Raw genomic sequence first — 57671 nt, forward strand, 5'->3', positions numbered from 1 at the left:
GGGTGAAGCCGTACTTCAAGTACGTGCTGCCGATCCTCATCTTCGGGATCTTGGTTCGGGGACTGCTCTAAAAAAGGATGGCAGACAGTGCGCCTTTCGCAGGGTCTCTCATCTGCCATCCTTCCCTTACTGTCTGTACAAAGGAAATCGGTACTTGTCCGATTTCCTTTTTTCATGCTTCCGCTATTGCGTCTGTGGCATAAATCCTTTAATATATATACTGATATTGTATGTGCGAAAGCAGAGCCGGACATCGGCCCTGCTTCTCAAGGCTTTTGTAAGGAGATGTAAGAATGAGACTTCGTGGGATTTTATTTGCTATCGCCCTCGTATTCGGCGTATGGAATATTTTCAATCAGGGGCTGAACGTCCAGAGCGGGGCGATCCTGCTCATGATCCTGGTGTGCCTTGCGATGAATATCTACAACTACCACCAGAAGCAGAAGGAGAGAGAAGCGGCAGAGAATGCGCTGCGTGAAAAGGAGGAGATCCGCCGCATGCGTGCCGAAGCCCGTCATCGCCAGAGCCGCAAGGGGAGAAAGAAGAAATAATCGGGATACCGTTGGCGTCATGGCGGCGGTATACTCTTGAGGGTTCAGGGTTCAGGGTTCAGGGTTCAGGGTTAGCCCATGGGGCGTGCTGCCCCATGATTACGTTTGAAAGTCTCGTTTGAATGAGAAATTAGAAATGAGAAATGCGAAATGGTGGTGCGGCGCATAAAAATCAGAAGCGCCACGAAGTATAAATAGTGGCGATGCCCACTTGAGACATTAGACGCCAGATGTCAGATCTCTGATGTCTGATATCTCCGTTTTCTTAAATACTTCTTTCGGGCATCGCCTCATAAATATTCGCAGCGAAGCTGCCACCACAACCCTGAACCTACCAACCTGAACCCTGAACCTTACCCCCCTCGTTTTCGCAAAACGAATGACTAGAATAATAACAATGATTTCCTAAGCGCCTATGGCGCTTTTTCCATGCGAGGTGCGTATGCCGATTGCACTGATGTATCGCTGGGCGATCTTCGTCCTCCTGATCGTGGGACTGATCCTTCTCATGAAGCACAAGGTGCTGACGCCCTTTGTATTCTGGTCGAGGATCCAGTACTACACCTTTTCCACCTTCACCCTCTTCGTCTTCTGGCTGGGCGCGACGCTCTTTCAGGTGGACATCCCCTTCCTGTACTCGGCGGACTGCCGCTTCGGCGTGGCAGCAAGCCTTGCGACCCTCTCGCTCATGTATCATCTGATCGTCCGTCCGGGCGCGATCCGGACGCACCGACTGAATGATATCAGCTACGAGCACTTCTCATTTTACAATTACATTTTCCACTACTTCATCCCGATCCTCATGACTGTCGACTATATTTTCTTTGTCGACAAGAGGGACATGCACTGGTACACCATGTTCACCTGGATGATCTATCCTGCGCTCTACGTGCCCTTCGTCTATCTGCGGGCGTGGCTCACCATCGTGACACACGGGACGAGTCATCTGTATCCGTACACCTTCATGGATCCCACGATGCACGGCTTCTTCTCCATCGCCAAAGAGGTGCTGAAGGTCGGCCTGCGCTTCTTCGTCATCGGCATCTTTGTCTACGCCGTGGGCATGGGTCTGTGGCATCTTGGCATTCCGCCGCTCTCGTGGACGTATAACGGGTAAATGATAAGTGAGGAATTAGGAGTGAGGAGTGGAGGAAGGGGCGCACAATTCATAGAGCGCCCCAATCCCCCTTTTTTTATTATAAAACTTCGCGGCGCTTCCAAATTTTTTGCGCCGCACCTTCACTCCTAACTCCTCATTCCTAACTCCTAACTTTATTCGGGTGTTGACTTAAATACCCTTTACGCCCAATCCCTAGCTACTCCCTCTCATTCATGGTATAATGGATTCACCATTTTCATTCATTGCTTTTGCTGGAGGCTTCCTATTTCATGGCAAAGACAGACGCAGCATCGACCAAAGATTTCGTCGATCATTCCTATTTCTACAAACCATATTCCATCGCGGCAGCCATCGGCTTCATTCTCTGGGCTGCCTATGTCTGCTGGACAGGCTACTGGGGCATCATGAAAGGCCGCCTGCCCGTGATCGATATCGGTATGCAGCTTGCGATCCTCTGGTGGCTTTTGGATACCGTCCGCACGAAGACCGTCTATCGGCTCGAAAAGGACCGGCTCTACATGCTGAAAACGGGACTTTGGAGGAAGCAGGAGCTCTCCATCGCCTATGATGACATCTTCGGCGTGCATCATTTCAAAAACCAGCTCATGAAGCCGGTGACCTATCGCTACACCTATCATCAGTATGCGAAGATGGATAACCGTCCCATCTGGTCGCTTCTCTATGATATCGGCAGCACCCAGAAGGTCGGTCGTGTCCTCATGAAAGCCTCCGAAGACTTTTGGAAGGAATTTGAAAAGCGCATGCCGGGCCAGATCCGCATCCCGCAGGAAGAGGTCGTGGCACTCACCTACAAGTCGATCGAAAAGAAACTGCGTGAACAGGGCTACTTCAAAGACCATCCGGAGATGGACTTCGAAGAAGGCATCAAGCAGCTCCGTCAGAAAGGCACGGAAATGGGCGGCCGTGACGACGAGCTGACTGGCGAAGATTTCCACGGAGAAAAGGTGGAAATGAAAAACGGCACACGTACAGATACCATCGAAGCCGCAAAACGCCGCATGGAAAAGAAATAACGGATAACGAGCACCCCCGAGAGCGGGGGTGCTTTTTTGTTGGAAAAACGGATGCGAGGTTAGTTCCTGGGGCGGGGCGTCCTTTGATTGGGGATGAAAGCTCTGTTCGATCGAGAAATTGGAATGAGGAATGAAGGTAGCGGTTTCGCCGTGAGTATATATGGGGCGATGCCCGAAGGTGGTATGTAGTCGCCAGTCACTAGTCACCAGTCACCAGTCACGCGAGACTTCCACCCCCCTAGCGGCTCATCCCTGATTTCCTCCTTCTTTTCTCTATCAAATTTATTTATACCACACAATAAAAAAAGAGGAAAAAACACGATTTCACCGAACTGTATAGTGGGCGATGAAAGAATAAGTGCGGATATACCGAAAAAAAGAGGGCGGGCTTTTATTTATTTCATATAAATAAATAATGCAAAAGAAGCGCAAAAATCAGATAGTATCGGGAACCATTTGACCCCTATGTTCCAAAAATACACGATAGATATCTATCCATAAAAAGGGAGAGGGAAAGAGAAAAGAGGAGAAATGGTGAAGAATCATAGCATATATACCTAAAAACATCGCTATATACTATGTACTTTTGAAAAATGAGAGTCTGCGGGCTACAATAATGACAGGTGCTTGAGAGAATGATCTCTCAAATGTGAGCCCGACCCAGGGGCTGTTGCAAAGGAGGATAGCGGTTGGTTTGGGAAACTCGTTTCGGAAATGAACGAATTCGCTGAAAACAGCACTAATCATTTTCCTTTTACAATTGCATAGTGAATTCATATTCATCTCCGAATATCCTGTGAAGAATTCTAACCGCACCACCAGAGTTTTTTACAAAGCAAAACATAGGAAGGTGAAAATTATGGATCCAGCTATTATCACGCTGTGCGTCCTGGCTGTAGCAGCATTTCTCTTCATCACTGAACTGATTCCGCTGGCTGTTACCGCTATGGCAGCATGTACCATGCTTGGGATTCTCGGCGTACTCCCGTCTAAAGCAGTATATGCAGGTCTTTCCAACTCCACCGTCGTTCTCTTCGGCGGCATGTTCGTCATCGGCGCTGCTATGTTTAAAACCGGCCTTGCTGAAGCCATCGGCATTGCCGTAGTTAAAAAAGCAGGCACCAATGAGATTCCGCTGATGGCAGCTATCATGATCGTTACCATCGTGCTGTCCTCTGTATCCTCCAACACAGGTACAGTCGCATGCCTGATGCCGGTCATCATCGGTATCTGCCAGGCAGCAAAGATCCCTGCTTCCAAGGAACTGATGCCACTGGCTATCGCCGCTAACGTCGGCGGTACCATCACCATGATCGGTACCCCGCCAAACGTTATCGTTACCGGCGCTCTGACCACGGCTGGTCTTCCGACCTTCGGATTCTTCGAATTCGCGGCTATCGGTATCCCGCTCTCCCTTGTCATCACTGTCTACACCCTCTTCATCGGCCGTCACATGATCGCTGCAAAATCTGCCGGCGCCATGGACGAAGAAGCTCTGAAGGCTGCTAAAGAAGAAGCTGGCGGCGGCGGAGATGCTCCGAAGAGCAAAACAAAAATGTGGATCTCCGGTCTTATCCTGATCGGCGTTGTTCTCTGCATGGCTCTCAACCTGAAGACTGTTCCGCTGCACACCGCAGCAGTCACCGGCGCTATCCTCTGCGTTATCACCGGCTGCCTGAAGGAAAAAGAAGCTTACGCTGGCATCGACTGGGTCACCATTTTCCTCTTCGCTGGTATGCTTTCCGTGGCATCTGCTATGGAAAAGACCGGCGCAGGCAAAATGATCGCTGACACCGTCGTAAGCATGATGGGCTCGAACCCGAACCCATACGTCCTGACCGGCGTACTGTTCCTCATCTCCAACGTCCTCACCCAGTTCATGTCGAACACTGCATCCGCAGCACTGCTTGCCCCCATTGGTATTTCTATCGCACAGTCCATCGGCGCTGACCCGAAACCGGTACTGATGGCACTTGGTATTGCCGCATCCTGCGCATTCGCTACCCCGATGGCTACTCCGCCAAACACTCTCGTTCTTGGACCTGGCAACTTCTCCTTCAACGACTATGCTAAAGTCGGTGTACCGATGTGCGTCATTTCTCTCATCGTCTGCCTCGTAGTCATCCCGATCGTATGGCCATTCGGCATGTAAGCTGAGAGATCACTTACAAAAATGGAATTTTTCGCCGCTCCCGCGCAAAGTGGGGGTGGCGGGAAATCTATTTGCGTTTCTGAAGTTTTGAAACACCGCGCGTGACGGTCTCACGCAGAAAACTCTGAAGGATCATCCTTCTTACTCAAAGAAAGGTGGATTTTACTCTATGGAAACTCCGGGCCCGCTTTCGATCTGCCTCACGAACATGGTTATCGTGTTCGGCGTGCTGATTTTCCTGGCTTGCGTCATCCAGCTGATTCACATCGTGGATCCGACCAAAGGCAAGAAGAAATAAGAATTAGATTACTTTAGAGTCAATCAGGGAATGGCAATTCCTCATTGGTTCAGGGGTCAAGGTTCAAGTGACTGCGCATCCCGAACCCAGAACCTAGAACCTTGAACCCTTGACACAAGTCTTGCATCCCAGCTGACTCAGAACCATTACCCCACTCAACTATCCATCTAGGAGGAAACAACATGGACGGCTTTATGAGAGCTCTCGTTTCCGTATGGACCGATTCCGGCTTTGCCCACCTCTCCATCGAAAACGTCATTATGATCGGCGTAGGTCTCGTACTTCTGTACCTCGCCATCGCAAAACAGTATGAACCACTGCTTCTTCTGCCAATCGCATTCGGCGACATCATGGCAAACTTCCCGAACACCGGATTCGAAGACGAAATGGGCGTCATGATGGCCATCGGCTTCGGTATCAAATACGAAATTTTCCCGCCGCTGATTTTCATGGGCGTAGGCGCAATGACCGACTTTGGTCCGCTCATCGCAAACCCGAAGACCATGCTCCTGGGCGCAGCAGCTCAGATCGGCGTATTCGTAGCCCTCGCAGGCGCTATGGTCCTCGGCTTCACTGCACCGCAGGCAGCAGCTATCGGCATCATCGGTGGTGCTGACGGCCCGACCGCTATTTACCTGTCCTCCAAACTGGCTCCGGAACTTCTGGGCGCTATCGCAGTAGCAGCATACTCCTACATGTCCCTGGTACCGCTGATCCAGCCACCGATCATGAAACTCTGCACCACCAAAGAACAGCGTAAGATCAGAATGACCACCCTTCGTCCTGTTACCCACTTCGAAAAGGTCATGTTCCCGATCGTAGTATCCATCGTCGTATCCCTGCTTCTGCCACCGGTAGCAGCACTGATGGGCTGCCTGTGCCTTGGCAACCTGTTTGAAGTATCCGGCGTCACCGGCCGTCTGTCCGACACCGCACAGAACGCACTCTGCAACATCGTCACCATCTTCCTGGCAACCGGCACAGGTCTTACCATGACCGGCGACAAATTCCTCCGTATCCAGACCATCGAGATCATCTGCCTGGGCCTGATCGCATTCGCAGCAGGCACCGCAGGCGGCGTCCTCTTTGGCCAGATCATGAGAATCGCATCCGGCAACAAGGTCAACCCGCTGATCGGCTCCGCAGGCGTATCTGCAGTCCCGATGGCAGCTCGTGTATCTCAGGTCGTAGGCCTGAAAGACAACCCGTCCAACTACCTGCTGATGCAGGCAATGGGCCCGAACGTAGCAGGCGTTATTGGTACTGCAGTAGCAGCAGGCACCATGCTCGCACAGTTTGGCAAATAAGTCTTTCTGACACAAAAAAGCTCCGGCTTCTGCCGGGGCTTTTTTACGTGGTAGGGGGGATGCTCTTATCCAACATATCTTGCAAAGGCTGTGCTTAGAAAGCATTTTTCCCGTATCGTCATCCCGAGCGGAGCCGAGGGATCTTTTTCGTTGGCGGTAAGAGGGAGCGTGTTTGGCAGCGAGAAATGGGAAACACCGTATCGCAGGAAAGGCGGTAGGCGGTGCTTCCCGTAAACGGCTTAGCGAAGGAGTCGTGGAAAAAGGGGACGAAAAAGATTTCTCGCTGCGCTCGAAATGACAGTGTGGGGGAATGGATATCCGCTGTATCGTATAAAGTGTGCGTTGGGAAAATGTTCTTCCTGTATTACCATTTCTCGCTACGCTCGAAATGATCGTGTGGAGAATGAATACCCCGTGCATCATACAAAGAATGTGTGGGAAACGCGTTCTTCCCGTATCGTCATCCCGAGCGGAGCCGAGGGATCTTTTTCGTTGGCGGTAAGAGGGCGAGTGTCCGATAGCGAAAAACGGGAAACGCCGTATCGTGAAAAGGTGGGGGCGGTGCTTCCCGTAAACGGCTTAGCGAAGGAGGAGGGAAAAAGGGGACGAAAAAGATTTCTCGCTGCGCTCGAAATGACAGTGTAGGGAATGGATATGTTTTTCCAGAGATGTCCGATGCACCAAAGTTATGAAAGCCAGTCTGCGGACAAGTCAATCCAATCGGGATTATTCTCTGTGATGAGGTTATTTTTCTTTTGTCTGCCCCACTTTTTGAGCTGCTTTTCTCTCGCAATGGCAGTACGTATATCCGAATAAGGCTCAGCATACATCAATTCATGGACGTGGTACGTTTTGGTAAAACCATCTATCAGCTCATGCTTATGCTCATAAAGGCGTCTGGGAAGATTACTTGTAACGCCGATATATAAGACGGTATGTGCTGCGTTAGTTAAGATGTAGACGTAGTTCATATATGTATCCTCCTGTTGATTGATTTCATTATAAGCGTGATATAAAAGATAAACTAGTAAAAAGGCGGGAAATGGGCATTTCCGTAGATCGGGAAAAGATTGTGTTGAGAAAGCACGTTTCCCGTATCGTCATCCCGAGCGAAGCCGAGGGATCTTTTTCGTTGGCGGCAAGAGGGCGAGTGTCCGATAGCGAAAAACGGGAAACACCGTATCGCAGGAAAGGCGGGGACGGTGCTTCCCGTAAACGGCTTAGCGAAGGAGTCGTGGGAAAAAGGGGACGAAAAAGATTTCTCGCTGCGCTCGAAATGACGGTCTGCGGGATGAATAACCAATGCAAGGTAAAAGAAAAGAGGAAAGCACGTTTCCCGTATCGTCATCCCGAGCGAAGCCGAGGGATCTTTTTCGTTGGCGGTAAGACGGCGAGTGTCTGACAGCAGGGAATGGGAAACACCGTATCGCAGGAAAGGTGGGACGGTGCTTCCCGTAAACGGCTTAGCGAAGGAGTCGTGGGAAAAAGGGGACGAAAAAGATTTCTCGCTGCGCTCGAAATGACGGTCTGCGGGATGAATAACCAATGCAAGGTAAAAGAAAAGAGGAAAGCACGTTTCCCGTATCGTCATCCCGAGCGAAGCCGAGGGATCTTTTTCGTTGGCGGCAAGAGGGCGAGTGTTTGGCAGCGAGAAACGGGAAACGCCGTATCGCGGAAAGACGGTAGGCGGTGCTTCCTATAAAAGGCTTAGCGAAAGAGGAGGGAAAGGGCTCTCCTTCTACTTGAAATGAGGGGGGAATATCCCCGAAAAAAGTGCTAACATATGAAACTGCATACCATTCCTATTTACGAGAGTTATAAAATAATTCTATATAGGAAACGGACTCCATTTATGAAAAATACTATCTATTTTTTAAATCTATATTTCTAACAAAAAAATAAGGGAAAACCTAAAAGGCCAAATGTTATTTCCTTTACTGCTAGAAAGGAATAAATTGCATCAAAAAACAGAGAAAATAATAGAAAATAAAAGTATCAGCGAGAACCGTCATTGCCAATGGAAGAAGCAGGGAAATAGTATCGTCTGATTTGAAAAAATGGGCGGCTGATGAAAGAACATGACCGACGGAATACATAGTATACCTGCCTAAAAAATAACATGTTAGCTATGGATATTTGTGAAATGATACAGATTTTAGTATCATAATACTCGGCGTTCCAATGAGAATATAATTTATTCTCGCACGGAATTATTGTCCGGCTCGGACGAAAGGAGGATAGAGGTAGGAAGAGCAGAGTTTTTCAAAGAGGGTATTATTATAGCATTCATCTTTAGATAGCATGACCCATAATTGAAAGACGAGAAAAGTATCGCTCCATCAGGCGATGCTTTCTGAAAAAGAAATCCGCTGATTTCTTTTCCCATTACGAATTGATTGGCATTACAGAAACACATAGGAAGGTAAATTATGGATCCCGCTATTATTACGCTGTGCGTACTGGGTGTGGCAGCATTCCTGTTCATCACCGAACTGATCCCGCTGGCTGTCACCGCGATGGCAGCATGTACTGCACTGGGCATTCTGGGCGTACTTCCGTCCAAGGCCGTTTATGCAGGTCTTTCCAATTCCACCGTCGTTCTTTTCGGCGGTATGTTCGTTATCGGTGCGGCTATGTTCAAGACCGGTCTGGCAGAAGCCATCGGTGTAGCCGTCGTTAAAAAAGCAGGCACCAACGAGATCCCGCTGATGGCTGCTATCATGGTCGTTACCATCGTGCTGTCCGCTGTATCCTCCAATACAGGTACAGTTGCTTGCCTGATGCCGGTCATCATCGGTATCTGCTCCGTAGCAAAGCTCCCGGCTTCCAAACAGCTGATGCCTCTGGCTATCGCAGCTAACGTCGGCGGCACCATCACCATGATCGGTACCCCGCCAAACGTTATCGTTACCGGCGCGCTGACAACGGCAGGCCTCCCGACCTTCGGCTTCTTCGAATTTGCTTGGATCGGTATCCCGCTCTCCCTCGTTATCACCATCTATACTCTCTTCATCGGCCGTCACATGATCGCTGCAAAATCTGCAGGTGCTATGGATGAAGAAGCCATCAAAGCAGCAAAAGAAGAAGCAGGCGCTTCCGGCGATGACGCTCCGAAGAGCAAGACCAAGATGTGGATTTCCGGTCTCATCCTGATCGGCGTCGTCCTCTGCATGGCTCTGGACCTCAAGACCGTTCCGCTGCACACCGCAGCAGTCACCGGCGCAATCCTGTGCGTAGTCACCGGCTGCCTGAAGGAAAAAGAAGCATATGCTGGTATCGACTGGGTCACCATTTTCCTCTTCGCTGGTATGCTTTCTGTCGCTACCGCTATGGAAAAGACCGGCGCCGGCAAGCTGATCGCTGATAGCGTTGTCAGCATGATGGGCACGAACCCGAACCCATACGTTCTGACCGCAGTTCTCTTCCTGATCTCCAACGTTCTTACCCAGTTCATGTCCAATACCGCATCCGCTGCACTGCTTGCACCGATCGGTATCTCCATTGCGCAGTCCATCGGTGCTGACCCGAAACCGGTACTGATGGCTCTCGGCATCGCTGCTTCCTGCGCATTTGCTACCCCAATGGCTACTCCGCCAAACACCCTCGTTCTCGGACCTGGCGGATTCTCCTTCAACGACTATGCAAAGGTCGGCGTTCCGATGTGCCTTCTGTCCCTCGTGATCTGCCTCGTAGTCATCCCGATCGTTTGGCCATTCGGCATGTAAGAAATGAGTCGGCTCATTCTGCAAAGGCGCTCTCGCTTTTGCAGAATGACGGCTGACATTCTTACTCCTTCTGCAAGAAAAATATATTACAGAAAGGTGGTTTATCTATGGAAACTCCGGGCCCGCTTTCGATCTGCCTCACGAACATGGTTATCGTGTTCGGCGTGCTGATTTTCTTGGCTTGCGTCATCCAGCTGATTCACATCGTGGATCCGACCAAAGGCAAGAAGAAATAAGAAAATATCGTTTTTGAAATGATGCATACTTCTCTCTTCATTCTGCAAATAGGGATTAGTAGTCAGGGATTAGGGATTAGAAAACGGGGGCATCGCCCTTCTTTCTACTCCGCGGCGCTTCATGACTTTTACGCGCCGCACCACCATTCCTAATTCCTCATTCCTAATTTCTCATGATAGACAGAGGTATGAAATCGCAATGACACCAAACAAATACCAACTACCCACTAAACTATCCATCTAGGAGGAAACAACATGGACGGCTTTATGAGAGCTCTCGTTTCCGTATGGACCGATTCCGGCTTTGCCCACCTCTCCATCGAAAACGTCATTATGATCGGCGTAGGCCTCGTACTTCTGTACCTCGCCATCGCAAAACAGTATGAACCACTGCTTCTTCTGCCAATCGCATTCGGCGACATCATGGCAAACTTCCCGAACACCGGATTCGAAGACGAAATGGGCGTCATGATGGCCATCGGCTTCGGTATCAAATACGAAATCTTCCCGCCGCTGATCTTCATGGGCGTAGGCGCTATGACCGACTTTGGTCCGCTTATCGCGAACCCGAAGACCATGCTCCTGGGCGCAGCAGCTCAGATCGGCGTATTCGTAGCCCTCGCAGGCGCTATGGTCCTCGGCTTCACTGCACCGCAGGCAGCAGCTATCGGCATCATCGGTGGCGCTGACGGCCCGACCGCTATTTACCTCTCCTCCAAACTGGCTCCGGAACTTCTGGGCGCTATCGCAGTAGCAGCATACTCCTACATGTCCCTGGTACCGCTGATCCAGCCACCGATCATGAAACTCTGCACCACCAAAGAACAGCGTAAGATCAGAATGACCACCCTTCGTCCTGTTACCCACTTCGAAAAGGTCATGTTCCCGATCGTTGTATCCATCGTCGTATCCCTGCTTCTGCCACCGGTAGCAGCACTGATGGGCTGCCTGTGCCTTGGCAACCTGTTTGAAGTATCCGGCGTCACCGGCCGTCTGTCCGACACCGCACAGAACGCACTCTGCAACATCGTCACCATCTTCCTGGCAACCGGCACAGGTCTTACCATGACCGGCGACAAATTCCTCCGTATCCAGACCATCGAGATCATCTGCCTGGGCCTGATCGCATTCGCAGCAGGCACCGCAGGCGGCGTCCTCTTTGGCCAGATCATGAGAATCGCATCCGGCAACAAGGTCAACCCGCTGATCGGCTCCGCAGGCGTATCTGCAGTCCCGATGGCAGCTCGTGTATCTCAGGTCGTAGGCCTGAAAGACAACCCGTCCAACTACCTGCTGATGCAGGCAATGGGCCCGAACGTAGCAGGCGTTATTGGTACTGCAGTAGCAGCAGGCACCATGCTCGCACAGTTTGGCAAATAAGTCTTTTGACACCAAAAAAGCTCCAGCTTTGGCTGGGGCTTTTTTGGTGTGGGTTTAGGGTTCAGGTTGTCGGGTTCAGGGGGGTGGTGCGGCGCATAAAAAATAGAAGCGCCGCGAATGTTGATGGCGCTTCGCGCGTATCGTTATTACAGGGAAAGTAGATGGGAAGTGTGAGGGAACGGTATTCACGCAACGTCATCCCGAGCGAAGCCGAGGGATCTTTCTTGCACACTGGTATAGCGCTCTATGTGAGACAGCGGAAAATGGGAAACCTTTAGCGAAAGGAGTAAGGAACGACGGCGTGCAAGGAAGATTTCTCGCTGCGCTCGAAATGACGGTATGGGGGGATGGATAACCCACGTCCCGTATAAAGGGTATGTTGGGAAAACGCCACTTCCGCAACGTCATCCCGAGCGAAGTCGAGGGATCTTTTTCGTTGGCGGTAAGAGGGAGCGTGCCCGACAGCGAGAAATGGGAAACACTGTATCGCAGGAAAGGCGGGGACGGTGCTTCCCCTAAAAGGCTTAGCGAAGGAGGAGGGAAAAGGGAAACGAAAAAGATTTCTCGCTACGCTCGAAATGATCGTGTGGAGAATGAATACCCCGTGCATCATACAAAGAATGTGTGGGAAACGCGTTCTTCCCGTATCGTCATCCCGAGCGGAGCCGAGGGATCTTTTTCGTTGGCGGCAAGAGGGCGAGTGTTTGGCAGCGAGAAACGGGAAACGCCGTATCGCGGAAAGACGGTAGGCGGTGCTTCCTATAAAAGGCTTGGCGAAGGAGGAGGGTAAAGGGCTCTCTCGCTCAACCCAAAATGACAGTGTGGGGGGATGATCCCCTCTTATAGAATTTATTTATGCCTTTTTCGCGCGCCTTTTATGATAGATGCAACTAGGAAATGATATCGACGGATCTCTTGAAAAAAATGAGGGGCGGCCTAAAAATGATAGTATGCTATTCTTCACGAATGGGATGCAGCAGATGATGGGGCGAAAAGGAGTGATTTCTAACGTATAAAGACGTATAGGAGAGACGGCGGAGAGGAAGGCGGCATTGATAAAAAAGGAAAGCATAGAAAGCCGCTCCAGATACGAGTCCAGATACGGGCAGAAATGTAAATGCAAATGAGAGATACATAGTATACATACCTAAAACTAGGAATCTTCCATCATGCCCTTGTGCAATAATCGGTGGTCTAGTATCATAGAACACGGCTTTCTCATAAGAATAACATATATTCTTTGTGGGAATTACAGGCTGGCTCAGATGGGAAGGAGGATAGAGGTAGAGGGCCGAGTTTTTCATAGGGTATTGATTATAGCATTCATCTTTAGATAGCATGACCCATAATGGAAAGACAAATGGAGCGCCGAAATATAGAAGCGGCGTTTCCCTGAAAAGAGATCCGCTGATCTCTTTTCTCATCAAGTATTGATAGGTATTACAGAAACACATAGGAAGGTAAATTATGGATCCCGCTATTATTACGCTGTGCGTACTGGGTGTGGCAGCATTCCTGTTCATCACCGAACTGATCCCGCTGGCTGTCACCGCGATGGCAGCATGTACTGCACTGGGCATTCTGGGCGTACTTCCGTCCAAGGCCGTTTATGCAGGTCTTTCCAATTCCACCGTCGTTCTTTTCGGCGGTATGTTCGTTATCGGTGCGGCTATGTTCAAGACCGGTCTGGCAGAAGCCATCGGTGTAGCCGTCGTTAAAAAAGCAGGCACCAACGAGATCCCGCTGATGGCTGCTATCATGGTCGTTACCATCGTGCTGTCCGCTGTATCCTCCAATACAGGTACAGTTGCTTGCCTGATGCCGGTCATCATCGGTATCTGCTCCGTAGCAAAGCTCCCGGCTTCCAAACAGCTGATGCCTCTGGCTATCGCAGCTAACGTCGGCGGCACCATCACCATGATCGGTACCCCGCCAAACGTTATCGTTACCGGCGCGCTGACAACGGCAGGCCTCCCGACCTTCGGCTTCTTCGAATTTGCTTGGATCGGTATCCCGCTCTCCCTCGTTATCACCATCTATACTCTCTTCATCGGCCGTCACATGATCGCTGCAAAATCTGCAGGTGCTATGGATGAAGAAGCCATCAAAGCAGCAAAAGAAGAAGCAGGCGCTTCCGGCGATGACGCTCCGAAGAGCAAGACCAAGATGTGGATTTCCGGTCTCATCCTGATCGGCGTCGTCCTCTGCATGGCTCTGGACCTCAAGACCGTTCCGCTGCACACCGCAGCAGTCACCGGCGCAATCCTGTGCGTAGTCACCGGCTGCCTGAAGGAAAAAGAAGCATATGCTGGTATCGACTGGGTCACCATTTTCCTCTTCGCTGGTATGCTTTCTGTCGCTACCGCTATGGAAAAGACCGGCGCCGGCAAGCTGATCGCTGATAGCGTTGTCAGCATGATGGGCACGAACCCGAACCCATACGTTCTGACCGCAGTCCTCTTCCTGATCTCCAACGTTCTTACCCAGTTCATGTCCAATACCGCATCCGCTGCACTGCTTGCACCGATCGGTATCTCCATTGCGCAGTCCATCGGTGCTGACCCGAAACCGGTACTGATGGCTCTCGGCATCGCTGCTTCCTGCGCATTTGCTACCCCAATGGCTACTCCGCCAAACACCCTCGTTCTCGGACCTGGCGGATTCTCCTTCAACGACTATGCAAAGGTCGGCGTTCCGATGTGCGTGATCTCCCTCATCGTCTGCCTCGTAGTCATCCCGATCGTTTGGCCATTCGGCATGTAAGATCTATAAAAAGCTCCGGCTCCCGCCGGGGCTTTTTTGTTTTGGAGGGACTAGTGACTAGTGGCTAGGGATTAGGGGTAATGACGATATGGGGGATGGGGTTGTCCCATGCAGCGCAAGAAGAATTTCTCGCTCACCTTGAAATGATGTTCTCGCGAACACCCAGTGGCTAGTGCCCGGTCACTACTCTCCATTCCACCATTTATACCCTGTTATAAAAACCTTTTATTTCGTGTTTTTAGCACCGGCGCGGCAGATATTTCCTGCTGCTGCCGTTCTATGGAAGTGCAAATCGCGTAAAAGGGTCGAGCAGCACCTTGAAACTACATAGGTAGCGATGAAATCGAATGCGCGGAAGTATTAAAGAACGAATTATTGCTTTTCATTTGCGCCTCTTGATGCATAGATAGCGATATAAAAAGTGCCAAATAAGCGATAAATTCAGCAAATAAATTTAGAACAACTATGAGAATTCATGCTGCATTCGAATTTTACCCCTCTTGCAAAACGACGAGAAATAAGTAAAATAATCATAGATGCCTATGGAAGTACCGAAAAGGAAACCATGGATATGAGCCCTTTCCCCTGGGGCTGAGCGAAAGGAGGATAGCCGGTTGGCCAAGGGATTGATCTCCGGAAAACGTTTCGGGATTCATTGATTTCAGCCATTATATATCTTTACACATAGGATTCTGAAGTCTTCCGGAAAGCTTTTCTCTGCCGTTTCAGATGCATCTGATGAAAGGGCGGGAGAAGCCATCCAATAAGGAAGGTGAACCATTATGGATCCAGCCATTATCACACTGTGTGTCCTGGCTGTGGCAGCGTTTCTCTTCGTTACCGAACTGATTCCACTGGCTGTCACCGCTATGGCTGCATGTACTGTATTGGGGATTCTGGGCGTACTCCCGTCGAAACAGGTTTACGCAGGTCTCTCCAATTCCACCGTCGTTCTCTTCGGCGGTATGTTCGTCATCGGCGCTGCTATGTTTAAGACCGGTCTTGCCGAAGCGATCGGTATTGCCGTCGTAAAAAAAGCAGGCACCAATGAACTGCCATTGATGGCAGCCATCATGATCGTTACCTGCGTACTGTCCTCTGTTTCCTCGAACACCGGTACAGTAGCCTGCCTGATGCCGGTCATCATCGGTATCTGCCAGGCAGCGAAGATCCCGGCTTCCAAACAGCTGATGCCACTGGCTATCGCTGCTAACGTCGGCGGTACCATCACCATGATCGGTACTCCGCCAAACGTCATCGTTACCGGCGCTCTCTCTGCTGCAGGACTTCCGACCTTCGGATTCTTTGAATTCGCATTCATCGGCGTTCCGCTCTCTATTATCATCGTTCTCTACACCCTCTTCGTAGGTCGTCGTTTCCTCCCTGACCACTCTGCTGGTGAGATGGATGAAGAAGCCGTCAAAGCTGCGAAAGAAGAAGCTGGTGCTTCTGATGACAATGCTCCGAAGAGCAAGACCAAGATGTGGATCTCCGGTCTCATCCTGATCGGCGTCGTTGTCTGCATGGCTCTGGACCTCAAGACCGTTCCGCTGCACACCGCAGCAGTCACCGGCGCTATCCTCTGCGTCATCACCGGCTGCCTGAAAGAAAAAGAAGCGTATGCCGGTATCGACTGGGTAACGATCTTCCTCTTCGCCGGGATGCTTTCTGTCGCTACCGCTATGGAAAAGACCGGCGCTGGTAAGCTGATCGCTGACACCGTCGTAGGCATGATGGGCACGAGCCCGAACCCATATGTTCTGACCGCAGTCCTCTTCCTCATCTCCAATGTTCTTACCCAGTTCATGTCGAATACCGCATCCGCAGCACTGCTTGCACCGATCGGTATCTCCATCGCGCAGAACATCGGATGTGATCCGAAACCGGTACTGATGGCTCTTGGTATTGCAGCCTCCATGGCATTCGCAACTCCAATGGCTACTCCGCCAAATACCCTCGTACTTGGCCCTGGCGGATTTACTTTCAATGATTACGTCAAAGTCGGCGTTCCGATGTGCGTCATTTCCTGGATCGCCTGCGTCATCATTATCCCGATCTTCTGGCCATTCTGATGATCAAACAGCAATGAAATAAGAGGCGGCGGGGCCTGCACTTACGTAGTGCTTGCAGACCCGCCTTCCTCCTTTCATTGATCCTTTTTATTCCGTTTTTTTAACAAGGAAAGGTGGATTCATTCATGGATACTCCAGGCCCGCTTTCCATTTGTATTACCAACATGGTCATTGTATTCGCTGTGCTGATTTTCCTGGCTTTCGTCATTCAGTTGATTCACATCGTGGATCCGACCAAAGGCAAGAAGAAATAAGAATAGCACGTTTACCGAAGAGTCATTGGAGGAAATGACAATTTCCCACGGTTCAGGATCCCAACTAGAGACTGAAACAGGGGTCTCACCTTTGACTCCGACCCATTACAATGATTACACCTAGGAGGCTATACACATGGACGGCTTTATGAGAGCACTTGTTTCTGTATGGACAGACTCCGGCTTTGCCGCACTGACATGGCAGAACATGGTCATGATTCTGGTAGGGCTTATCCTGCTCTACCTCGCTATTGCAAAAGAGTACGAACCTCTTCTGCTGCTGCCGATCGCTTTTGGCGATATTATGGCAAACTTCCCGAATACCGGGTTCGAAGACGAAATGGGCGTTATGATGGCTATCGGCTTCGGTATCAAATACGAAATCTTCCCGCCGCTGATCTTCATGGGCGTAGGCGCTATGACTGACTTTGGTCCGCTTATCGCGAACCCTAAGACCGTACTTCTGGGCGCAGCTGCTCAGATCGGCGTATTCGTAGCCCTCGCAGGCGCTATGATGCTCGGCTTCAACGTACAGGAAGCAGCATCCATCGGCATCATCGGTGGTGCTGACGGCCCGACCGCTATTTACCTGACTTCCAAACTGGCTCCACATCTGCTGGGCGCCATCGCTGTAGCAGCTTACTCCTACATGTCCCTGGTACCGCTGATCCAGCCACCGATCATGAAACTCTGCACCACCAAAGAACAGCGTTCCATCAAGATGACCAACCTTCGTCCTGTTACCCACTTCGAAAAGGTTGCATTCCCGATCGTCGTTGCTATCGTTGTATCCCTGCTCCTGCCGCCAGTTGCAGCTCTGATGGGCTGCCTCTGCCTTGGCAACCTGTTTGAAGTTTCCGGCGTTACCGCTCGTCTGTCCGATACCGCTCAGAACTCCCTCTGCAACATCGTCACCATCTTCCTGGCAACCGGCACAGGTCTTACCATGACCGGCGACAAATTCCTCCGTATCCAGACCATCGAGATCATCTGCCTGGGCCTGATCGCATTCGCAGCAGGCACCGCAGGCGGCGTCCTCTTTGGCCAGATCATGAGAATTGCATCCGGCAACAAGGTCAACCCGCTGATCGGCTCCGCAGGCGTATCTGCAGTCCCGATGGCAGCGCGTGTATCTCAGGTCGTAGGCCTGAAAGACAACCCGTCCAACTACCTGCTGATGCAGGCAATGGGCCCGAACGTAGCAGGCGTTATTGGTACTGCAGTAGCAGCAGGCACCATGCTCGCGCAGTTTGGCAAATAAGTTTTTCTGACACAAAAAAGCTCCAGCTTTGGCTGGGGCTTTTTTGTGCGTGGTAGGGGGATATCCCACGTATCGTCATCGAAAGCGAAGGATCCTTTTTGTTGGCGGCAAGAGGGCGAGTGTTTGGCAGCGAGAAACGGGAAACACCGTATTACAGGAAAGGTGGGGGCGGTGTTTCCCGTAAACGGCTTAGCGAAGGAGGAGGGAAAAAGGTGACGAAAAAGATTTCTCGCTGCGCTCGAAATGACAGTGTAGGGAATGGATATCCGCTGTATCATACAAAGAGTGTGTGGGAAATGCGTTCTTCCCGTATCGTCATCCCGAGCGAAGCCGAGGGATCTTTTTCGTTGGCGGTAAGAGGGAGCGCGTCCGACAGCGAGAAACGGGAAACACCGTATCGCGGAAAGACGGTGGGCGGTGCTTCCTATAAAAGGCTTAGCGAAGGAGGAGGCAAAGGGGGTGACGAAAAAGATTTCTCGCTGCGCTCGAAATGACGACTGGGGGGGAGTGTAGACGAACAAAAGTGAAATAATAGGAGAGTGTCTTTCAACCCACCCGCACCCTGAAGTTTAAAAGCAGGGATGAGTGGTTAGGGATCAGGAGCTTTGAGTGGCTGGTGATTACATGCTACCTTCAGGCATCGCCCTATTTCGTCATCCTGAGCGGCGAGAAACGTCGTATGTGAGATAACGAATGCCAGAACAGCTGCGACCTGAGTCGAAGGATCTCGGCGAAGCCGCCACCTTCATTCCTCATTCCTAATTCCTAATTTTCTTGAACCCTGAACCCTGAACCCTGAACCCTGAACCTTGAACCCTGAACCCGTTTAACCCTCAATGCCATCTATCCATTTATTTCCATAGCACACCATGCATTTCTAATAATTATTTATTTTTCCAATTTGGAATATTAGAGATACATGCATCTAAGAAGACATGGAGGAAATAACAGGCGTAAATGCATAGCATTATGTGATTTAATAAATAGCAGGCTATGTAAATTTAGGGATAGCATAAATAGCTATGTAAATGCAAAACAGAAGTGGAAATGGGACGATGGTACGCACCATTTCAATCCATAGATGGCTATGAAAATATCAGATAGTATACGATACAATTCGATAGGATCGGGATAAAACGCATTTCTATGCCAAACGATATGCATAATTTTGCTGTGAATAAATAAAAAATAAAGAAAAGAATGAAATAAAAATTCATAAGTAACAAATACCATGGATTTGCAATTAGATAATAGGCTATGGAGTTTGAAAAAATAGGGGGCTATGGATACAATAGCCATAGGTGCTCATGAAGTGCAAAACAATCAGAGCTGAGAGTGGCGCTCTTCATGAATGCGAGTCCGTCCCTGGGACTGTCACAAAGGAGGATAGCTGGTTGATCAAGGGATTGTCCGTTTTCCGGAACGCATTTCGGGATTCATCGGAATTTATTCTTTTATAGAATACTGCAATTATTTTTCTTCTTGACAATTTCATATGAGTCCTAATAAGAACTTCCGGAGACTTTCTTCAGATGATCGAACCGCACCGTATTGATCCCCTACTGAAGAATCATCAAAAGGAAGGTGAACCTTTATGGATCCAGCCATTACCACACTGTGTGTCCTGGCCGTAGCAGCATTTCTCTTCGTTACCGAACTGATTCCGCTGGCTGTTACCGCTATGGCAGCATGTACTGCACTGGGGATTCTGGGCGTACTCCCGTCAAAACAGGTTTACGCAGGTCTCTCCAATTCCACCGTCGTACTTTTCGGCGGTATGTTCGTTATCGGCGCCGCTATGTTTAAGACTGGCCTCGCTGAAGCTATCGGTGTAGCTGTAGTTAAGAAAGCCGGCACCAACGAGATCCCGCTGATGGCAGCTATCATGATCGTTACGATCGTCCTGTCCTCTGTTTCTTCGAACACCGGTACAGTAGCCTGCCTGATGCCAGTCATCATTGGTATCTGCCAGGCAGCAAAGATCCCTGCTTCTAAGGAACTGATGCCTCTTGCTATCGCAGCTAACGTCGGCGGTACCATCACCATGATCGGTACTCCGCCAAACGTCATCGTTACCGGCGCTCTGGCAGCTGCAGGACTTCCGACCTTCGGATTCTTCGAATTCGCATTCATCGGTATCCCGCTGTCTATCATCATTCTTGTCTATACCCTCTTTGTTGGCCGTCATTTCATTCCGGATAAATCCTCCGGCGCGATGGACGAAGAAGCCATCAAAGCAGCAAAAGAAGAAGCTGGTGCTTCCGGCGATGATGCTCCGAAGAGCAAGACCAAGATGTGGATCTCCGGTCTCATCCTGATCGGCGTCGTTGTCTGCATGGCTCTCAACCTGAAGACTGTTCCGCTGCACACCGCAGCAGTCACCGGCGCTATCCTCTGCGTTATCACCGGCTGCCTGAAGGAAAAAGAAGCTTACGCTGGTATCGACTGGGTAACGATTTTCCTCTTCGCTGGTATGCTTTCTGTAGCAACTGCTATGGATAAGACCGGCGCAGGCAAGATGATCGCTGACTTCGTCGTCGGCCTCATGGGCGAAAACCCGAACCCATATGTCCTGACCGCTGTACTCTTCCTGATCTCGAACGTACTCACTCAGTTCATGTCTAACACTGCATCTGCAGCACTTTTGGCTCCTATTGGTATTTCCATTGCTCAGTCCATCGGATGCGATCCGAAACCGGTACTGATGGCTCTTGGTATTGCAGCCTCCATGGCATTCGCAACTCCAATGGCTACTCCGCCAAATACCCTCGTACTTGGCCCTGGCAACTTCTCCTTCAATGACTACGTAAAAGTCGGTGTACCGATGTGCGTCATTTCCTGGATCGCTTGCGTCATCATTATCCCGATCTTCTGGCCATTCCATTGATCCCAGAACGGGTGCTGTGACAAGCACTTTTCAGGTACCTCTAAGGCTCCTTCCGGGGAAACCCGGAAGGGTGGCCTTTCATTTCACACTAGGCTGCGGTTCTCCGCAACGGCACCTCAGGTGCTAAAAATAGAAAGGTGGATTTAACTCATGGATACTCCAGGCCCGCTTTCCATTTGCCTTACTAACATGGTTATCGTATTCGCAGTTCTGATCTTCTTGGCTTTCGTCATCCAGCTGATTCACATCGTGGATCCGACCAAAGGCAAGAAGAAATAAGATCTTATTACTATAAACGAATACAGAACTCATCTTAGGAGGAAATAACATGGACGGCTTTATGAGAGCTCTCGTTTCTGTATGGACAGACTCCGGCTTTGCCGCACTGACATGGCAGAACATTGTCATGATTCTGGTAGGACTTATCCTCCTCTATCTGGCTATCGCAAAGCAGTACGAACCACTGCTTCTGCTTCCTATCGCATTCGGCGATATTATGGCTAACTTCCCGAACACCGGGTTCGAAGACGAAATGGGCGTTATGATGGCTATCGGCTTCGGTATCAAATACGAAATCTTCCCGCCGCTGATCTTCATGGGCGTAGGCGCTATGACTGACTTTGGTCCGCTTATCGCGAACCCTAAGACCGTACTTCTGGGCGCAGCTGCTCAGATCGGCGTATTCGTAGCCCTCGCAGGCGCTATGATGCTCGGCTTCAACGTACAGGAAGCAGCATCCATCGGCATCATCGGTGGTGCTGACGGCCCGACCGCTATTTACCTGACTTCCAAACTGGCTCCACATCTGCTGGGCGCCATCGCTGTAGCAGCTTACTCCTACATGTCCCTGGTACCGCTGATCCAGCCACCGATCATGAAACTCTGCACCACCAAAGAACAGCGTTCCATCAAGATGACCAACCTTCGTCCTGTTACCCACTTCGAAAAGGTTGCATTCCCGATCGTCGTTGCTATCGTTGTATCCCTGCTCCTGCCGCCAGTTGCAGCTCTGATGGGCTGCCTCTGCCTTGGCAACCTGTTTGAAGTTTCCGGCGTTACCGCTCGTCTGTCCGATACCGCTCAGAACTCCCTCTGCAACATCGTCACCATCTTCCTGGCAACCGGCACAGGTCTTACCATGACCGGCGACAAATTCCTCCGTATCCAGACCATCGAGATCATCTGCCTGGGCCTGATCGCATTCGCAGCAGGCACCGCAGGCGGCGTCCTCTTTGGCCAGATCATGAGAATTGCATCCGGCAACAAGGTCAACCCGCTGATCGGCTCCGCAGGCGTATCTGCAGTCCCGATGGCAGCGCGTGTATCTCAGGTCGTAGGCCTGAAAGACAACCCGTCCAACTACCTGCTGATGCAGGCTATGGGTCCGAACGTAGCAGGCGTTATTGGTACTGCAGTAGCAGCAGGCACCATGCTCGCACAGTTTGGCAAATAAGTCTTTCTGACACAAAAAAGCTCCAGCTTTGGCTGGGGCTTTTTTCTTTTGCGTCATAGGGGGATATCCCACGCATCGTATAAAGGATGTGCTGAGAAAGCGCTATTCCCGTATCGTCATCCCGAGCGAAGTCGAGGGATCTTTCTTGCACACCGGTATAGCGCCGTATGTGTGATAGCGGAAAAGGGGAAACGTTTTGCGAAAGGAGCAAGAAAGAGCAGAGTGGAAGGAAGATTTCTCGCTGCGCCCCTCATGACGGTATGGGGGAATGGGTTTATTTCATGTAGCGTACAACGAATATGTTTGGAAAGCGCTATTCCTGTATCGTCATCCCGAGCGAAGTCGAGGGATCTTTCTGGCACACTGGTATAGCGCCGTATGTGTGATAGCGGAAAAGGGGAAACCTTTTGCGAAAGGAAGCAAGAAAGAGCAGAGTGGAAGGAAGATTTCTCGCTGCGCCCCTCATGACGGTATGGGGGAATGGGTTTATTTCATGTAGCGTACAACGAATATGTTTGGAAAGCGCTATTCCTGTATCGTCATCCCGAGCGAAGTCGAGGGATCTTTCTTGCAGGAGGGGATAATGTCGTATGTGTGAAAGCAGAAAACGGGAATCCATCTGCGAAGGAAGCAAGAAAGCGCGGAAAAGGGGAAACGTTTTGCGAAAGGAGCAAGAAAGAGCAGAGTGCAAGGAAGATTTCTCGCTGCGCTCGAAATGACAGTATGGGGGGCGAAAAGTCCAAGAAACGTAGGATGGCGGCAAGCGGTTTTATCTGTTTCTTCATACCGCGCTTAAGAAAGCCAATCCTCCGATAAATCCAACCAATAAGGATTTGCTTTGCTGATGAGTTCATTTTTCTTCTTACGTCCCCACTTTTTGAGCTGCTTTTCTCTCGCGATGGCAGTACGTATATCCGAATAAGGCTCAGCATACATCAATTCATGAACGTGGTATGTTTTAGTAAAGCCGTCTACCAATTCATGCTTATGCTCATAAAGGCGCCTGGGAAGATTGCTTGTTACGCCGATGTATAAAACGGTATGTGTGGTATTCGTCAAGATATAAACGTAGTTCATGTGTTTGTCCTCCTGATTGTTAGGAAAACACTGATTAAATTGTTGAAAATACATGTGAAATCAAATTCCGCGATTGAATCAGCGTTTCCCTCATCTTATTATAGGCGTGAGGGAAAAGATAAACCAGTAAAAAGGGGATGGTATTCCTAGGACTCAGGGGAAGAACATGTTGGGTGAGTGTTTTCCCAACAATGTCATCGAAAGCGAAGTCGAGGGATCTTTCTGGCACACCGGTATAGCGTCCTATGTGCGACAGCGGAAAAGGGGAAACCTTTTGCGAAAGGAGCAAGAAAGAGCAGAGTGCAAGGAAGATTTCTCGCTGCGCTCGAAATGACGGTGGGGGGGAATGGGTTTATTTCACGTAGCGTACAACGAATATGTTTGGAAAGCGCTATTCCTGTATCGTCATCCCGACCGAAGTGGAGGGATCTTTCTTGCATACTGGTATAGCGTCCCATGTGAGATAGCGGAAAAGGGGAAACCCTTTCTGTGAAAGGAGCAAGAAATGACGGAGTGCAAGGAAGATTTCTCGACTGCGCTGGAAATGACGGTATGGGGGAATGGGTTTATTTCACGTAGCGTACAACGGATATGTTTGGAAAGCGCTATTCCTGTATCGTCATCCTGAGCGAAGTCGAGGGATCTTTCTGGCACACTGGTATAACGCCATATGTGAGACAGCGGAAAAGGGGAAACCCTTTCTGCGAAAGGAGCAAGAAACGACGGAGTGCAAGGAAGATTTCTCGCTACGCTCGAAATGACGGTATGGGGGAATGGGTTTATTTCACGTAGCGTACAACGGATATGTTTGGAAAGCGCTATTCCTGTATCGTCATCCCGAGCGAAGCCGAGGGATCTTTTTGGCACACCGGTATAGCGCCGTATGTGTGATAGCGGAAAAAGGGGAAACTTTCCGTGAAAGAAGCAAGAAACGACGGAGTGCAAGGAAGATTTCTCGCTGCGCTCGAAATGACGGTATGGTGTATATCGTCCTATGTGAGACAGCGGAAAAGGGGAAACCTTTTGCGAAAGGAACAAGAAAGAGCGAAGTGCAAGGAAGATTTCTTGACTGCGCCCCTCATGACGGTAGGGAAAGCAGCTGATCCTATGAATTTGAGATTTTAAATGAATAACAGAACATGAAAGAAAGCCACTTGAATATGAGCATAATTATGTGCTATATTAAGACAAGCATAAAAGCCCCTATGCTTCTATACTAATCAAACGATAGCAGAGGAAACACGGTCACTCGCGCGATGAGTTTTGAAAAAGTGTAGGAAAAGGGCGGACTGATTCCGAGAAGGACGAATCAATTGTATTTTTCAAGGACGGGCGGCTTTCTGAAATATATTCAGCAGGCCTAAAGAATAAGGCTCCCGATAAATGAGTCAATTCTGAAAATCTTAATGATAAGATACAACCTGTTCAGAAAAAGACGATCGTCTTCTCCTATGTTTTTTTTTTAGGAGCGATTTATTATGAAAAAGATCCTCGCACTGGCTGCTGTAGCAGCACTCACCGCTGGCGTATCCGCTTACGCTGCAAATCCATTCTCCGATGTCACTGCTGATGACTGGGCTTATCAGGCAGTATCCGACCTGTCCGCTCAGGGCGTCGTAGAAGGCTATCCGGACGGCACCTTCAAGGGCGAAAAGAACATGACCCGTTACGAACTGGCGCAGATCGTTGCTCGCCTCATGGCAAAAGAAGACCAGCTGAATGCAGAACAGCAGGCGACCATTGACAAACTCGCCGGCGAATATGCTGAAGAACTCGAAAACCTCGGCGTTCGCGTATCCAACCTCGAAAAGAAGGTCGGCAACATTTACTGGTCCGGCAACGCTCGTATGCGTTATCAGGATAAAGGCAACAATACGACCAAATATGATGGCCGTATTCGCATCAATGTAAAAGGTCAGGTCAATGATAGCACTGCTGTAAATGGCCGTCTTCTGGCAAATATGAATTTCAAGTCTGGCGCTGTTGATTCTACAAATGGTTCCGTCGTTATGGATCGTCTCTATGTGGATCACAAATTCGGTGATGCGGTAGCTGCTAAACTGGGACGTTACGAAGTGGATGCAGGTGGATATAACACCTGGCTCATCAGCGCTACTTTCCAGGGCGCAGAAGCTGATTTCAACCTCAGCAAAGATGTAGCTCTTGGCGTTGGCTATGGTCGCTTCAGCAGCGATACTACCATTGGCGGCGGTGATGTAAATTATGATGATGCGGAATTCTTCTATGCACAGGCAAAAGCGAACTTGGGCGTTGCTAACCTTGGCGTAGATTACTTCAAAGCTAATGACGGAAAAGATGGTAAAGGACTGATTCCAGTAGGTGACGGAGATCACGATAAGTATGAAGTTATCGGTGCTAATCTGGTCGTACCGGTCGGTGATTTCCGTGTAACGGGAGATTATTATACCAATACAGCTGCGAAAGGTGATCCGCAGGTATGGGCAGCAGGCCTTGGCTATGGCGCTGTCAATGCAAAGAAACCAGGTTCATGGGGCATTGATGTCGCATACTTTGATGTTGAAAAAGGTGTTGCTCCAGATGGATTGGGCGGCTGGCAGTTAGCTAATGCTAAACTGCTTGAAAAAGACGGCAGCTTCTGGTACGCATCTGCTGATGTAGCACTGCAGAAGAACGTCACCCTCCACGGTGAATACGCATTTGCAGCTGATGCGGATAAAGGCGTTGATCCGGATGATCAGTATACCGTTTCCCTCAACTACAAATTCTAATCTTTGGAATTTTAGACAAACGAAAGGAAATCCCTCATGGGATTTCCTTTTTTATTTGCATGGGCTCTAAAATGATGATAATATAAAATAAACTTTATATTATCGCGGAAATGGAGGGACGCAAATTGTATATCAAACGAAATTTGGAGAGAAAATTTCTGAAACTCAATCACTTCTTCAAGGTCATGCTGGTCACGGGAGCGCGGCAGGTGGGGAAGACGACGATGCTGAAGCATCTCGCGGAGGGTACGAATCGCACGTATGTCTCGATGGATGATTTGCTGGCTCGGGATCTAGCCACTCGCGACCCGGCCCTTTTCTTTCAGCGCTACAAGCCGCCGATTCTGATCGATGAGATCCAGAAAGCGCCGGCTCTGCTTACAGAAATCAAGCGGATCTGCGATGAGACGGAGGAGAAGGGGCTTTTCTGGCTGACGGGCTCGCAGCAGTTTCAGATGATGACGCGCGTGCAGGAGACGCTCGCAGGACGAATCGGGATTCTCCATCTTTATGGACTTTCACAGCAGGAGAAGCGGGGAATTTCCTTTACGGAAGAAACGGATTTCTCGATGGATTCGCTCCTTTCACGTCGGGCGGAGGCTGAGGCGCTCACCATCGGGCAGGTCTTTCAGCACATCTGGGAAGGCGGGATGCCCGGCGTGCAGGGCGTGGATGAAGAGACGCGGCAGGCGTACTACAGCTCGTATGTGGAGACGTACCTTTTCCGCGATGCGGCGGAGGCGGGCGGGGTGACGGACTCTTTCAAGTTCGGACGTTTCCTGCAGGCCTCTGCGGCACTTGTGTCGGAACAGGTGAATTACTCTACGCTGGCGCAGGCGGCAGACATTTCCATCCCGACGGCGAAGAGCTGGCTGCACTTGCTGTGCGGTCTGGATGTGCTTTACCTGTTGCCGCCTTTCTATAACAATGCGCTGAAACAGCTGACAAAGACGCCGAAGCTCTACTTCAATGACACGGGGCTGTGCGCGTTCCTCTCCATGTGGCTGACGCCGGAGACGCTCATGATGGGGGCGGCCAGCGGGCATTATTTCGAAAACTACGTAGTGGGCGAGCTGATGAAATCGTATGCTGCGGGACGCAATAAGGCGAATCTGTCCTATTATAGAGATGGCTCCGCAAAGGAAATCGATGTGGTCATCGAAGAGAATGGCGTACTGCATCCGTTGGAAATCAAGAAGTCAGCCAATCCGGATTTGCGAGAAGTGAGGAAATTCGAATTGCTTGACGCGGCAACTTTGCACCGTGGGCGGGGCGGCATCGTCTGCATGGCGGGCGATGTAGTCCCGGTAGATGAAAAGAACGCGCTGATCCCGTCCGCTTTGTTGTGAGGGGCAGTATAGCGATTTAATCAGCGGTTCCCTTGTATTGTCCTCCTGCATTTTCTACGCGCTCTCTGTATAATGCAAATAACTTGATACAGATACTGACTTGAAGAGGAGTCCCTTGGGGACTCCTTCTTTTTTGCCTAAAGGGAAATTAGAATAAAGCTAAATCATAATTTCCCTCTTGCGGAAAGATTTATTTCTATAGTATCCTAAAAGGAACTCATATCCTGCCCGAGATATGTGCGAAGGACGAAAGGAAATGGCAGAGGAAACACGGTCACTCGCGCCGCAGATTTTTGAGTACTCCTTCGGAAAGGGCAATCCTATATATAGGGAAGATTTCCCATTTTTCAAAGGAGCGATTTATTATGAAAAAAATCCTCGCACTGGCTGCTGTAGCAGCACTCACCGCTGGCGTATCCGCTTACGCTGCAAATCCATTCTCCGATGTTACCGCTGATGACTGGGCTTATCAGGCAGTATCCGACCTGTCCGCTCAGGGCGTCGTAGAAGGCTATCCGGACGGCACCTTCAAAGGCGAAAGAAACATGACCCGTTACGAACTGGCTCAGATCGTAGCTCGCCTCATGGCTAAAGAAGACCAGCTGAATGCGCAGCAGCAGGCAACTCTGGACAAACTCGCTGGCGAATACGCTGACGAACTCGCAAACCTCGGCGTTCGCGTTTCCAACCTCGAAAAGAAAGTCGGCAACATCTCCTGGTCCGGCGATGCAAAGATGATGTACACCAACAACGCTAAAAAAGCTGGCGAAGGTAGCGAAGATACCTACAAAGGCCGTATCCGTCTGAACGTCAAGGGTCAGGTCAATGACTCCACCTTCGTCAAAGGCCGTATCGTAACCAACATGTGGTTCAAAGATGCTGGTGATGGCGATGGCAACACCACCATGGATCGTCTCTTCGTCAACCACAGCTTCGGCGACAAGACCTCCGTGGTTCTCGGCCGTCAGGACCTGACCGTATTCAGCGGACTCGAATATGATGATGCATTCGATGGTGCGAAACTCGCATACAACGATGGCAAATTCGATGCTTACGCAGCATTTGGCCAGCTGAACGCAGGCAAGTTTGATACTGAAGATGTTGCTTTCGGCGGCCTCGGCTATGACTTCGGCGCTGCTAAACTGAACGCCGCTTACTTCAACTTCGTTGGTCTTGAAAAGAAAACCTTTGACAGCATCTGGGGCGCAAACCTCGTTGTTCCGGTTGATAACTTCAGCGTATTCGGCGAATACTGGGACTCCAACGCTGACAAGAACGACAGCGCTTATCAGGCTGGTCTCGGCTACAGCACCCTCGACGCTTCCAAACCGGGCACCTTCGCTCTGAACGTCGCTTACAACAAAGTCGGCGCTAACGCTTACCTCGGCGGCACCACCTATGATGCATCTGATTTCTTCGGCGCTATTGCTGCTGACAAAGATCTGAAGTTCTGGAACGTATTCGGCGACGTTACTCTCCAGAAGAACGTTACCCTCCACGGCGAATACGCTTGGGATATCGAAAACTCCAAGGTTGACTGCGATGACAACGCTTGGTCCGTTTCCCTGAACTACGCATTCTAATTCTTGGATACTCCAGTAAAAAAGAAGCTCCTTATGGGGCTTCTTTTTTTATTATCTTTTATTCTTCCCCCGCGAGCCAGCGGAGCGCATTCCGTTTCAGGATGCCTTCATAGTTCGCGGACGGAGTGATGGTATCGAGTGTCAGGAGGAATTTTGGGTATTGATCGGAGAGGGCGCGGAGAGGTTTCAGCTCTCGATCCAACACGGCGGGGTCAAGGGTGGAAAGCGCGACCTGGTAGTAGGAGAGGCCGGTCTCGGACTCACAGACGAAGTCGATTTCCCCACCGGGGAGCTGACCGACGAAGACTTTATTTCCTCGGCGGAGAAGCTCAAGGTAGATGATATTTTCCAGAATGTGCCCTGTGTCGCGGCCGGTGTCATTCATCAGCAGGCGGCGGAAGGCGGGGTCGACGAGGTAGTACTTGGCATTCGTCTTCAGGATATTTTTCCCGCGCACGTCGAAGCGGTCAGCCTGGTAGAGGAGAAGGCTGTCCGTCAGGCTGGTGAGGTAGCGCTCTATGGTTTTGTTGTTTGTTTTTCGGCCCATGCTGGTCAGAGTGTTTGCGATTTTGCTCGGCGAAATTAGACTGCCGATGTTGGCGGCCATGTATTTCATGATGCTTTGGAGGATGGCGGGATTCGCTGTGCGCAGGCGTGTCAGCGTGTCCTTGATGAGGATGGTATTGTAAATGCCCGACAGGTACTCGCTGATGTTCTGCTCTTTGCCACGGAGCGCGAGCGCGAAGGGAAAGGAGCTGTCTTTCGTGTAGGCTTCGTAGGCCGCCTCGAGGGACAGCGGCGTGTCGAGGCCGGAGAAAAATTCTCGGAAGGAAAGGGGGAGCATCTGCATTTCTACATAGCGTCCGGCCAGGAGTGTGGCGAGATCGCCGGAGAGAAAATAGGCATTTGAGCCGGTGATGTAGAGGTCAACGTTGTCTTTGATGAAGAGACTGTCGACGGCTTTTTCAAATTGTGGCACATGCTGTATTTCATCCAGAAAAATGTAGTTTTTCTCACCGGGGCGGAGCCGTTCTAAGATGTAGCGGTAGAGCGCGTGGTATTCCTGCAGGCTTTCGAAGGCGAGGTCTTCGAAGTTGATGGCAATGATGCGCTCTTCGGGGACGCCCGAGGAGGTCAGGTAGTTTTTATATAGGGTAAAAAGCGTGGATTTTCCACTGCGGCGGACGCCGGTGATCACTTTGATCAGGGGCAGGTCTTTATTGCGGATTAGGAAATTCAGGTATTGTGGTCGCTCAATCAGTTTCATCGGTATCACCTCATTTAGGATTATAATCCTAAATGAGGTGATTATCAAATAGTTTTAGGATTCAAATCCTAAAACTCTGCGGAAATAAGAGTTTTAGGATTCAAATCCTAAAACTCTGTCGTGATGAGCCGCCAGCAGTATGTAGCCTAAGGACAAGCATCGCCATATCGATGCTCTTGAATATCGAAAACTTTCGTGCTATAATGCATACATCAGCACCGATAAATTAAGAAAGTGACTATCGAACAGTATGAAAGGTTGTATTTCTTAATGACGCGATGGGAAATAAAGGTATACTGCTTTTGCAGTAGATCGATTTCCCGCTGTATGCATTTCCCCATCCGGGATCACCGCCCAATCGTAAGCATCCCGATGGATATCTATATCGGAAGAGGAGGCTAGGGAATAGGAGTGGCTAGTAGCTCGTGACTAGTGACTTGAATACTACTTTCGGGTATCGCCCCGTATATTCGTGGCGAAGCCGCCACCTGACCCCTGAAGTTTGAAAGCAGAGATGAGTAGCTAGGGATTGGGGATTAGGAGTGACTGGTGGCTGGGATTCTCCGGCATCGTCATCCCGAGCGCAGCCGAGGGATCTTTACTGCACTGCGGGAATCAGCGTATATGCGCCGAGGGAAAACGATGTCCTGGTGCTGTCTTATATGCGACAATGAGTATTCTGCAATAAAGATTTCTCGGCTACGCTCGAAATGACGATGCGCGCGAAGCGCTATCAAAACTCCGCGGTGCTTCTGATTTTTATGCGCCGCACCACCATTTCGCATTTCGCATTTCTCATTTCTCATGCAAGCGAAGCTTTCAAACGGAATCAAAGGGCAGCCGCCCCACGGGCTAACCCTGAACCCTTATTTTCTCTCTTCCATTTCTGAAAGGAAGGTCATTCTTATGGCAGACATCCAGAAACAGTACGGACTTTTTATCAACGGTGATTTTGTACCAGCCGGTGACGGCGCGACATTTGCAGCGCACAATCCGGCGAATGGCGAAGAGCTCGCTCTCTTTGCGGAAGCGACGAAGGAAGATGTAGACAAAGCTGTGAAAGCGGCTCGCGCAGCGCTCCCGGCTTGGTCAAAGACATCCCCTGTCGAAAGACAGAATCTTCTTTTGAAGATCGCAGACATCATTGATGCCAATGCCGATCACCTGGCTCTCATGGAGACGCTCGACAACGGCAAGCCGATCCGCGAGACGAAGGCAGCGGATGTTCCGCTCGGCAGCGACCATTTCCGCTATTTTGCAGGGTGCCTCCGTGCGTGGGAAGGCAGTGCGACGATGATCGATGACAATACCATGTCGCTCATCCTTCATGAACCGGTCGGCGTGGTCGGGCAGGTCATCCCGTGGAATTTCCCCTTCACCATGGCATGCTGGAAGCTCGCTCCGGCGCTTGCGGCGGGCAATACCATCGTCATGAAGCCATCCTCCCACACATCGCTGTCTTTGATGGAATTCATGCGTCTCATTCAGGACGTCCTGCCGAAGGGTGTGGTCAATGTCATCACCGGCAAGGGCTCGAAGTCCGGCCAGTGGCTGCTCGACCATCCGGATCTGGACAAGCTCGCTTTCACCGGCTCCACTGAAGTCGGCCACGGCGTGTATCAGGCGGCCTGCGACAAGCTCATCCCCTGTACGCTCGAGCTCGGCGGGAAATCCGCAAACATCGTCTTTGACGACTGCGACCTTTCCCAGGCCATCGACGGTGCCTGCAAGGGCATCCTCTTCAATCAGGGACAGGTCTGCTGCGCCGGCTCTCGTCTCTTCGTACAGGAAGGCATCTTCGATGAATTTCTAAAACACCTGAAAGCGACCTTCGAAGCGGTCAAGATCGGCGATCCGACGGATCCATCGACCCAGCTCGGCGCGCAGATCTACAAATCCCAGCAGGATAAAGTCCTGAATTACGTCAAGATCGGCATCGAAGAGGGTGCGACCCTCGTGACGGGCGGCAAACGCTATACCGAAAACGGCTGCGACAAGGGTTACTTCATGGAACCAACCATCCTTGTCACTGACAAGCCGGACTGCCGCGTGTGCCAGGAAGAGATCTTCGGACCGGTCGTCGTAGTACAGAAATTCAAGACCACTGACGAAGTCATCGCGCTGGCCAATGACAGCGTGTACGGTCTAGGCGGCGCGGTATTCACTAAGAATATCAATACAGCCATGAAGGTCGCACGCAGTGTCCGCACGGGCCGTATGTGGGTGAATACCTACAACGATCTGCCGGCAGGCGCACCTTTTGGCGGCTACAAGCAGTCCGGCATCGGTCGTGAAACGCACAAGGTCATGCTCGAACACTACAGCCAGATGAAGAATATTTTCATTAACCTGAAAGATGGCGTCAGTGGGATGTATGATATCAAATAAATAGGTCACGCAAAAGCCCGCTCCGTGAGGAGCGGGCTTTTGGCGCTTCCGGGTGGGCCCGTGGGGCGGGGCGTCCCTTGACCCTGAATGACAGCTCGGCACGAATGAGGAATCAGCTTTTCCTTAAGATGAGCGTTGTTACACTTCTTCTATCCCCTTCCCTTGGAAGGGGAACGCCCGAAGGGCAAGGGGTTGGTCGAAGGCGAAAAAGAGCGAAGCCAACCTCCGGCGCTACGCGCCACCTCCTTCCAAAGGAAGGAGGGAGAAGCGGAATGGGCAAGGAGTTGGTCACGCAAAGCATGGGAAGTGCTGATTCAATCGCAGAGTCGATTTTACAAGAGTTTTTATACATAGCTTCGCGTCGCTTTATTATAGAAGGCGATGCCCGAAAGTAGTATTCAAGTCACAAGTCACTCAAGGCTCCTGCTCTCTGCTTTGAAGCTTAGGGGTTCGGGGACAATGGGTACAACGAACCTCTTAGCAGAAGTATGTCACATCATCAATGCAGAAGAATTCTTTCCAACGCCGTGTGATGAAGAAAACTTGGCTTTCGATGACCTCGAGTAGTTTAGCGAGGTCACGAGCGGGAATCTGTCCGTTGTTGTTGGCGAGAATACAGCCGCCTCGCTGCGTAATCCAGACTTTTGTACCGTTGGCAGTTGGCTTGCCTTTGGCGATATGAACGTGAATGGGTTCGCTTCCCTCATTCGCCCAAAAGTAAATTTTATAACCGAGAAGCATGAATAGACTAGGCACTTTCGATCCCTCCGCAAGCCGCATACTTATAAAAGAGGTGCGCGCTTGCGCGCACCATCTCATCGAAGAGCGCCAGTTCTTCCTTGGAAAATCCATGAACATCAGTCCAAGTATAGGAGGGAAGCTCGCAACGGGCGTCGTCGAAACCGTCATCTGTCGGCCGCTCGAAGTGGACAATGACGTGTTCCGTGCCGTCTTTGGAAATCAGCTCCGAGTGGACGATTTCCGTGCCATCATCCAGCGTCATGTAAGGGTACATCATAAGAAAACCTCCTTTGGCTAATGGGGTGGACAGGGGGAGTGGTACTCTCGTATTGCAAGTGCTTTTCAGACACCTGTCACGAGTCACCCTTCGCCCCCTAGTCTTTGAGTACTCATCCTTGCTTTCAAATTTCGGGGTTCGGAGGATAGTGCTTTTCCTGTATCGTCATTGAAAGCGTTGCCGAGAAATCTTTCTTGCACACGGGTTATCACGACGGGTGTCCTCGGCGGTAGGCTCAATATTTCTCGTTTCTCGTCATCAAACATCCAGCGTTTTCCTGCCCGCAAGGGGGATCCCTCGGCTGCGCTCGGGATGACGGTGCGGGGAAGTAGCCTCAGCGTTTCCCTAGTTACTAGCCACTCATCCCTAATCCCTGCTTTCAAATTTCTGGGTTCGGAGGATAGTGCTTTTCCCGTATCGTCATTTCGAGCGAAGTCGAGAAATCTTTCTTGCACACCGGATATCACAACTGGTGTCCTTGGCGGTAGGCTCAATACTTCTCGTTTCTCGTTATCAAACATCCAGCGTTTTCCTGCCCGCAAGGGGGATCCCTCGGCTGCGCTCGGGATGACGGTGCGGGGAAGTAGCTCCAGCGTTTCCTTAGTTACTAGCCACTCATCCCTAATCCCTACTTTCAAATTTCGGGGTTCGGAGAATAGCGCTTTTCCCGTATCGTCATTTCGAGCGAAGTCGAGAAATCTTTCTTGCACACGGGTTATCACAACTGGTGTCCTTGGCGGTAGGCTCAATACTTCTCGTTTCTCGTCATCAAACATCCAGCGTTTTTCTGTCTGCAAGGGGGATCCCTCGGCTGCGCTCGGGATGACGATGCGGGGAAGCAGCTTCAGCGTTTCCCTAATCCCTAGCCACTAGTCCCCCGTCACTATTCTTCCTTTATTCTACCACATTTCCCGACCGTGGTTTGAATGGATTATAAAAATATTCTAATTATTCACTCTTTATATTATGGTATAATGAATTAGTTAATGTGAGTGTGTATTGCGGTCACAAGGAAGGGCGGCTCTCGCGGCCTTCCTTTCCTCAGCATTTTTCCCTATCAAGGAGGAAAACGGATTGGAAACGAAACGTGATTTTATCTGGAAGATGGGCGGCCAGCAGGGACAGGGTGTCGAGTCCTGCGGTGAGATCCTCGGCAAGGTCCTGGCGCAGGAAGGATACTCTCTGTTCAGCCAGCGTCTCTTTGCTTCCCGTATCAAGGGCGGCCACACCACCATTGCGCTGCGTATTGCGACGAAAGAAATCGCGACCATTGGCGAGCATGTAGACTGTCTGGTCGCACTCGATCAGGAAACGATCGATATCCATGGCAAGGAAGTGCCGGAAGGCGGCGTCATCATCGCCGATGATGCGTTTCACCCGAAATTTGAAGCACATACCGGCCGTATGTTCCTTGCGCTCCCGATCACGGAGCTGGCGAAGAAATACGGCAGCATGCAGATGAAGAATATCGCAGCGCTCGGCATGAGTGCCGGCGTGCTGGGATTCCCGGAAGAACCGTTCTACGGCTTCATCGCCGACCGCTTTGCCAAGAAGGGCGATGAAATCATTTCTAAAAACAAGGCGATCTTCAAGGATGGCTATGATACTGCCATCGCTGCGATGCACGGCGTAGAGCTTGGAAAGCTCGCGACCCCGCCGAAGAAGGACCAGCTCTACCTGCTCGGCAATGAAGCAGCAGCGCTTGGCGCGATTTCCGCAGGGGCCCGCTTCATGGCATCCTACCCGATCACGCCGGCGACGGAGATCATGGAATACATGATCAAAGTCATCCATAAGATCCATGGCACTGTCGTACAGACCGAAGATGAGCTCTCTTCCTGCATGATGGCGATGGGCGGCGGCTATGCAGGCGTTCGCGCCTTCACTGCGACCTCCGGCCCAGGGCTCTCCCTGATGGCAGAGTCGATCTCCATGGCAGCGACCGCAGAGATCCCGGTCGTCATCATCGATGTCATGCGTGCCGGCCCGTCCACGGGCATGGCGACCAAGGTGGAACAGAGCGACATCCGCTACGCGATCGGCTCCGGCCATGGCGATGCGGAAAAGATCGTCCTTGCGGCCGCTTCTATCGAAGACTGCTACTACATCACCCAGGAAGCCTTCAACCTTGCTGAAAAGTTCCAGACTCCGGTCATCGTTCTTTCCGACCTGCAGTTCGGCATGTGCAAGCAGTCCGTCCCGGCCTTTGATCTTCACCGCGTCGGGATCGAGCGCGGCAAGCTCATCCGCGAAGGCCTGCCAGAACTTGATACGAAGAAGAAAGAATACTTCCATCGTTTCGAAGATGTGGAAGACGGCATCTCCCCGAGAACCATCCCGGGCGTGAAGAACGGCATGTTCCTCTCCACGGGCCTCGAGCACAATGTCTTCGGCAAACCGGCAGAGGGCGTGGGCGACCGTGTGATGGAGATGGAAAAGCGCCATCGCAAATTTGCCGGCGTAGCGGAAGCGATCACCCCATTCTACGTCAACCATGAAGATACAGAATGCGACCTGCTCCTCGTAGGCATCACCTCCACCGGCGGTGCGATCGATGAAGCCTGCGAAGCACTCGAAGCAGAAGGCAAGAAGGTAAACCACCTGCACCTGCGTCTGCTCTCGCCATTCCCAGTTGAAGCCCTTCGCCCCTACATCGAAGGTGCGAAGAAAGTCCTCATCGTAGAAGAAGACCTGACAGAGCAGCTCCGCGAGCTCTTTGCGATCCATTTCTCCTGCCATGACAAACTGCTGTCCTGCCTGCAGTATGACGGCACTCCGTTCACGGCATCCACCATTCTCAAAAAAGCTAAGGAGGTCTTCTAAGATGGCATCACCGCGCGACTATAAAAATACCATTATTCCGAACTGGTGCCCCGGCTGCGGCGACTACGGCATTCAGAATGCCATCAGCGCCGTCTGTGCGAAAAAAGGCTGGGCGAATGAAGACATCACCCTGATCTCCGGCATCGGCTGCTCGTCCCGTATCGGCGGCTACCAGTACTGCTACGGCGCTCATACCACTCATGGCAGAGCCCTTCCTTTCGCACAGGGCATCAAGTGTGCAAACAAGGACACCCATATGATCGTCTGCTCCGGCGACGGTGACTCCTATGCCATCGGTCTTGGCCATGCCATGCATGCGATGAAGAGAAATATGGACATCACCTACCTCGTCTTTGACAATCAGGTCTACGGCCTCACCAAAGGCCAGACCTCTCCGGCCTCCTCCCAGGGCTTCGTCACCAAGACTACCCCGGACGGCAACCCGATGACCCCGCTCGATGCGCCCTCCATGGCCATCGCGGCCGGCGCCACCTTCGTCGCTCAGGCCTATGCCATCGATGGCAAGAACCTCGTCGACATCATTGAAAAAGCCGTCGATCACAAAGGCTTCTCCTACGTCAATATCTTCACCCCGTGCGTCACCTTCAACCATTTCAATACCGTCGAATGGTACAACACCCACCTGAAGAAGATCTCCGACGTCCGTGAATCCTATGATCCGACCAGCAAAGCCCAGGCCTTCCACCTCCTCGCAGAGACCGACAGCCTCGTCACCGGCGTCATCTACGAAGAGACCGGCGCCCTTCCTTTTGGCGACATCGTACCGTCCAAAGATATCGCGCTCGTTGACTATGTAGAAAAGCCGAGCCAGGAAGTCTTCGACGACCTCTGCAAGGAATTTAGATAAGTATCAGCGATTGACGTTCTCCCATATGGGAGAGTCGTGAAAAGAAATGGGTTCAGGTTGATGGGTTCAAGGTTGTGGTGCGGCGCATAAAAACCAGAAGCGCCGTAGAATTTTGATAGAGTTTAACGCCGTCGTCATCCCGACCGAAGTGGAGGGATCTCTATGGCAGGCAGGGAATCGACGAATTTTTGGTAACGGGAAACGAGAAGTATTTGAGAATGTGGGCAGGGGGCACAAGTCGCGATAACCGTTGTGCAAGAAAGATTTCTCGACTTCGCTCGAAATGACGATAGCGCGAAGTACTATCAAAATTCTGCGGCGCTTTATTATTTTTCGCGACGCACCACCACTCCTCACTCCTCACTCCTAACTAGAGCGAGCGCGAGTCTTTCACACGCAACCAAGGGGCAGCACGCCTCGCGGGCTACCCTTGAACCCATTCCCATCTTTCGCAAATAGAGATTTGCTGATTTCAAAAACAAGAAACCCTCTTTTCCCCGTTGTAGAAAAGGAGCAGAACCGATCATGTCATCCGATCGTATGATGGAATACTACTACTCCATGGGACAGGACTGCCTCACGAATGGCGCTCTTGACGACGCGGTCACCTATTTCCGCAAAGCCGCCAATATGGGAGCCGACGAGGCCGCCTATGAGATCTGCGCCATCGGACGCCAGATGGAAACCGGTGATGGGGTAGAAAAAAATGAAGAAAAAGCAGAAAGCTGCTATAAAATAGGTGTCGAGTACGGCATCGAGAAAGCCAGCCTGTACTTGGGCGAGATGTACCTTCGCGGCATCCATGGCGGAAAACCAAATCCGAGGAAAGCCCGCCGCGCCTTAGAAGATGCTTCTGATATGGGAAATAGAGAAGCTGCCGCTCTGCTTGGCAAAGCCTATGACGAAGGGCTTCTTGGGAAAGTGAATCCCAAGCAGGCCTTCCGATACTACCTCCTCGCCGCCGAGAGAGGGGATACCAGCTCCATGCTGATGATCGGTCTTTTCTACGCACAGGGGACAAGTGTGGCGAAGGATCTCACGGCTGCTGAGATGTGGATCCGCAAAGGACGCGAGGAAGGAGATGCCGATGGCGATCAGACGCTCCGCGTCTTCCTCTCCGTCGCCTCCTCCGAATACATCACAGGGGCTGCCGGGAAGGTAGATCCCGCGAAAGCCTGGCAGATGGCGGAAGAAGCGGAAGCTCTGGGCGACAAGGACGTCTTCTACCGCCTCGGCAAGACCTACAGCGCGGCTTCGAACCAGAAAGACCACCTGCCGAAAGCCTTCGAGTGCTACAAGCGCGCGGCAGAAAACGGCATTCCGGCGGCCATGGCTGCACTCGGTCTCTGCTATGAAGCCGGCCTCGGCATAGAGGAAGACATCACTCGTGCCGTCTCCTTCTATAAGAGATCCGCAGAAGTCGGCGATCCCTTCGGCATGGCTCACTACGGCTACGCCCTCGCTAATGGCGAAGGTTGTGAAAAGAATGAAAAAGCCGCCATGTCCTGGCTTATCAAAGCCGCCATGCGAGGTGATCAGGGAGCCATCCTCACGCTGAAAGAAGACTACGGGTATGAGATGAAATAAAAAATACGTCATGATGCGAAAGTGTCATGACGTATTTTTTATTCAGGGTTCAGGGTTCAGGGTTCAGGGTTCAGGGTTCAGGGTTCAGGGTTCAGGGTTCAGGGTTCAGGGTTCAGGTGGCGGCTTCGCCGCAAAAAAGGAAGCCAACCCCGCCTCGCTGCGCTCAGCAGCCCCTTCCAAGGGAAGGGGCTCGCGTGGATGCTCCCTCCTTCCTTTGGAAGGAGGTGCCCCGAAGGGGCGGAGGTTGGAGGGGGAAAGCGCTATCCCCGACACACAGCCTTCCTCTCGAGGGGAAGGTGCCCCGAAGGGGCGGATAGGGTTCTAGCGGTATGAAAGAGAGCGAGAGGGATCGTCTCAAGTAGGCGATATACGAGAGCACCCTATCCACCGCTGCGCGGTCCCCCTTCCCCAATGGGGAAGGCTGCGAAACGAGGATGCCGCTATCCCCGACACACAGCCTTCCCCTCGAGGGGAAGGTGCCCCGAAGGGGCGGATAGGGTACTGGCGGTATGAAAGAGAGCGGGAAAGAGAATCTCAAGCCGACGATTTACGATAAAACCCTATCCACCGCTGGCGCGGTCCCCCATGCGGGGAAGGCTTATATGGGCGATGCCCGAAAAGTGGTATTCAAGTCACCAGTCACCAGTCCCTAGCCACTAATCCCTAGCTACTAATCCCCAGTCCCTAGTTCCCTTTCTTTTGGCAGTCCTTACAGATCCCGTAGATCTCAATGCGCGGATCGGCCGCAGCGAAGTCGTACTCCTGTGAGAGCTTCTCTTTATAGCCCTCTTCGAGATGGATATCAATCGGGAAGATGCGATGGCAGGAGGTGCAGATCGCATGAGGGACGGGGGTGCCGTGGTCGAATTCGTAGCGCGTGAGACCATCGGACATCGTGGTAGAGCGGGAGAGAAGCCCATGCTCAGCGAGCGCTTCGCAATTCCGATATACCGTCGAGAGCGAGAGCTGTGTATCCTTGACACGCACCGCCTCGAAGACTTCGCCCGCAGAGAGCGGGAGCCCTTTGGCGAGCGTCTTCAGGATCAGGACACGCGCCTTCGTCCGCTTCATCTTCTTATCCATCAGGAGTTGTTCGATATTGCTCATAATATATCCTCGCTTCATTGATTTCATGAATCATATAGCGTGCTATGTAATTAGAATAGCGGATTTGAGAAAAAATTGCAAGAGGGAGAAAAAATGAGAATTGTAATGAGGAATGAAGGTGGCGGCTTCGCCGAGATCCTTCGGCTCAGGTCGCAGCTGTTCTGGCATTCGTTATCTCACATACGACGTTTCTCGCTGCTCAGGATGACGAAACGGGGTGATGCCCCAAAGCGGCATATTCCTGCTTTCACGCATACGTCGATTATCGTTCTGCAAGGAAGATTTCTCGACTTCGCTCGAAATGACGATGCGGGAGAAACACTCATATTTCGTCTTCTGAATAACTGGCATTTAAGTCAACTCCCGAATTAAGTCAGGAGTGAGGAGTTAGGAGTGAGGAGTGAAGGTACGGCGCCAGATCCTTCGACTCAGTTCTCACTGTTCCGCCTTTACATGATCGAACATCCGACATTTCACTCCGCTCAGGATGACGAAATGCGCCGTGGAGTTTTGATAGCGCTGCGCGCAGTTGTCATCTCGAGCGTAGCCGAGAGATCCTTCTTGCAGAACGGTTAGTATGCAACTGCGCTATTTCAATCACCGCTTGCTCCTAATCCCTAGCCACTGATCCCCAGTCCCTAGTCACTTTCCATCCTTTTCCCCACACTTTATGTACTATTCTCCAAAAACGTACAAAGCATCCGTAATGAAATATTATTTTTTATTTGCGAAGCTCTAATGAAAGTGCTATACTGTATCTAGCCAACTGAGAAGTCCTGTCGGTTGACGGGAGAAAGACAGAAGGAACGCAGAGGAAACACGGTCACTCGCGCAGAACTCCTTCTAGAAAGCTCCTCCTTATCAGGACTACCCATATTTCTATATAAGGAGCGAATCTAAATGAAAAAGATCCTCGCACTGGCTGCTGTAGCAGCACTCACCGCTGGCGTATCCGCTTACGCTGCAAATCCGTTCTCTGATGTTACCCCGGATGACTGGGCATTCCAGGCAGTATCCGACCTGTCCGCTCAGGGCGTTGTAGAAGGCTATCCGGATGGCTCTTTCAAGGGCGAAAGAAACATGACCCGTTACGAACTGGCTCAGATCATCGCTCGCCTGATGGCTAAAGAAGATCAGCTGAATGCAGAACAGCAGGCAACCCTCGACAAACTCGCTGGCGAATACGCTGACGAACTCGCAAACCTCGGCGTTCGCGTAGCCAACCTCGAAAAGAAAGTCGGCAACATCTCCTGGTCCGGCGATGCTCGTATGCAGTATCAGCATAACCTCGATGGTGCTACAAAGCATGAAGATTCTTGGAATGGCCGTATGAGAATCAACGTTCAGGGACAGGTCAATGATGAAGTCACTGTCAATGGTCGTTTCGTAACCAACATGTACTTCAAAAATGCACCTGAAGGAGAAGATAACGATGATGGCGATACCACGATGGACCGCATCAACGCAAAATGGACTCCGAACGATGCTACCTATGTTACTATCGGCCGTCAGGGCGTAGCTCTCGACCAGACCGGCACCTTCTGGGATGAAGATGGCGTATTCGACGGCGTTGCTGCTGGCTGGGATAATGGTAAATTCGGTATTGATGCAGGCTATGGCCGTTTCAAGGATGCTTACAAAGATGTAGGTTGGAAATCTGTTGACAGCACGGAAGCTTGGTATGGCAAACTGACTGGTCACCTCACTGACGCAGCTGACGTTTCTGCTTTCTACCTGAAGAATACCCAGAAGACTGATGATACCGATCCAAACGGTGTTAACGTTTCTGCTTGGGGCGCTGGTGCTACCATTGGCCTTGGCGGCAACTTCACCGTTGATGGCGATTTCGTACAGACCAGAGCAAACAAGGGCGTAGGTCACGCTAACCTTTGGACTGCCGGCCTCACCTATGGTGAAGTTGACACCGACAAAGTTGGTTCCTGGTCCCTCGGCGCTCATTACGTAAATGCTAAATATGGTTCTACTCTGCTTGGCAACACCGCTCTGGATATGAGCGATCAGCTGAACTATGGCTGGGATAATGAAGCTGATGTTAAGTTCTGGACTGCTAAACTCGGTGTAGCTGTACAGAAGAATGTCGAACTCGACGCTTACTACAACTTCGCAGCCAAAGCTGATGGCAACAACGTAGAAGATCCGGACGATACCTGGGGCATCGAACTCAACTACGCATTCTAATCTCACCTCTGAGACTAAAAAAGAACTCCTTCGGGAGTTCTTTTTTTATGGGAGATTCACTCACGCGTTGCATCGAGGCTTCTGACATAACGCTTCAGAAGGAAGGCGCAGAAGTACGGGAAGGTATAGATGTTTTCTTGGCACCCGATATTCCCGCGAACGAGCTTGATGCCGCGATGGATATCGCCGTAGTTCGGGTTCTTGATGAGTTGGCGGAGGGAGGCGGCCGCGCCATTTCCTGCTTTCACTTCCAGCGGGATGAGTTCATGCTGGCTACGGATGAAGAAATCTTCTTCCAAGCTGGAATTTTCTTTCTTATAGTAGAAGAGGGGAAGCCCTGCTTTGAAGAGTGCTTCGGCGATCATATTCTCATAGAGCGCTCCCTTGTATACGCCAAGGTTTTGGTTGGCACGGAGGTCTTCTTGCGATTCTTCGTCCAGAGAGGCGATGAGGAGGCCGGTGTCTTTGAAATAGATCTTGAATCGGGTGCGATCCCCATTTCCTTTGAGTGGAAGCTCCGGAAAGTTCAGACAGTAGCAGAGGTTCACCATGCCGGCATCATTCAGCCACTCAATGGCGTCCATGTAGCGCGAGAGGCGCGCACCACGAGCGACTTTGGTGATTTGGAATTTCTTGTTTTCCTTGGCGAGCTGAGCCGGGATGCTGCGGAAGACAGAGAGAACCTTCGTCTGCTCCAGACCCGGGAGGTACTTGCGGATGTCTTCCTCATAGTCCAGAAGCAGCTGGCGCTGCTTGGGGAGAATTTGTGAGAAGTGCCCCTGCTCGATGTAGGTTTTCACGATTTCGGGCATGCCGCCCAGGAGGCAGTAGTCCAGGAAGAGCGCTCCGTATTGGTCTATTTCCAGCTGGGAAAAAGGGGTGAGGCTTTGCATGTGGGAGAGCATGTCTGTGGTGAGACTTTCTCCATAGCCCTTTGCCCAAAGAAATTCCTCAAAGTCCATGGAGGTCATCTCAAAGTCTTCCTTGTAGCCGACACTGTTGCTCTCGATCCTGCGGTAGTTCAGTCCCAGCATGGAGCCGCTCAGTATGACATCGTAATTTCCTTTGAGCTTGAAAAACTTCAGACTGGTGGCGATGTCAGGAAATTCCTGGATTTCATCAAAAACGAGAAGCGTCTCGTGCGGAATCAGCGCCGCCTCTGGCGAGAGGATGGAAATATTGCGGAGAATGTTTTCCTCGCTGTAGCCGTCAGATAGGATCTGTTTGAATTTGGGCTCTTCGACGAAATTGATGTAGAGAATATGCGGATAGTGGGATCTTGCAAAGTGCAGGATGGACTCCGTCTTCCCGACCTGCCGCGGGCCTTTGATGATGAGCGGTTTGCGATCATTTGATGCTTTCCATTCTTCCAGAAAAGCATCTATTTTTCTTCGTAGATACATGGTATCACCTCATGCGATAAAATCAGGGGATTTCATCTCATTGTACAATTTTATGGGGCATTTTTCAATGTGGTTGTACAATTTTATGAGGGTGTTTTCAGGACAGAGTGTCAATTTTATGAGCGCATTTTCAGCGCTCGTGTACAATTTCATGTAAATGGTTGGCACGGGCTTGGTACATTTGAGGCTGACTGCGGCATGGAGGCGCTGGGACTTCGATGTTCCTTGCTGTAGTCAGTCCCGTATGAGCGGACCGGTTGTTTGTTCATCCGTCTCCCTATTCCCCGCCCTGCCGGCGGCCTCTTCCCGAGGGGAAGGGGCTTTTGTGTGGCGATCCAAAATCGACTATGATTTACCTTGCGTCTTTTGGTCAAAATGGGTACAATAGAACCATCTAACTGATGCTAGCTGGAAGGATTGGCGGACTCCGATGCGGGGGTCCGCTTTTTGATTGGCAGCGGCTGAGAGTGGAGATGCCGGTCATTTGATACTATGCCCCTTCCCTTGGAAGGGGGATGCCCGAAGGGCAGGGGGTTGGCCGAAGACGAAAGAGAGCGAAGCCAACCTCCGGCGCTACGCGCCACCTCCTTCCAGAGGAAGGAGGGAGAAGCGGGATGAGTAACCCATCTATCCCCCTTCCCATGGAAGGGGGATGCCCGAAGGGCAGGGGGTTGGCCGAAGGCGAAAGAGAGCGAAGCCAACCTCCCTCGCTGCGCCACCTCCTTCCAGAGGAAGGAGGGAGAAGCGGTGAAAACTATCTACTCCCTTCCCGTGGAAGGGGGATGCCCGAAGGGCAGGGGGTTGGCCGAAGGCGAAAGAGAGCGAAGCCAACCTCCGGCGCTGCGCGCCACCTCCTTCCAGAGGAAGGAGGGAGAATGCCGCCTTTCCTGCATCGTCATTTCGAGCGGAAGCGAGAAATCTTTTTCGTTCGCGGTCAGGCAAAAGTTGTGAGGGAAGCGGGGAACGGGAAACACCGTATGCTTCATGTGACTGGGGATCACGGTGCTTCATGCAGATGGATTTACGAAGGAAAACAGCAAACGGCAAACGAAAAAGATCCCTCGGCTGCGCTCGGGATGACGAAACGAGGAAACGCTTCCCGCCCATTCCTTTTCAATCCAGAGCAAAAGCCAATCTCTGCCCCTTCGGGGCACCTTCTTCCAGAGGAAGGAGGAAAAAGTGGTAAAAACCTATCTACCCCCTTCAACGCCTGTCCCCCTGATTCAAGTTTTCCAAAGGAGCCCACTATGAACAACATGCTTTATCTCACGATCTTCCTTGGCGTCATGACGGCAATGGCGCCGTTGTCGACGGATATGTACCTGCCTTCGTTGCCGGAGATCGCTTCTGATTTTCAAATTTCCACTTCGATGACGCAGTCGACGCTTACGATGACGATGGTGGGGATGGCGGTCGGGCAGGTCCTGGGCGGGCCTGTCTCGGACCGGCTGGGGCGCAAGGTACCGCTCCTTATCGGCATGATGGGCTTCACGATGGCATCTTTGGGCTGTGCGTGGACGGAGGAGATCCATCTCTTCCTGGCCTTCCGTTTTTTGCAGGGGCTCTCCGGCGCTTTCGGCATCGTGATCGCCCGTGCGGTGGCGCGTGATGTGGTGGAAGGGCCTGCGCTGATGCAGTTCATGGCGCTTCTCATGATGGTGAATGGCCTCGCTCCGATCGCGGCGCCTGTCGCAGGGGCGCAGGTTCTGCGTTTCACGGACTGGCATGGGATCTTCATTTTCCTTGTCGGGATCGGGCTGGTGCAGATGGGCTTGACGATGCATTTCAAGGAAACGCTGAAGAAGGGGGAGCGTGTGCGAAGCTTCACGGAGGGCTTTGCCGCCTTTGCCGTGCTGGTGAGAAATCGCTATTTCTTCGGCCAGTGTCTTCTGCAGTGTTTCTACTTCGGCGCGTTCTTTTCCTACATCGCGGGATCTGTCTTTCTTTTTCAGAATATCTATGGCGTCTCGCCGCAGACGTACAGCTATATCTTCGGCGGCATCGGTCTCGGTCTCATGCTGATGGGCGTGCTTCCGGCGAAGATGGCAGGGGCGGTCGAGGAGATCACCTTTCTCAAGGTATCGCTCGTGGTGCCTTTTGTGATGTCGCTCTTCTTCCTTGTGGGCATTGTACTGGGTGCGCCGATCGGCTACACGCTCCCTGTGCTTTTCTTTACCGTCATCCCGCTCTCGCTCATGGGGGCGTCGTCGACCTCGCTCTCGCTGTCCCGCTGTGGAAAGAATGCGGGGAGCGCGTCGGCGCTTTTGGGCTTTTTCAATATGATCCTGGGCGGTGCGCTGATGCCGCTCACGGGGGTCGCGGGCGACCACTCCGCACTCCCGATGGGGATCATCATGGTTCTCTGCTATGCTCTCTCGTTCGTCGTTTTCCGTCTGATGATCTGGCCGGAGCATAAGAAGTAGGAGGATGAGTATTTAGGCGCGGCGCATCATATCTGGATGCGCCGCTTTTTTGATGGGCGTGACTGGGGACTAGTGGCTGGTGACTGGGATTCTCTGGCATCGTCATCCCGAGCGCAGCCGAGGGATCTTTACTGCACTGCGAGAATCAGCGTGTATGCACCGAGGGAAAACGATGTCTTGGTGCTGCCTCACATCAGGTGATGAGCGTTCTGCAATAAAGATTGAGGGCTACGCTCGAAATGACGACGGCGCGAAGCGCTATCAAAATGCCGCGGCGCTTCATCATTTTTGCGCCGCACCACCACTCCTCACTCCTCACTCCTCACTTCTAACTAGAGCAAGCGAGAGGCTTTCAAGCGTAATCAAGGGACGACCCGCCCCACGGGCGAACCCCGAACCCCGAACCTGACAACCTTCCCTCTTTTTTGCATTGTATTCTATGCTTTATTGTGCTAAAATGGGATTAGAAATCATACAATGTATGAATATGCGTGTTATAATATAAATAAGACGTATACAGTTGGGAGGTCGTTTCATGAAACCGGTCATTCATGTCGGCATCGATGTGGGATCCACAACGGTCAAAGTGGCGGCTTTGTCGCCTTACATGAAACTTTTATTTGGCAGGTATGAGCGTCATATGTCGGATATCCGCCATATGGCGATGGTACTTTTGCATGAGCTCAAGGAGAAGTTCTCGGGCTATCGCATCACGGCTTCGATCTCCGGCTCGGGCGGTATGGGACTTGCGAAGGTGATGGGGCTTCCTTTCTGTCAGGAGATCTTGGCGGAGACGAAGGCGGTGCAGACGTTCCACCCGGAGACGGATGTCATCATCGAGCTCGGGGGCGAGGATGAAAAGATCACGTATCTTCAAAATGGCGTGGATCAGCGCATGAATGGCGCGTGCGCCGGTGGGACGGGGGCCTTCATCGACCGCATGGCGTCTCTCCTCTCGGTGGATGCAGCCGGGATGGGAAGGCTCGCAGAGAAGGCGGAGCGGATCTATCCGATTGCATCCCGCTGCGGGGTCTTTGCGAAGACGGATATTCAGGCGCTTTTGAATGAAGGAACGTCGAATGAGGATATCGCGCTCTCCGTTTTTCAGTCGGTGGTGAACCAGACGATCTCGGGGCTGACCTGCGGCCGCCCGATCCATGGGAAGGTGGCATTCTTAGGCGGTCCTTTGACGTATCAGCCGATGCTTCGCAAGCGCTTTCAGGAGACGCTTCACATCGCAGATGAGGATATGATCGTCCCTCGTCACGGGGAGCTCTATGTGGCGATCGGGGCGGCGCTGTCTGCGATGCATGACAAGCCGATGGATCTTGACAGCTGGCTCTCTCGCATGGAAGAGGAGAAGGATGTCCGCCTTGGCACATCGAAGACGCTTCCCCCGCTTTTTGAGGGAGAGGCGGACTACGAGGCATTCAAGGAGCGGCACAGTCATTTCCGTGTGCCGCGGGGTGATATTTCTGCGGCGAATGGCTCTGTCTGGCTCGGCATCGATGCGGGCTCGACGACGATCAAGGCGGTACTGCTCGACGAGGAGGATCGCATCCTCTATGAGTACTATGGAGGAAATCAGGGGACGCCGCTGGCGGGCGCGCGCCGGATCCTGGAGGATCTGTATGCCAAGCTCCCGGAGGGTGTGACGATCGCCGGAGCGGGTGTGACAGGCTATGGCGAGGAGCTCATCAAGCGGGCGCTTGAGACGGATGTCGGGGAAGTGGAGACGATGGCGCACTATCGCGGTGCGAAGCATTTCCTCCCCGATGTCACGACGATCCTTGATATCGGAGGGCAGGATATGAAGTGCTGCCGCATCAAGGATGGTGCGGTGGATGATATTCTTCTCAATGAGGCCTGCTCGTCGGGCTGCGGGTCGTTCCTTGATACCTTTGCCCGGTCGCTGGGGATGGATATCGGGCATTTTGCCAAGATCGCTCTCTCAGCCAAGCATCCGGTGGATCTGGGCTCGCGCTGCACGGTCTTCATGAATTCCCGTGTGCGGGAGGCACAGAAGAATGGCGTCTCGGTCGCAGATATTTCTGCCGGTCTCTCCTACTCGGTCATCAAGAATGCGCTCTACAAGGTCATCCGCCTGAAGAAGGCGTCTGACCTGGGCGAGCGGGTCGTGGTGCAGGGCGGGACCTTCTACAATGATGCGGTGCTTCGCGCGCTGGAGCTACTCCTCGGAAGAGAGGTCATCCGTCCGGATGTGGCGGGGCTGATGGGAGCGTATGGCATGGCGCTCATCACGCGGGATACCTGTCCGGCGGGGCATGTATCCACGCTTGTGACACCGGAGAAATTGAAGGCGCTGTCGTATACGAATGAAATGAAGCGCTGCCCGGGCTGCGGCAATCACTGCATGATCACGCTGACGCGATTCAATGATGGCCGTGCCTTCGTCTCGGGGAATCGCTGTGAGCGCGGGGCCTCCCTGATGCTGACGGGCAAGAGCGCGCCGCACTCATCGCTCCCGAATATGTACCGCTGGAAGGAGGATGTCATCTGGCATCGCCGTCCGCTTTCTCCGAAGGAAGCGAAGCGCGGCACGGTCGGCATCCCGCGTGTGCTCAATATGTATGAGGACTTCCCCTTCTGGCATGCCTTCTTCGGACGTCTAGGCTATCGTGTCCTCACATCCTCGGAGCAGATCCGCGAGATCTCTACAGAAGCGATGGAGACGATCCCGTCGTATTCCGAGTGCTTCCCGGCGAAGCTCGCGCACACGCATGTGGCGGATCTCGCGAAGCACCATCCGGATCTCATCTGGTATCCCTGCATCGACAAGGGGCCGGATGAGGGCAGTACGAACAGCTACCACTGCCCGATGGTCGCATCGTATCCGGAAAATATCGAAGCGAATATGGATGAGATCCTCAGGAAGTACAAGGTGAAGCTGCTGCATCCCTTCCTGCCGCTGCATGCGCCGAAGCAGCTCTTGAAGCAGCTGAAGAAGGTCTTTGCACCGATGGGCATCTCTTCGTCCGAGCTTGAGAGCGCGATCCATGCGGGCGAAGCGGCGGAGCGCGAGTACAAGGAAAGACTGCTCGCTGAGACGAAGCGGGTGCTGGCGGAGATCAGAAAGAAGCATGAGATCGGCATCGTGCTCGCCGGACGTCCGTACCATGTGGATCCGGCGGTGAATCACTCGATCCCGGATCTCATCAACCAGCTTGGCATGGCGGTGCTTTCGGAAGACGGCATCGCGATGGTCGGCGGTGAATATCCAAATCTCCGCGTCATGAACCAGTGGACGTGGCACAGCCGCCTCTACCGTGCGGCGGACTATGTGACGCGCCATCCGCATCTGGAGCTCGTCGAGCTGAATTCCTTCGGCTGCGGGCTGGATGCGGTCGTGACGGATCAGGTGCAGGAGATCATGCACCAGCGCGGCCGGCTCTATACCTGTCTCAAGATCGATCAGAGTTTGAACCTGGGCGCTGTACGCATCCGTCTGCGTTCGCTCAAGGCAGCCATCGAGGAGCGCGGCGAAGAGACGGAAAGCGCAAAGCCGATCGAGTATCCGAAGGCGGTCTTCACGGAAGCGATGAAGCGCGACAAGGACTATACCATCCTGGCACCGGAAATGTCGCCCATTCATTTCCCCATCATCGAAGCCGCAGTCCAGCGGGAAGGCTACCACATCGAGATCATTCCGCCGATCCATGAGGATATCGACAAGGGGCTTTCCTGTGTGAATAACGACGCCTGCTATCCGGCGATCATCACCATCGGCTCTCTCATGCGTGCGCTCACGTCAGGAAAATATGATCTTTCCAAAACGGCAGTCATGCTGTCCCAGACGGGCGGCATGTGCCGTGCGTCGAACTATGTCGGATTCCTGCACAAGGCATTAGACGAGGCGGGGCTTTCGGATATCCCTGTGATCTCCCTCAATACCCATGGCTTCGAGCCCCAGCCGGGCTTCCATTTCTCCCTTTCGATGGGACGGCGCATGATCCAGGCTGTCATTTACGGCGATGCGCTGCAGCAGTGCCTCTACCGCACACGCCCTTATGAGAAGGAGCCCGGCAGCGCAGAGACTCTCTGCCGCAGCTGGCAGAAGCGCTGCATCGAAGCCATCCTTTCCGGCGAATCCTACACATCGTATAAAAAGAATATCGCAGGCATCATCCAGGACTTCGACCGCCTGCCGCTTTCCGATATGCCGCGCCGTCCGCGCATCGGCATCGTCGGGGAGATCTACGTCAAGTTCAGTCCCATCGCCAGCAATGACATCATCCGTACCATCGAAGCGAATGGCGGCGAAGCCGAGGCGAGCGGTATGCTTGATTTCTTCCTCTATGGCTCGCTTGACAGCCGTTTCCAGCGGAAATATATGGATGGCACCATGAAGGAAGACCTGAAGGACACCTTCTCCCGCTACCTCTTCGAATGGTATCGGAAGCCGCTCGAAAAGGCGGTGAAAAGATCGCAGCGTTTCCATGAGATCACCAGCATCGAGAAGATGGCCAAGCGCGCCTCCCAGTACCTTTCACTCGGCAACCGCGCGGGCGAAGGCTGGTTCTTAACGGCTGACATGATCGATCTTCTCTATCATGAATGCCGTGGTATCGTCTGCCTGCAGCCCTTCGCCTGCCTGCCGAATCACATCACCGGGGAAGGCATGGTGCATAAGCTGCATGCAGCGTATCCGGAAGCGGTCTTCCTCGCCCTCGATTGCGATGCCAGCGCGAGCGAAGTGAATCAGGAAAACCGACTGAAGCTGATGATGAATGCTCTCACGGAAAAGACGAAAGCGCCGAAGGAAATGTCTTTCATTCAGAAAACCATGAATCTTAGAAAGGGAACCACACTATGATGAGAAAATTGACCGGCAAGGGCGAGCGCGTCCGTGAAAAGATGATCGAGACCACGGTCCACATCCTGCAGCAGCAGGGCTTCAAGAAAGCCACAGTCCGCTCCATCGCCAAGGCAGCCGGCGTCAATATCGCCTCCGTGCGCTACTACTTCGGCTCCAAGGAAGAGCTCATCGGTGCGGCGCTCGAGTACATGATGGGCAATCTGGAAAATATCGTCTCCTACCTCGATGACAACCGCCTGACGGCGAGCGAAAGGCTGAAGAAATACATCATCGCCTACTTCCACCTGGCCCGCGAGCACCCTGCCCTCTTTCGTTCCATCTCGAATCCTTCGAGTGAGGACGCCAAGGACACCTACTTCATTTACCTCTCTCTTCTCCACAGCCAGTGCTGGGAGAAGGTCATTCGCAATGTGGCGGAGGTCACCGGCTATACCGATGAAAAAGACCTCGAGCTCAAAGCCATGCAGATCTTCGCAGCCGTCGAATTTCCTATCATTCTGGAAAGCAATAAGGGAAATTCCTTCATCCAGGGATACACCGACGATGCGACGCTTTCCCGCTATGTCGACCTCCTTCTCGATAATGTGGATGAGAAAAAGGAAAAGAATGAGTACCTGAAGGAGATCCTGCAGAAGAGCAAATAGGGACTGGTGGCTAGTGACTAGTGACTAGGGATTAGGGATAATCCCAGCTGGCGTGCAAATGAAAGAGCCATGAACAGTTTTGTTCATGGCTCTTTTTGTTTATGGTGCATGTCTGATAGCAGGAAACGGAAACACCGAATCGCGGAAAGTGGAAAAGGCGCGTTTCCCGTATCGTCATCCCGAGCGAAGTCGAGGGATCTTTTTCGTTGATGGTAAGACGGAGAGCGTTTGACGGCGAGAAACGGGAAACACCGTATCACGGGAAGTGGAAAAGGCGCGCTTCTCGTATCGTCATCCCGAGCGAAGTCGAGGGATCTTTTTCGTTAGCGGAAAGGCGGGGGCGGTGCTTCCTGCAGACGGCTTAGCGAAGGAGTCGTGGGAAAAAGGGGATGAAAAAGATTTCTCGCTGCGCTCGAAATGACAGCGTGGGGGATGGCTATCCCGTGCATCATACAAAGAATGTGTGGGAAAAGCGCGTTTCTCGTGTCGTCATCCCGAGCGAAGTCGAGGGATCTTTTTCGTTGGCGGTAAGACGGAGCGTGTCTGACAGCGAGGAACGGGAAACACCGTATCGCGGAAAGTGGAAAAGGCGCGTTCTTCCCGTATCGTCATCCCGAGCGGAGCCGAGGGATCTTTTTCGTTGGCGGTAAGACGGAGAGCGTCTGACGGCGAGAAATGGGAAACACCGTATCACGGGAAGTGGAAAAGGCGCGTTTCTCGTATCGTCATCCCGAGCGAAGTCGAGGGATCTTTTTCGTTGGCGGTAAGACGGCGAGTGTTTGAGTAAGAGAAATGGGAAACACCGTATTGCAGAAAGGTGGACGGTGTTTCCCGTAAACGGCTTAGCGAAGGAGGAGGGAAAAGAGGGACGGAAAAGATTTCTCGCTGCGCTCGAAATGACAGCGTGGGGGATGGCTATCCCGTGCATCATACAAAGAATGTGTGGGAAAAGCACATTTCCCGTATCGTCATCGGAAGCGGAGCCGAGGGATCTTTTTCGTTGGCGGTAAGACGGAGAGCGTCTGACGGCGAGAAACGGGAAACACCGTATCGCGGGAAGGCGGACGGTGCTTTCCGTAAACGACTTAGCGAAGGAGTCGTGGGGAAAAGGGGACGAAAAAGATTTCTCGCTGCGCTCGAAATGACAGCGTGGGGGATGGCTATCCCGTGCATCATACAAAGAATGTGTGGGAAACGCGTTCTTCCCGTATCGTCATCCCGAGCGGAGCCGAGGGATCTTTTTCGTTGGCGGTAAGACGGAGAGTGTCTGACGGCGAGAAACGGGAAACACCGTATCGCGGAAAGGCGGTCTGTCTTGGCAATAAAAAAAGAGGGGGGATCCCTCTTTTTCTTTATTTCGATGGCAGCCCAAGCAGTTCTCTCAGCTCACCTACGGTATCTGCGATCGCGTCTGCGCCGTGGGCAGCGAGCTCTTCGCGGCTGCCGTAGCCGAAGGAGACGGCGATGCAGGGGAGATGGTTGTCATGCGCGCCATCTACGTCATAGCCGGTATCACCGATCATGACGGTCTCCTTCGCAAGACGCGCTGCGTCATAGCCCTTTTCGCAAAGAAGGGAGAGTGTCTTGGCGATGATGCGCGCCTTCTGGCTCATGGTCGCATTCTGGCTTAGCTCATCATCGGGATCGCTGCCGCAGATGACATCGAAGTAGGATGTGAAGCCGAAATTTTCAATGATCCGCTTCACAAAAGGCTCCGGCTTGCTCGATGAGACGGCAAGTACATAGCCGGCGGCTTTGGCGAGAGAGAGAAGTTCGCCGATGCCGGCATAGGGCGAGCAGTCGAAGAGCGCGCCCTTTTCTTCATACAGCTCTCTGAATTTCGTGATGGCGGTCACGATGTCATCGTCTTTCATGCCGTAGAGCTTTTTCATCTGCGTATTGAGCGGCGGCCCGATGAAGGTGCGGAGCTTTTTCTCATCTGTCTCATGGATGCCGACTGCGTCAAGGCCGTACCTGACGGAGCGAAGAATGCCGGGAGCAGACTCGGAGATCGTGCCGTCCAGATCGAAAAGAAGGGTGGTGTAGTGGGGCATAGGGACCTCGGTTCGAATAAAAGTGACTAGGGATTAGGGCTCAGGGTTAGCCCGTGGGCGGGGCGCCCATGGATTGTGGATGAAAGCCTCGTATGAATGAGAAATTAGAAATGCGAAATGGTGGTTCGGCGCCAGATCCTTCGACTCAGTTCTCACTGTTCCGCCTTTACATGATCGAACATCCGACATTTCACTCCGCTCAGGATGACGAAATGCGCCGCGGAGTATTGAAATAAGCTTAAAACGCGTTCCCCCTTGGAGAAGGGGGTGCCCGAAGGGCAGGGGATAGACTGCCTCGAAGAGGCAGAATTCTGCAGAATGAGAAACAAGAACTGTTGAATAGACTAGAGTAGATAGCATGAGCCGCTATGTAGAAGGGTGCCGTTACGCGGCACATCCATCCTGCGACTTTGGTACTCCTAATCCCTAGCCACTAATTTCTAGTCACCAGTCACTAGTCCCCATCATTTGAAGATCAATTTCTTCTTCATCCGATCGATGGAGAAGGTGCGCAGCGGCTGTCCCGTTTCCTTCAGAAGCTCTTTCGGAGAAGAGAGGGATCTCTCGGTCAGCGCCGCGCGCACGATGTATGCACAGGCGCGGGCATCGTCCAAGGCCTGGTGGTGATGGAAGTCAAAGCCCAGTGCTTCGGCGACGGTATTCAGCTTGTGGTTTTCCATATCCGGCCAGAGCTTGACGGAGAGCGGGACGGTATCGCCGTAGCAAAAGTGCAGGTCGGGAAGACCGTAGGTGGCGATCGACGAGGCGAGGACGCCCATGTCGAAGCGGGCATTGTGTGCAAAGACCACCTGTCCCTCCAGACGCTCCCGGATCTCTTCGAAAAGAAGCGGGAAGGCGGGCTCCTCTGCCACGTCGGCGGGGGAGATGCCATTCACCTTCTGGCATTGGACATCAAAATTCATGGAGAGGGGATGGATGAGATGGTACCACTCGTCGATGACTTTTTCGCCATCGCTGGTCACGATACCAAGGGAGCAGGCATTCGCCGGGCCCCAGTAGGCAGTTTCAAAATCGATTGCAATGTAGTTCATGATGATTTGAGGTTCAGGGTTCAAGGTTCAGGGTTAGCCCTTGGGGCGGGGCGCCCTTTGATTGCGTGCGAAAGCTTCGCTTGAATGAGAAATTAGAAATGAGAAATGCGAAATGGTGGTGCGGCGCATAAGAATATAGAAGCGCCTCGGAGGTTTGAAATAAGCTTAAAACGCGTCCCCCCTTGGAGAAGGGGGTGCCCGAAGGGCAGGGGATAGACTGCCTCGAAGAGGCAGAATTCTGCAGAATGAGAAACAAGAACTGTTGAATAGACTATAAAATGTCTAGAGTAGATAGCATGAGCCGCTATGTAGAAGGATGCCGTTACGCGGCACATCCATCCTGCGCCTTTGGTGCTCCTAATCCCTAGCCACTAATCCCTAATCCCTGCTTTCAAACTTCAGGGTTCAGGGTTAGCCCGCGGGGCGTGCTGTCCCTTGATCCTGAATAAAAGCTTTGCTCGAATTAGAAATGAGGAATGAAGGTGGCGGCTTTGCCAAGATCCTTCGACTCAGGTCGCAGTTGTTCTGGCATTCGTTATCTCACATACGACGTTTCTCGCCGCTCAGGATGACGAAACGGGGCGATGCCCGAAAGCAGTATTTAGTCACCAGTTACTAGCCACCATCAAATATCCGTCTCGAAGGTATGCGGCGCTTCTTCGATCCAGCCGACCTCTACCGCACGGTCGAAGGCGGACTTGACGCGGCGGGCGAGTTCATTCCTTGCGGCGGCGACTTTCTTTCGGTTTGGCGCAAATCCGGTGATGAGGATGAGAACGTCTTCGGTCGCCGGGGTGATCTTTCCTGCCTTTTGATCTTCGGCCAGCCAGCCGGTGGTGCAGAGGTCGTCTCCGAGAGAAACGGTGACATCATCCTCTGTTTTCCGAATGAAGAGCGTCCGGCTACGGTCGCCCATGTCGTAGGCGTGGATATCGACGTGGAATTTCAGCATGCCGGCACGCACCATGTCGAGGATCGGATTCTGGCGCGGCAGCACATCAGAGCCGGCGAGTTCATCCAGTGTCGCCGTCTTAGGGGCAGGAAGGATCTCCATGGGAGTCTCTGTCTTCTCTGCCTTCTCTTCCTTTTCGAAGAGCCCTAGGTCTTTCTTGTATTCCGCAAAGGTCTTTGCCAGACCGGACTCACCGGTGATGGAGAGCTTTTTAAGGACGTTCTGATAGCGCTCGATCTCTTGGTCGGCGATATGGGGATTCATCTTGAGGAGCAGGTTCGCCTCGGTGCAGCAGCGGCGGCGGAAGGCTTCTGCTTCCAGATTCACATCGCGGTTGTCAGCGGCGCGCAGGGCTACGACGCCGATGCATAGGCCGGGGATGGTATCGAATAACTGATCGTCTACAGTGATTTTCATGATTGCCTCCAAATGGGAAAATAGTTCGTCACTATTATAGCATAAGTGATGGGCTTGGGTTGATGGGTTCGGGGTTAGCCCGCGGAGCGGGTCGCCTTTTGATTCCGTTTGAAAGCAAGGGTGAGTAGCTAGGGATTAGGGATTAGGAATTAGGAGCAAGCGGTGATTGAAATAGCGCAGTTGGTACACTGACCATTCTGCAAGGAAGATCTCTCGGCTACGCTCGAGATGACGACGACGCGAAGCGCTATCAAAATTCTGCGGCGCATTTCGTCATCCTGAGCGGAGTGAAATGTCGGATGTTCGATCATGTAAAGGCGGAACAGTGAGAACTGAGTCGAAGGATCTGGCGCCGCACCACCATTTCTCATTTCTAATTTCTAATTTCTCATTTCTAATTCAAACGAAGCTTTCACCCGCAATCCATGGGCGGCACGCCCCGCGGGCTAACCCTGAACCTTGAACCCTGAACCCCGAACCCTTTATAATAATGACAACCAATGAAAGTCAATCGAAAGGGGAATGAATTTTGCAACTGGAACTCATAATATCGGAGGCCCAGGCGGGGCGGATGGTGAAGGACGCGGTGAAGGTGCTGCATTTGTCCGGCGGATTGTGGAAGCGGATCAAATGGAATGGGCGCGTGACGGTGAATGGCGAGGAGGTGCACAATGCGCGCAGGAGAGTTGCCAAGGGCGATCGCATCGTGCTCACGTGGAGTGAGGAGAATGATATCGTGCCATCGGACATCCCGCTCTCCATCACGTATGAGGATGAGGCGCTCCTCGTCGTGAATAAGGGGCCGGGCATGATCATCCATCCGACGGCGCGCGGCGCGCATGATACGCTGGTGAATGCGGTGGCAGGCTACTATGCGCAGCGGCACATCGAGGCGGGTATCCATCCCATTTATCGTCTTGACCGCAATACGACGGGGCTTGTCGTGGTGGCTAAGTCAGCGAAGGGGCAGTATGACCTCTCTAAGAGCCATGACCAGATCTACCGCGAGTATCTGGCTCTCGTTTCCGGACATATGGATGAGAAGGCAGGGCGCATCGATCGCCCCATCGGACGCAGGGACGGTTCGATCGTGGAGTGGATGGTCAGGGAAGACGGCAAGCGTGCCATCACGGACTATGAGGTGTTAGGCGAGTATGAAGGGTATTCGCTTTTGAAGATCCATCTTCTGACGGGACGCACGCACCAGATCCGCGTGCATTTTGCGAGCCTCGGGCATCCGCTCTTAGGGGATGACCTCTACGGTGGGCCCCTCGGCCTCATGACGCGGCAGGCACTTCACGCCTATACCGTCCGCTTCGCTCATCCGGTGACGGGAAAGGAAATGAGATTCACCGCTCCCGTGCCGGAGGATATGAGGAA

Annotated in this window: 43 protein-coding genes (2 of these 43 only partly in view); 31 read left to right on the forward strand and 12 right to left on the reverse strand. The window is 52.2% G+C overall.

Going from position 1 to position 57671, the window contains the following annotated elements:
- The 7 genes from ACGG9R_RS00800 to ACGG9R_RS00830 all read left to right on the forward strand — a co-directional run.
- A protein-coding gene (locus ACGG9R_RS00800) for a sodium-dependent transporter (protein WP_022106136.1) crosses the window boundary here: on the forward strand, nucleotides 1–71 show its 3' end. 1285 nt of this gene lie to the left of the window's left edge; only the last 71 of its 1356 coding nucleotides appear in the window; its start codon lies off the left edge, out of view; its stop codon occupies nucleotides 69–71.
- Nucleotides 72–293: 222 nt separating this feature from the next.
- Entirely contained in the window at nucleotides 294–551 is a 258-nt protein-coding gene (locus ACGG9R_RS00805) for a hypothetical protein (RefSeq protein WP_022106135.1), read from the forward strand.
- A gap of 415 nt (nucleotides 552–966) precedes the next feature.
- Nucleotides 967–1668 (forward strand): Pr6Pr family membrane protein, encoded by a 702-nt coding sequence (locus ACGG9R_RS00810; RefSeq protein WP_390150347.1) that lies wholly within the window; start codon nucleotides 967–969, stop codon nucleotides 1666–1668.
- Nucleotides 1669–1940: 272 nt separating this feature from the next.
- Entirely contained in the window at nucleotides 1941–2705 is a 765-nt protein-coding gene (locus ACGG9R_RS00815; protein ID WP_022106133.1) for a hypothetical protein, read from the forward strand.
- A gap of 859 nt (nucleotides 2706–3564) precedes the next feature.
- The gene (locus ACGG9R_RS00820) at nucleotides 3565–4857 is read left to right on the forward strand and encodes an SLC13 family permease (RefSeq protein WP_390150350.1); all 1293 of its coding nucleotides are present in this window, start codon (nucleotides 3565–3567) and stop codon (nucleotides 4855–4857) included.
- Between the two features lie 169 nt (nucleotides 4858–5026).
- Nucleotides 5027–5155 (forward strand): OadG family protein, encoded by a 129-nt coding sequence (locus ACGG9R_RS00825; protein ID WP_055237207.1) that lies wholly within the window; start codon nucleotides 5027–5029, stop codon nucleotides 5153–5155.
- A gap of 182 nt (nucleotides 5156–5337) precedes the next feature.
- Nucleotides 5338–6462: a sodium ion-translocating decarboxylase subunit beta gene (locus ACGG9R_RS00830; RefSeq protein WP_390150353.1), complete on the forward strand. Its 1125-nt coding sequence runs from the start codon at nucleotides 5338–5340 to the stop codon at nucleotides 6460–6462.
- Between the two features lie 686 nt (nucleotides 6463–7148).
- On the opposite strand, the gene ACGG9R_RS00835 is transcribed toward ACGG9R_RS00830, so the two are convergent.
- Nucleotides 7149–7433 (reverse strand): GIY-YIG nuclease family protein, encoded by a 285-nt coding sequence (locus ACGG9R_RS00835; protein WP_022106573.1) that lies wholly within the window; start codon nucleotides 7431–7433, stop codon nucleotides 7149–7151.
- A 1458-nt stretch (nucleotides 7434–8891) separates the two neighbouring features.
- Here ACGG9R_RS00835 and ACGG9R_RS00840 point away from each other — a divergent pair.
- The 11 genes from ACGG9R_RS00840 to ACGG9R_RS00890 all read left to right on the forward strand — a co-directional run bounded on the left by ACGG9R_RS00840 (nucleotide 8892) and on the right by ACGG9R_RS00890 (nucleotide 22493).
- Nucleotides 8892–10187, forward strand: coding sequence for an SLC13 family permease (locus ACGG9R_RS00840; protein ID WP_390150356.1), 1296 nt, complete (start codon nucleotides 8892–8894; stop codon nucleotides 10185–10187).
- Between the two features lie 107 nt (nucleotides 10188–10294).
- The gene (locus ACGG9R_RS00845; protein ID WP_055237207.1) at nucleotides 10295–10423 is read left to right on the forward strand and encodes an OadG family protein; all 129 of its coding nucleotides are present in this window, start codon (nucleotides 10295–10297) and stop codon (nucleotides 10421–10423) included.
- Between the two features lie 255 nt (nucleotides 10424–10678).
- A complete protein-coding gene (locus ACGG9R_RS00850; RefSeq protein WP_390150353.1) occupies nucleotides 10679–11803 on the forward strand; it encodes a sodium ion-translocating decarboxylase subunit beta in 1125 nt (374 codons plus the stop codon).
- A 1467-nt stretch (nucleotides 11804–13270) separates the two neighbouring features.
- Nucleotides 13271–14566, forward strand: a complete 1296-nt coding sequence (locus ACGG9R_RS00855; protein ID WP_390150359.1) for an SLC13 family permease — start codon at nucleotides 13271–13273, stop codon at nucleotides 14564–14566.
- A 782-nt stretch (nucleotides 14567–15348) separates the two neighbouring features.
- Nucleotides 15349–16638 carry an SLC13 family permease gene (locus tag ACGG9R_RS00860; RefSeq protein ID WP_390150361.1) on the forward strand — a complete coding sequence of 430 codons (1290 nt, stop codon included), beginning with the start codon at nucleotides 15349–15351 and terminating at the stop codon, nucleotides 16636–16638.
- Nucleotides 16639–16763: 125 nt separating this feature from the next.
- Nucleotides 16764–16892, forward strand: coding sequence for an OadG family protein (locus ACGG9R_RS00865; protein ID WP_022106526.1), 129 nt, complete (start codon nucleotides 16764–16766; stop codon nucleotides 16890–16892).
- A gap of 136 nt (nucleotides 16893–17028) precedes the next feature.
- The gene (locus ACGG9R_RS00870) at nucleotides 17029–18153 is read left to right on the forward strand and encodes a sodium ion-translocating decarboxylase subunit beta (protein ID WP_390150364.1); all 1125 of its coding nucleotides are present in this window, start codon (nucleotides 17029–17031) and stop codon (nucleotides 18151–18153) included.
- Between the two features lie 212 nt (nucleotides 18154–18365).
- Complete coding sequence (locus tag ACGG9R_RS00875) at nucleotides 18366–18647, forward strand: hypothetical protein (protein ID WP_390150367.1); 282 nt, start codon at nucleotides 18366–18368, stop codon at nucleotides 18645–18647.
- A gap of 1100 nt (nucleotides 18648–19747) precedes the next feature.
- Nucleotides 19748–21040 carry an SLC13 family permease gene (locus tag ACGG9R_RS00880; RefSeq protein WP_390150369.1) on the forward strand — a complete coding sequence of 431 codons (1293 nt, stop codon included), beginning with the start codon at nucleotides 19748–19750 and terminating at the stop codon, nucleotides 21038–21040.
- A 150-nt stretch (nucleotides 21041–21190) separates the two neighbouring features.
- Complete coding sequence (locus ACGG9R_RS00885) at nucleotides 21191–21319, forward strand: OadG family protein (protein ID WP_390150370.1); 129 nt, start codon at nucleotides 21191–21193, stop codon at nucleotides 21317–21319.
- Nucleotides 21320–21368: 49 nt separating this feature from the next.
- Nucleotides 21369–22493 carry a sodium ion-translocating decarboxylase subunit beta gene (locus ACGG9R_RS00890; RefSeq protein ID WP_390150372.1) on the forward strand — a complete coding sequence of 375 codons (1125 nt, stop codon included), beginning with the start codon at nucleotides 21369–21371 and terminating at the stop codon, nucleotides 22491–22493.
- Between the two features lie 792 nt (nucleotides 22494–23285).
- Here the strand turns inward: ACGG9R_RS00890 and ACGG9R_RS00895 are convergent.
- The gene (locus ACGG9R_RS00895; RefSeq protein WP_390150375.1) at nucleotides 23286–23570 is read right to left on the reverse strand and encodes a GIY-YIG nuclease family protein; all 285 of its coding nucleotides are present in this window, start codon (nucleotides 23568–23570) and stop codon (nucleotides 23286–23288) included.
- Between the two features lie 1478 nt (nucleotides 23571–25048).
- Here ACGG9R_RS00895 and ACGG9R_RS00900 point away from each other — a divergent pair.
- From ACGG9R_RS00900 to ACGG9R_RS00910, 3 genes are all read left to right on the forward strand, one after another.
- Nucleotides 25049–26320: an S-layer homology domain-containing protein gene (locus ACGG9R_RS00900; protein WP_390150378.1), complete on the forward strand. Its 1272-nt coding sequence runs from the start codon at nucleotides 25049–25051 to the stop codon at nucleotides 26318–26320.
- A gap of 125 nt (nucleotides 26321–26445) precedes the next feature.
- On the forward strand, nucleotides 26446–27669 hold the full coding sequence (locus tag ACGG9R_RS00905) for an ATP-binding protein (protein ID WP_390150381.1): 1224 nt from the start codon (nucleotides 26446–26448) through the stop codon (nucleotides 27667–27669).
- Nucleotides 27670–28034: 365 nt separating this feature from the next.
- Nucleotides 28035–29252: an S-layer homology domain-containing protein gene (locus ACGG9R_RS00910; protein WP_390150384.1), complete on the forward strand. Its 1218-nt coding sequence runs from the start codon at nucleotides 28035–28037 to the stop codon at nucleotides 29250–29252.
- A 58-nt stretch (nucleotides 29253–29310) separates the two neighbouring features.
- On the opposite strand, the gene ACGG9R_RS00915 is transcribed toward ACGG9R_RS00910, so the two are convergent.
- Entirely contained in the window at nucleotides 29311–30519 is a 1209-nt protein-coding gene (locus ACGG9R_RS00915) for an ATP-binding protein (RefSeq protein ID WP_390150387.1), read from the reverse strand.
- 906 nt (nucleotides 30520–31425) lie between these two features.
- Between ACGG9R_RS00915 and ACGG9R_RS00920 the strand changes: the two genes are divergently transcribed.
- Nucleotides 31426–32907 carry an aldehyde dehydrogenase family protein gene (locus ACGG9R_RS00920; RefSeq protein ID WP_390150389.1) on the forward strand — a complete coding sequence of 494 codons (1482 nt, stop codon included), beginning with the start codon at nucleotides 31426–31428 and terminating at the stop codon, nucleotides 32905–32907.
- Between the two features lie 477 nt (nucleotides 32908–33384).
- On the opposite strand, the gene ACGG9R_RS00925 is transcribed toward ACGG9R_RS00920, so the two are convergent.
- The 3 genes from ACGG9R_RS00925 to ACGG9R_RS00935 all read right to left on the reverse strand — a co-directional run bounded on the left by ACGG9R_RS00925 (nucleotide 33385) and on the right by ACGG9R_RS00935 (nucleotide 34701).
- Complete coding sequence (locus ACGG9R_RS00925; RefSeq protein ID WP_022106499.1) at nucleotides 33385–33663, reverse strand: DUF4160 domain-containing protein; 279 nt, start codon at nucleotides 33661–33663, stop codon at nucleotides 33385–33387.
- Complete coding sequence (locus tag ACGG9R_RS00930; protein WP_390150393.1) at nucleotides 33656–33925, reverse strand: hypothetical protein; 270 nt, start codon at nucleotides 33923–33925, stop codon at nucleotides 33656–33658. The genes ACGG9R_RS00925 and ACGG9R_RS00930 overlap by 8 nt, the downstream gene beginning before the upstream one ends.
- 83 nt (nucleotides 33926–34008) lie before the next feature.
- Nucleotides 34009–34701 carry a hypothetical protein gene (locus ACGG9R_RS00935; RefSeq protein WP_390150396.1) on the reverse strand — a complete coding sequence of 231 codons (693 nt, stop codon included), beginning with the start codon at nucleotides 34699–34701 and terminating at the stop codon, nucleotides 34009–34011.
- Between the two features lie 298 nt (nucleotides 34702–34999).
- Between ACGG9R_RS00935 and ACGG9R_RS00940 the strand changes: the two genes are divergently transcribed.
- The 3 genes from ACGG9R_RS00940 (at nucleotide 35000) to ACGG9R_RS00950 (ending at nucleotide 39203) form a co-directional block, all read left to right on the forward strand.
- Nucleotides 35000–36748 carry a 2-oxoacid:acceptor oxidoreductase subunit alpha gene (locus tag ACGG9R_RS00940; protein ID WP_390150399.1) on the forward strand — a complete coding sequence of 583 codons (1749 nt, stop codon included), beginning with the start codon at nucleotides 35000–35002 and terminating at the stop codon, nucleotides 36746–36748.
- Nucleotide 36749: 1 nt separating this feature from the next.
- Complete coding sequence (locus tag ACGG9R_RS00945; protein WP_022106503.1) at nucleotides 36750–37616, forward strand: 2-oxoacid:ferredoxin oxidoreductase subunit beta; 867 nt, start codon at nucleotides 36750–36752, stop codon at nucleotides 37614–37616.
- A 525-nt stretch (nucleotides 37617–38141) separates the two neighbouring features.
- Nucleotides 38142–39203, forward strand: coding sequence for a sel1 repeat family protein (locus tag ACGG9R_RS00950; protein WP_390150406.1), 1062 nt, complete (start codon nucleotides 38142–38144; stop codon nucleotides 39201–39203).
- 684 nt (nucleotides 39204–39887) lie between these two features.
- Here ACGG9R_RS00950 and ACGG9R_RS00955 read toward each other — a convergent pair.
- Both ACGG9R_RS00955 and ACGG9R_RS00960 read right to left on the reverse strand, forming a co-directional pair.
- The gene (locus ACGG9R_RS00955) at nucleotides 39888–40310 is read right to left on the reverse strand and encodes a Fur family transcriptional regulator (RefSeq protein ID WP_390150409.1); all 423 of its coding nucleotides are present in this window, start codon (nucleotides 40308–40310) and stop codon (nucleotides 39888–39890) included.
- 171 nt (nucleotides 40311–40481) lie between these two features.
- Nucleotides 40482–40661 (reverse strand): hypothetical protein, encoded by a 180-nt coding sequence (locus tag ACGG9R_RS00960; RefSeq protein ID WP_390150411.1) that lies wholly within the window; start codon nucleotides 40659–40661, stop codon nucleotides 40482–40484.
- Nucleotides 40662–41210: 549 nt separating this feature from the next.
- Here ACGG9R_RS00960 and ACGG9R_RS00965 point away from each other — a divergent pair.
- Complete coding sequence (locus ACGG9R_RS00965) at nucleotides 41211–42509, forward strand: S-layer homology domain-containing protein (RefSeq protein ID WP_390150414.1); 1299 nt, start codon at nucleotides 41211–41213, stop codon at nucleotides 42507–42509.
- Between the two features lie 56 nt (nucleotides 42510–42565).
- Here the strand turns inward: ACGG9R_RS00965 and ACGG9R_RS00970 are convergent, their stop codons facing one another.
- Entirely contained in the window at nucleotides 42566–43912 is a 1347-nt protein-coding gene (locus tag ACGG9R_RS00970) for an ATP-binding protein (protein WP_390150417.1), read from the reverse strand.
- A gap of 1247 nt (nucleotides 43913–45159) precedes the next feature.
- On the opposite strand from ACGG9R_RS00970, the gene ACGG9R_RS00975 reads away from it, so the two are divergent.
- The 3 genes from ACGG9R_RS00975 (at nucleotide 45160) to ACGG9R_RS00985 (ending at nucleotide 51816) form a co-directional block, all read left to right on the forward strand.
- Complete coding sequence (locus ACGG9R_RS00975) at nucleotides 45160–46335, forward strand: multidrug effflux MFS transporter (RefSeq protein WP_390150421.1); 1176 nt, start codon at nucleotides 45160–45162, stop codon at nucleotides 46333–46335.
- 535 nt (nucleotides 46336–46870) lie between these two features.
- Entirely contained in the window at nucleotides 46871–51169 is a 4299-nt protein-coding gene (locus tag ACGG9R_RS00980; RefSeq protein ID WP_390150424.1) for an acyl-CoA dehydratase activase, read from the forward strand.
- The gene (locus tag ACGG9R_RS00985; RefSeq protein WP_022105611.1) at nucleotides 51166–51816 is read left to right on the forward strand and encodes a TetR/AcrR family transcriptional regulator; all 651 of its coding nucleotides are present in this window, start codon (nucleotides 51166–51168) and stop codon (nucleotides 51814–51816) included. The genes ACGG9R_RS00980 and ACGG9R_RS00985 overlap by 4 nt, the downstream gene beginning before the upstream one ends.
- 1352 nt (nucleotides 51817–53168) lie before the next feature.
- Here ACGG9R_RS00985 and ACGG9R_RS00990 read toward each other — a convergent pair.
- A complete protein-coding gene (locus ACGG9R_RS00990) occupies nucleotides 53169–53870 on the reverse strand; it encodes an HAD hydrolase-like protein (RefSeq protein ID WP_390150427.1) in 702 nt (233 codons plus the stop codon).
- A 92-nt stretch (nucleotides 53871–53962) separates the two neighbouring features.
- Here ACGG9R_RS00990 and ACGG9R_RS00995 point away from each other — a divergent pair, with 92 nt between their 5' ends.
- The gene (locus ACGG9R_RS00995) at nucleotides 53963–54106 is read left to right on the forward strand and encodes a hypothetical protein (protein WP_390150430.1); all 144 of its coding nucleotides are present in this window, start codon (nucleotides 53963–53965) and stop codon (nucleotides 54104–54106) included.
- Between the two features lie 228 nt (nucleotides 54107–54334).
- Here ACGG9R_RS00995 and ACGG9R_RS01000 read toward each other — a convergent pair whose 3' ends face one another.
- On the reverse strand, nucleotides 54335–54922 hold the full coding sequence (locus ACGG9R_RS01000) for a 3'-5' exonuclease (protein WP_390150432.1): 588 nt from the start codon (nucleotides 54920–54922) through the stop codon (nucleotides 54335–54337).
- Between the two features lie 625 nt (nucleotides 54923–55547).
- Nucleotides 55548–56291 carry a hypothetical protein gene (locus tag ACGG9R_RS01005; protein ID WP_390150435.1) on the reverse strand — a complete coding sequence of 248 codons (744 nt, stop codon included), beginning with the start codon at nucleotides 56289–56291 and terminating at the stop codon, nucleotides 55548–55550.
- A gap of 529 nt (nucleotides 56292–56820) precedes the next feature.
- On the opposite strand from ACGG9R_RS01005, the gene ACGG9R_RS01010 reads away from it, so the two are divergent.
- Nucleotides 56821–57671, forward strand: partial view of an RluA family pseudouridine synthase gene (locus ACGG9R_RS01010; RefSeq protein WP_390150438.1) — the 5' portion only. 25 nt of this gene lie beyond the right edge of the window; the window shows 851 of its 876 coding nt (coding positions 1–851); its start codon is at nucleotides 56821–56823; its stop codon lies beyond the right edge, outside the window.

This window comes from Dialister sp. i34-0019-2H8, from assembly GCF_042846925.1.
Classification (GTDB): domain Bacteria; phylum Bacillota; class Negativicutes; order Veillonellales; family Dialisteraceae; genus Dialister.

What these genes read in the sequence shown, in the direction of transcription:
- ACGG9R_RS00985 (WP_022105611.1), top strand. Translation starts at nt 51,166, where the DNA reads ATGATGAGAAAATTGACCGGCAAGGGCGAGCGCGTCCGTGAAAAGATG.
- ACGG9R_RS00895 (WP_390150375.1), bottom strand. Translation starts at nt 23,570, where the DNA reads ATGAACTACGTTTATATCTTGACGAATACCACACATACCGTTTTATAC.
- ACGG9R_RS00815 (WP_022106133.1), top strand. Translation starts at nt 1,941, where the DNA reads ATGGCAAAGACAGACGCAGCATCGACCAAAGATTTCGTCGATCATTCC.
- ACGG9R_RS00980 (WP_390150424.1), top strand. Translation starts at nt 46,871, where the DNA reads ATGAAACCGGTCATTCATGTCGGCATCGATGTGGGATCCACAACGGTC.
- ACGG9R_RS00945 (WP_022106503.1), top strand. Translation starts at nt 36,750, where the DNA reads ATGGCATCACCGCGCGACTATAAAAATACCATTATTCCGAACTGGTGC.
- ACGG9R_RS00975 (WP_390150421.1), top strand. Translation starts at nt 45,160, where the DNA reads ATGAACAACATGCTTTATCTCACGATCTTCCTTGGCGTCATGACGGCA.
- ACGG9R_RS00885 (WP_390150370.1), top strand. Translation starts at nt 21,191, where the DNA reads ATGGATACTCCAGGCCCGCTTTCCATTTGCCTTACTAACATGGTTATC.
- ACGG9R_RS00900 (WP_390150378.1), top strand. Translation starts at nt 25,049, where the DNA reads ATGAAAAAGATCCTCGCACTGGCTGCTGTAGCAGCACTCACCGCTGGC.
- ACGG9R_RS00990 (WP_390150427.1), bottom strand. Translation starts at nt 53,870, where the DNA reads ATGCCCCACTACACCACCCTTCTTTTCGATCTGGACGGCACGATCTCC.
- ACGG9R_RS00915 (WP_390150387.1), bottom strand. Translation starts at nt 30,519, where the DNA reads ATGAAACTGATTGAGCGACCACAATACCTGAATTTCCTAATCCGCAAT.
- ACGG9R_RS00930 (WP_390150393.1), bottom strand. Translation starts at nt 33,925, where the DNA reads ATGATGTACCCTTACATGACGCTGGATGATGGCACGGAAATCGTCCAC.
- ACGG9R_RS00880 (WP_390150369.1), top strand. Translation starts at nt 19,748, where the DNA reads ATGGATCCAGCCATTACCACACTGTGTGTCCTGGCCGTAGCAGCATTT.
- ACGG9R_RS00835 (WP_022106573.1), bottom strand. Translation starts at nt 7,433, where the DNA reads ATGAACTACGTCTACATCTTAACTAACGCAGCACATACCGTCTTATAT.
- ACGG9R_RS00855 (WP_390150359.1), top strand. Translation starts at nt 13,271, where the DNA reads ATGGATCCCGCTATTATTACGCTGTGCGTACTGGGTGTGGCAGCATTC.
- ACGG9R_RS00820 (WP_390150350.1), top strand. Translation starts at nt 3,565, where the DNA reads ATGGATCCAGCTATTATCACGCTGTGCGTCCTGGCTGTAGCAGCATTT.
- ACGG9R_RS00865 (WP_022106526.1), top strand. Translation starts at nt 16,764, where the DNA reads ATGGATACTCCAGGCCCGCTTTCCATTTGTATTACCAACATGGTCATT.
- ACGG9R_RS00960 (WP_390150411.1), bottom strand. Translation starts at nt 40,661, where the DNA reads ATGCCAGTTATTCAGAAGACGAAATATGAGTGTTTCTCCCGCATCGTC.
- ACGG9R_RS01005 (WP_390150435.1), bottom strand. Translation starts at nt 56,291, where the DNA reads ATGAAAATCACTGTAGACGATCAGTTATTCGATACCATCCCCGGCCTA.
- ACGG9R_RS00995 (WP_390150430.1), top strand. Translation starts at nt 53,963, where the DNA reads ATGAATGAGAAATTAGAAATGCGAAATGGTGGTTCGGCGCCAGATCCT.
- ACGG9R_RS00840 (WP_390150356.1), top strand. Translation starts at nt 8,892, where the DNA reads ATGGATCCCGCTATTATTACGCTGTGCGTACTGGGTGTGGCAGCATTC.
- ACGG9R_RS00910 (WP_390150384.1), top strand. Translation starts at nt 28,035, where the DNA reads ATGAAAAAAATCCTCGCACTGGCTGCTGTAGCAGCACTCACCGCTGGC.
- ACGG9R_RS00965 (WP_390150414.1), top strand. Translation starts at nt 41,211, where the DNA reads ATGAAAAAGATCCTCGCACTGGCTGCTGTAGCAGCACTCACCGCTGGC.
- ACGG9R_RS00970 (WP_390150417.1), bottom strand. Translation starts at nt 43,912, where the DNA reads ATGTATCTACGAAGAAAAATAGATGCTTTTCTGGAAGAATGGAAAGCA.
- ACGG9R_RS00860 (WP_390150361.1), top strand. Translation starts at nt 15,349, where the DNA reads ATGGATCCAGCCATTATCACACTGTGTGTCCTGGCTGTGGCAGCGTTT.
- ACGG9R_RS00955 (WP_390150409.1), bottom strand. Translation starts at nt 40,310, where the DNA reads ATGAGCAATATCGAACAACTCCTGATGGATAAGAAGATGAAGCGGACG.
- ACGG9R_RS00810 (WP_390150347.1), top strand. Translation starts at nt 967, where the DNA reads ATGGCGCTTTTTCCATGCGAGGTGCGTATGCCGATTGCACTGATGTAT.
- ACGG9R_RS00830 (WP_390150353.1), top strand. Translation starts at nt 5,338, where the DNA reads ATGGACGGCTTTATGAGAGCTCTCGTTTCCGTATGGACCGATTCCGGC.
- ACGG9R_RS00950 (WP_390150406.1), top strand. Translation starts at nt 38,142, where the DNA reads ATGTCATCCGATCGTATGATGGAATACTACTACTCCATGGGACAGGAC.
- ACGG9R_RS00920 (WP_390150389.1), top strand. Translation starts at nt 31,426, where the DNA reads ATGGCAGACATCCAGAAACAGTACGGACTTTTTATCAACGGTGATTTT.
- ACGG9R_RS00935 (WP_390150396.1), bottom strand. Translation starts at nt 34,701, where the DNA reads ATGTTTGATGACGAGAAACGAGAAGTATTGAGCCTACCGCCAAGGACA.
- ACGG9R_RS00870 (WP_390150364.1), top strand. Translation starts at nt 17,029, where the DNA reads ATGGACGGCTTTATGAGAGCACTTGTTTCTGTATGGACAGACTCCGGC.
- ACGG9R_RS00845 (WP_055237207.1), top strand. Translation starts at nt 10,295, where the DNA reads ATGGAAACTCCGGGCCCGCTTTCGATCTGCCTCACGAACATGGTTATC.
- ACGG9R_RS01000 (WP_390150432.1), bottom strand. Translation starts at nt 54,922, where the DNA reads ATGAACTACATTGCAATCGATTTTGAAACTGCCTACTGGGGCCCGGCG.
- ACGG9R_RS00805 (WP_022106135.1), top strand. Translation starts at nt 294, where the DNA reads ATGAGACTTCGTGGGATTTTATTTGCTATCGCCCTCGTATTCGGCGTA.
- ACGG9R_RS00890 (WP_390150372.1), top strand. Translation starts at nt 21,369, where the DNA reads ATGGACGGCTTTATGAGAGCTCTCGTTTCTGTATGGACAGACTCCGGC.
- ACGG9R_RS00825 (WP_055237207.1), top strand. Translation starts at nt 5,027, where the DNA reads ATGGAAACTCCGGGCCCGCTTTCGATCTGCCTCACGAACATGGTTATC.
- ACGG9R_RS00850 (WP_390150353.1), top strand. Translation starts at nt 10,679, where the DNA reads ATGGACGGCTTTATGAGAGCTCTCGTTTCCGTATGGACCGATTCCGGC.